Raw genomic sequence first — 56,284 nt, forward strand, 5'->3', positions numbered from 1 at the left:
CCCGTGAATTCTCCCTCGTCACGGCTGCGCAGCCAACGCCGCACGGTGGCCCGGGTGAGGTTGTGCTCGCGCAGCAACCTGGTCCTGGCGCCCCGGGCGGTCGCAGCATCCCATTGGTGGATGAACTCGAGCCGAAAGGCAATCGGGAATTGCCTCCCGCCGGTCGGGGTGCGCCCGATCTCGATGTCGATCATGCATCACTCGCTTCCCCGCGCCCCTGCCACGATGTGTCTCACGACCACCCTGGCAACAAACGGAAAACGGGTGCGGATGCAGAGAAGGGGTGCGGATTCGCGCAGACTGTAAAGGTGAGGTTATTGCTGCTCGCCGACACTCATGTCCCGAAACGGGCGCGAGACCTGCCCGTCCGGGTGTGGGACGAGGTCGACCGCGCCGACGTGGTGATCCACGCCGGCGACTGGGTCGACCTGCCCACATTCGAGGCGCTGCGCTCACGCTCGGCGCGACTCGTGGCGTGCTGGGGCAACAACGACGGCGACGACCTGCGCGCCCTGATGCCGGAGCGGGCCGACGTGACCCTGGACGGTGTCCACATCACCGTCGTGCACGAGACCGGGGCCTCCGCGGGCAGGGAGAAACGGATGTCCGCCGCATACCCGGACACCGACGTCCTGATCTTCGGGCACAGCCACATTCCCTGGGACACCACCACCGAAACCGGGCTGCGACTGCTGAACCCGGGATCGCCGACGGACCGACGCCGTCAGCAGTACTGCACGTACATGACTGCCACCGTCCGCGACGGGGAACTCGGCGCCGTCGAGTTGCACCGGTTGTGACCGGCCCCGGACGCACATCGGCGAGCAGGCCCGGAGCCTGCTCGCCGATGTGCGTGCGCTGAAAGCCGCTGAATCAGACCCGCTCGAACACCGCGGCCAGACCCTGGCCGCCGCCGATGCACATCGTCTCCAGGCCGTAGCGGGACTCGCGACGGTCCATCTCCCGCAGCAGGGTGGCGAGAATGCGGCCGCCGGTGGCTCCGACCGGGTGGCCGAGCGAGATGCCGGACCCGTTGGGGTTGAGGCGTTCGTCGGTGGGGTCGAGGTCCCAGCTGCGGAGGACGGCGAGGGTCTGCGCGGCGAAGGCCTCGTTCAGTTCGATGACACCCAGGTCGGACAGCGACAGCCCGAGCTGACCGAGCGCCTTCTCCGTGGCGGGCACTGGGCCGATGCCCATGGTGCGCGGCGGGACGCCGGCCACCGCCCACGACGCCATCCGGGCGAGGGGCTTCAGTCCCAGTTCCTTCGCCTTCTCGGCGGTCGTGACGATGCACACGGCGGCGCCGTCGTTCTGGCCGCTGGCGTTGCCCGCGGTGACGGTGGACGCGGGGTCGATCTTGGAGCGGATGGCGCGGAGCTTCGACAGCGATTCCACGGTGGTGTCGGCGCGTGGGTGCTCGTCCTTGTCGACGACGAGCGGGTCCGACTTACGTTGCGGCACCGTCACTCCGACGATCTCCTCGGCGAAGCGACCCGACTCCTGCGCGGCGACGGCACGCTGGTGCGACTGCACGGCGAGCGCGTCCTGGTCTTCCCGGCTGATGTCGAATTCGGCGCGCAGGTTCTCGGCGGTCTCGATCATGCCGCCGGGCACCGGGAAGTTCGCGCCGCCGGCGGTGACGCGGGCGCGGGCGAGCCGGTCGGCGAGTTGCACCCCTTCGCCCTTGACGCCCCAGCGGATGTTCGGGTTGGTGTAGAACTCGGCCTGGCTCATGGATTCGGCGCCCCCGGCGAGCACGAGATCGTTGCCGCCGGACGCCACCTGCAGCACGGCGGTGATGACGGCTTGCAGACCGGATCCGCAGCGGCGATCGACCTGCATGCCCGGGACGTCGATGCCGAGTCCGGCGTCGAGGGCCGCGATCCGGCCGATGGCCGGGGCCTCGCCGCCCGGGGACGCCTGACCGAGGATGACGTCGTCGATCTGGCTGCCGTCGATGCCGGTGCGTTCGACGAGCGCCGTGATGACGGTGGCGGCGAGGCTCTGGGGAGTGATGTCCTTGAACACTCCACCGAACCGCCCGACCGGCGTCCGGAGGGGCTCGCAGATGACGACGTCACGCATGAAAAGGCCTTTCGTGAAGATTCCTCGGGCACAGCGTCAGCGGTTGACGGTGGCGAGGTCCTGTTCGATGTCGGTTGCGGTGACCCGCAGCGACGGGATGAGATCGGAATGCAGATCGTCGAGGCTGTACCGCGCGGCCGGGGTGGAGATGTTCACCGCGGCAACGGTGAGACCGGAGGCGCCCCGGATCGGTGCGGCCATCGACCGCAGGCCTGCCTCGAGTTCCTGGTCGAGAACACAGATGCCGTCCGCACGGACCGCGAGGATCGCGGCCTTCAGGTCGTCGCGGGCCGTGATCGTGCGCTCGGTGAGGCGCTGAATGTCGAGCTTCTCGAGGTACGCGTCGAGTTCGTCGTCCGGCAGTCCCGCCAGCAGGACCCGGCCCATCGACGTCGCGTACGCCGGCAGCCGGGTGCCGATGGTGATGCCTACCGTCATGATCCGGCTGACGGGCACACGGGCGACGTACACGATGTCGGCGCCGTCGAGGATCGACACCGACGACGACTCGTGGACCTTGTGGCTCAACTTCTCGAGGTGCGGCTGCGCGACCTCCGGAAGCGACAGACTCGACAGGTAGCTGTAACCGAGTTCGAGGACCCGCGGCGTGAGCCAGAATGCGGAACCGTCCGTGGCGACGTAGCCGAGTTCGACGAGGGTGAGCAGGAACCGGCGCGCGGTGGCGCGGGTCAGGTCGGTGGCGCGGGCGACGTCGCTGAGCGTGCGCCGCTGATTCTGGTGGTCGAAGCAGCGGATCACGGCCAGGCCCCGGGCCAGCGATTGCACGTAGTCGGGGGACGGGAGGATCTTCTCCGTCGGTTCGGTAGCTGTCATGTCTGCGAATCCTCCACTGTCGACTCGGCGGCCAGGTCGGCGAGGGCCTGCTTGCCGAGGGCGAACCCGAGATTGCTGTTGGGCACTCCCGCGTAGACGGCGGTGTGGAGGAGTACTTCGCCGATGGTGTCGGCGTCGACGCCCGCGCGGAGGGCGGCCCGGATGTGCATGTCGAGTTCGTGCTCGTTGCCGACCGCGGTGAGGATCGCGATCGTGAGCAGTCGGCGCAGTTCGTGGTCCAGCGCGGGACGCGACCAGATGTCGCCCCACGCGGTGCGGGTGATGAAATCCTGGAACGGTGCCGTGAAGTCGGTGGTCCCGGCGAAGGAGCGGTCCACGTGGGCGTCGCCGAGCACCGAGCGGCGCACGGTCATGCCCTGTGCGTGCGCGGCGCGTCGTCCGCGCGCGTACCCGCCGCCGGCGATGTGTTCGCGCAGCAGCGCCGTGACGGCACCCGCCTGCTCGAGGTTCGCGACGTGGGCGGCGGGGGAGAGCACCTCGAACCGGGCACCGGTGATGCCGTCCGCGAGGACCTGCATGACCGACGGCGGAGTGGACGGATCCTCCTCGCCCGCGATCACCAGTGTCGGTGCGCTGATCCGGGAGAGGTCGGCGGTGAAGTCCCAGTCGGCGAGGGCGTCGCAGCACGCGGCGTATCCCTCGGGCGACGTCGACGCGATCATGTCGCGGTAGTGCCGGACGAACTCCGGGTCCCGCTTGGCCAGGCCCTCACTGAACCAGCGTGCGACGACGGCATCGGCGAGCGACTCGGGGCCGTCGGCGCGGGACGCCGCGGCCCGCTCGATCCATCCCTGCGGTTCGCCGAACTTCGCGGCGGTGCACAGCAGCGACAGCGACAGCACCCGCCGCGGGGTGTGCGCGCCGAGCCACTGGGCGATCGCGCCGCCCATGGACAGTCCGACGAAATGGGCGGCGTCGACTCCGAGGGAGTCGAGCAGTGCGAGAACATCCTCGGACAGTTCGCGGACGGAGTACGGCCCGTCCGGTGCGGGCGACTCGCCGTGGCCCCGCTGATCGACGGCGACGACCCGGCATTCGTCGGACAGCGCCGCGATCTGCGGGTCCCACATGGACCGGTTGGAACCGAGCGATCCGAGCAGGACGACGACGGGGGCGTCGGCCGCGCCGCTGCGGGGTCCGGAGATTTCGTGTGCAAGTGCGACTGTCATCGCGTTCCTTCCCGGCCGCGGGCCACTGTCTCCAGTGCGCGGTCGACGATGTCGTGGGCGTGGCCGAGGTACCCGGCAGGGTCGAGCAGGGCGCGGATCTCGTCCGCGGGCAGGTAGTCGAGGAGCCCCGGATCCTCGTCGAGACGGTGCCCGCTCCTGCAGGCGGCGGTGACGAGGTCGCGCGCGTTGTCGGTGTGGGCGGACAGGGCTCCGGTGACCCGTTCCGCGAGGAGCAGGCCGCCGGTGATGTCGAGGTTGCGGGCCATCGCGTCGGAGTGGACGTTCAGTCCGCCGAGCGAGTCGGCGATCCGCGCGACGGCGCCACCGGTGAGGCGCAGCAGGTCCGTGACGGTTTCCCACTCGGCATGCCAGGGGCCGGCGGCGCGCTGCTGCTCGTGATCCATCGAGCCGAGGATCGTCGCGACGAGCCCCGAGGTGCGGCGGGCCGCGGCGCGGGCGGCGATCGCGGCCACCGGATTGCGTTTGTGCGGCATGGCCGAAGAACCGCCGGGCGATCCCTCGCTGACCTCGCCGACCTCGGTGGACGACAGGAACACGACGTCGGTGGCGATCTTCGACACCGCGCCCGCGGCCGTTCCGAGCGCCGACGCGAGCAGCGCGATGCGGGTGCGGTCGGTGTGCCAGGGCACGTCCTGGCGCGCGAGTCCGAGTTCGTCGGCGAGCACGTCGGCGACGTCGAGGCCGTGCGGGTAGAGCGCGGCGGACGTTCCGGCCGCGCCTCCCAATTGCACGGGAAGGCCGTCGAGTGCGTCGAACAGTGCGCGAGAAGCCCTGTGCAGTGCGGTCATCCACCCGGCGGCGAGCACGCCGAACGTGGTGGGCAGCGCTTGCTGGCCGAGGGTGCGGCCTGCGATCGGGGTGCCGCGCTGGGCTCGCGCGAGGGCCTCGGCGCACAGCACCGCCTCGTCGAGGGACGCCAGGACGTGCGCGCCCGACCGGCGGCACAGCAGCATCAGGGCCGTGTCGAGAATGTCCTGACTGGTGGCGCCCTTGTGCACGTGGCTTCCGGGCACCCCGGCCTCGGTGGCCGCGACCTCGCTGCGGAGCAGTGTCACCAGCGGGATCACCGGATTGCCACCCGCGGCCGACGCGTCGCCGAGGGCCCCGACGTTCACGGAGCCGTCGGCGACGATGCGCGCGAACACGGAGGAGATCGCGTCGGCGGACGCGGCGGGGATGACGCCGCACTTCGCCTCCGCCCGGGCCAGTGCCCCCTCGACCTCGACCATCGCGGTGACCCACGCCCGGTCGGAGAGCAGCGCCGACAACTCGCCGGCACCGAACGTCGGATCGAACAGGGCACCCCGGGAGGTCTCCGGAGAGTTCACACGCGACACCTTTCTGGGTTTGCGGCCGATTACAGGGCGAAGAACGGGGTTTCCCGTCCGTCCGTGTTCTGCACGTGGATCGTCAGGTGGTATCCGCGATCGGTCTTCTCCGCGATCAGCTTGGGGCGGTCGGCTTCCGGGACGGCGGCGAGCACGGGGTCCGACGCGTGGGCGTCCGTGTCCTCCGGGAAGTAGAGACGCGTGTAGAGGCGTTCGAGCATGCCGCGGGCGAACAGTCCGACGTTGATGTGCGGGGCCTCGACTGCGCCGTCCTCGGCGGGGAGGGTGCCCGGTTTGACGGTGTGCACCACGATCGTGCCGCTCTCGTCGGCGAACACGCGTGCCAGGCTGCGGAATCCGGCGGGGGTCGCCTCGGCGGCACCGCGCGGGTCGGCAGGACTGTCGAACCGTCCCGCGGCGTCGGCTTGCCAGGTTTCGATCATCGCGTCGCCGATGGGCTGACCGGCGCCGTCGATGACGTTGAAGGACACGGTGATTCGTCCGGGAGCATCCTCGGGGACGGCGTCGCCGCTGTTCTCCCACGTGGGGAACAGGCCGATGTGGACGTACGGTCCGACGGTCTGGGACGGGGTGACGCCGAACGGCACCTCGTCCTGGCTCCGGGCGAAGACCGGGTACCGCGGGGCGTCCGGGTTCTGGGTGTCGATCATCAGTGGCCTTCCGCATCTTCGAACGGGGTCGCGTCCTGGCCGCGCAGGACGATGTCGAACTTGAATCCGACGGCCCAGTTCTCCCGGGTCTGGTCGTAGTCGAACGTGCTGATCATCCGCTCGCGCGCCGCTTCGGGCACCGAGTTGTAGATCGGGTCCTGGAAGAAGAACGGATCGTCCGGGAAGTACATCTGCGTGACCAGGCGCTGGGTGAACGCCTGACCGAAGAGCGAGAAGTGGATGTGCGCGGGCCGCCACGCGTTGTGGTGGTTGCCCCACGGGTACGCGCCGGGCTTGATCGTCGTGAACTCGTAGTGGCCCTGCTTGTCGGTGAGGCAGCGCGCGACACCGTTGAAGTGGGGGTCGAGCGGCGCGGGCCAGGAATCGTTCTTGTGGCGGTAGCGGCCGCCGGCGTTGGCCTGCCACACCTCGATGAGGGTGTCGGGGATGGGCTTCCCGGCGCTGTCGAGGACGCGGCCGTGGACGATGATGCGCTGACCCTGGGCCTCGCCGCCGTTGGCGCGGGTCATGTCGTTCTCACCCTGGGTGACGTCGGCGTCGCCGAAGACTGGACCGGTGATCTCGCCGAGCCGCTGCGGGATCAGGATCAGGTCGTTCTTGGGGCTGCGCAGCCGAGTCGTCTTGTACTCGGGGAACAGCAGCGGGGCATTGGCTTCGTGCCCGGCTTGGTAGTGGGCTGGCAGATGCAGCATGGAAGAAGATCCTCACGTTCTCGATGTGAACAGTCGGCCGCTATTCGCACATAGTAGTCGCGTTCTGTGATGGGGCCAACAGGCGGGGCGCAATTTGTTCGCAATGTGGATGGGTGTTCACTACTCGAACATTTTGCGGTAGCCTGGGTCACATGGTCAACAAAGTCTTCGCAACGGCGGCCGAGGCCGTTGCCGACGTCCCCGACGGAGCGTCCCTCGCAGTGGGTGGCTTCGGCCTCGTCGGTATCCCCTCGGTCCTCGTCGACGCCCTCCTCGCACAGGGTGCGACCGACCTCGAGACGGTCAGCAACAACTGCGGCACCGACGGTTTCGGTCTGGGTCTGCTCCTCGAGCAGCACCGGATCCGGCGCACGATCAGCTCGTACGTCGGCGCCAACAAGGAATTCGCGCGGCAGTACCTCAGCGGCGAGCTGGAGGTCGAGCTCACCCCGCAGGGCACGCTGGCCGAACGCATGCGCGCCGGGGGAGCGGGCATCCCCGCCTTCTACACCCCCGCCGGTGTCGGAACGCAGGTCGCCGACGGCGGTCTGCCGATCCGCTACGACGGCAAGGGCGGCATCGCGGTCGCCAGCAAGCCCAAGGAGACCCGCGAGTTCGACGGAGAGTCCTTCGTCCTCGAACGCGCCATCCGCACCGACTTCGCGCTGGTCCACGCGTGGAAGGGCGACCGGCTCGGCAACCTCGTGTACCGGGAGACCGCCCGCAACTTCAACCCCGACGCCGCGGGCGCCGGTCGCATCACCATCGCGCAGGTCGAACACCTCGTCGAGCCCGGCGAGATCGACCCCGCCGAGGTGCACACCCCCGGCATCTTCGTCCAGCGTGTGGTCGAGGTCGGCAAGCAGGAAACGGGAATCGAGAACAGGACGGTGCGGGCATGAGCTGGACGCGTGACGAGATGGCGGCCCGGGTCGCAGCCGAACTCGAAGACGGACAGTACGTCAACCTCGGCATCGGCATGCCGACCCTGATCCCCGGTCACATCCCGGCGGGCAAGGACGTCATCCTGCACTCGGAGAACGGCATCCTCGGCGTCGGGCCGTACCCCACCGAGGACGAGGTCGACCCCGAGCTGATCAACGCGGGCAAGGAAACCATCACCGTGGTGGCCGGTGGGGCCTTCTTCTCCTCGTCCGACTCGTTCTCGATGATCCGCGGCGGCAGCGTCGACGTGGCCGTTCTCGGCGCGATGCAGGTCAGCAGTCACGGCGATCTGTCCAACTGGATGGTCCCCGGCGCCATGGTCAAGGGCATGGGCGGCGCGATGGACCTCGTCCACGGTGCGGGCAAGGTCATCGTGATGATGGACCACGTCACCAAGAAGGGTGAGCACAAGATCCTCGAGGAGTGCACGCTGCCGTACACCGGCAAGCGCTGCGTCCAGAAGATCGTCACCGACCTCGCCGTCATCGACGTCACCCCCGACGGCCTGCGGCTCGTCGAGACCGCGCCTGGTCACAGCGTCGAGGACGTCCAGGCGGCGACCGGCGCGAAACTTCTCGTCGACGCCACGGTCTAGACGCCCGTCGTTCCCGCGCGCAGCCCTCGTGGACCCGTACCCTCTGGGCATGGGTGTGAGCGTGCGGGCCGCGACCAAATCCGACATCCCCGAACTGGCGCGGGTCCTCGCCGACGCGTTCTTCGACGATCCCGTGATGGTGTGGATGTGGCCGGATCCCGAACGCAGGCGGCGCGGCCTGCCGAGGCTGTTCGGCGTGGAGATCCGCCACCACCATCTCGCCGGCGGAGGCGCCGAGGTCGCCCAGGACGGTGACGGCGTGATCCGCGGCGCCGCCATGTGGGATCCGCCGGGCGGCTGGAAGCAGTCGACGTGGTCGTCGCTCCTCAGCCTGCCCGGGCTGATCCGCGCGTTCGGTCCGCGCCTGGGCGTCGGCGCCGCGGTGAGCGGAACCGTCGAAGACGCGCACCCGGTGGATCCCGTGCACTGGTACCTGGCGACGATCGGGACGTCGAGCGCGGGGCGGGGTGGCGGCTACGGGACGGCGTTGTTGCGGTCGCGGCTCGACCGGTGTGACGCCGACGGCATCCCGGCGTACCTGGAGTCGAGCAAGAAGGACAACATTTCGTACTACCAGCGGTTCGGCTTCGACGTCACCGGTGAGATCCGGATCCCGGACGGCGGGCCGACACTGTGGGCGATGTGGCGGGATCCCGTCCGCGCGAACCCTTAGGCTAAGCTCGGCAAGCCTTACCTAAGTGGATCGAAATACCTGGTAGACGAGAGGGTCGCCGCATGATCGTGGGTCAACAGAGGATCGGCCTGAGCCGACGCGGATTCCTCGTGGGCACCGGGGGAGCGCTGCTCGCGTTCGCCGCGGCCTGCACCAGCTCCGACGGCGACGGCGACGGCAACGAGCCCGCCGGCCCCGTCGTCGCCCACAAGTACGGCGAGACCCAGGTGCCCGTCGACCCGCAGCGCATCGTCAGCGTCGGCTACAACGACCAGGACACGATCCTCGCGCTCGGCGGCCCCCTGGCAGGCACGTTCGACTGGTACGGCGACTACCCCTACGGCGTGTGGCCGTGGGCGCAGGACCTCCTCGGCGACGCGAAGCCGGAGATCGTCGGCACGGCGTCCACCAACATCGACTTCGAGAAGGTCGCGGCCGTCGCACCGGACCTGGTGGTCGGCACCTACTCCGGCCTCACCCAGGCCCAGTACGACAAGCTCAGCGCCATCGCGCCGACGGTCGCACAGCCCAAGGAGTTCGCCGACTACGGCGTCCCGTGGCAGGACCAGACGCGGATTCTCGGCGACGCACTCGGCAAGAAGGACAAGGCCGCCGAACTCGTGTCCGGTGTCGAGACGCAGTTCGCCGACGTCCGCGCCGCCAACCCCGCATTCGCGGGCAAGACCGTCCTCGTCGGTGCGCTCAAGGGACAAGGGCAGTTCGGCGTGTACGGCCCGGAGGACCCGAAGGTCCGCTTCTTCACCGAACTCGGTTTCGTGAACCCCCCTGTGACGGAACAGATCACCGGCAACTTCGCGGAGATCAGCACGGAGCAGCTGTCGCTGGCGAACGTCGACCTCCTCGTCTGGTACGCGGGCGGCGGCTACGGCGACAAGCTGCGCGCGGAACTCGACAAGACGCCGATCTACCAGGAACTCGACGTGGTCAAGGCCGGTCGCACGATCACGCTCGAGGACGCCGCCGCCGAGGCGATGGCGTGGAGTACCGTACTGAGCCTGCCGTACGCGCTGAACGAGATCCCGCCGCGGGTCGCGCCCCTGCTCGCCTGAGACGCGGATGTCCGACGGCGTGAGCCCGGTTCGTGATAACAACGACTCGTGACCGCCATTCCTGAACTCCACGCCGGAACTCCTTTCGACGACCTCGACGACTATCTGGCGCTCGGCCGCGTCGGCGGCCTCGCGCTGTCTGCGGACGGGCGACGGCTCGTCGTCGCGCAGTCGACGCTCGACGAGAAGTCGACGAAGTACGTCACCGCCCTGTGGGAGATCGATCCCACCGGCGAGTTCGCGGCGCGCCGGCTCACCCGGGGCCGCACCGGGGAGTCCAACGCGACGTTCACCAGCGACGGCGACCTGCTCTTCACATCCTCCCGGCCGACGCAGGACGAGGACGACCTTCCCGACGACCTGTGGCGACTGCCCGCGCGGGGCGGCGAGGCGGTGATCGTCGCGCGACGCGGCGGCGGCATCACCGGGGTCCGTGCCGCACGGTGCGCGCCGCGTTTCGTCGTGACCACGGGCGTTCTGGGGAGATCCGGCGAGTCCACCGACGACGAGCGGGTGCGCGCCGAGCGCAAGGAGAAGAAGGTCTCGGCGATCCTGCACACGGGCTACCCGATCCGCTACTGGGACCACGATCTCGGCCCCGACGTGCCGCACCTGCTGTCCGCCCCGCTGGACGCGCTCACGGAGAACGGGCAGGAGCCGCAGCTCACCGATCTCACGCCGATGCCGGGTCCGGCGCTACGGGAGGCGAATTACGCGCTGAGCGACGACGGCACGTTCGTCGTGACGTCGTGGACGGTTCCCGGCCCGCTGGCGTCGATCCGGAACATCCTCGTGCGTGTGGACACCGAGACGGGGGCGCGCACCGTCCTCGTCGACGACGGCGACGCCGACCTGTCGGACCCGGTGATCTCCCCGGACGGACGGCACGTCGTGTTCACGCGGGAATCGCACGCGACACCCGACTCGGCGCCGCGATTCACGCTGCACCGGTACAGCTTCGACACCGGCACCGTCACGGACGTGGCGCCCGGGTGGGACCGGTGGGCCACGTCCGTGGTCTGGTTGTCCGACGGCTCGGGTCTGCTCGTGACCGCCGACGACCGCGGGCGCGCACCGATCTTCCTCCTCCGCGACGGCGCGGACCCCATGCCGGTCACCACCGACGACTTCGCCTACACCGACCTGCAGGTCGCTCCGGACGGGTCCACGGTGTTCGCGCTGCGGGCGTCGTACGCGGCGCCGCCGCACCCGGTGCGCATCGACATCACCACCGGCGCCGTGTCGCTGCTGAAGGCGCCCGCGGACTTCCCCGAACTCCCGGGCACGCTGACGGAGGTCGAGACGGTCGCCGCGGACGGCGCGGTGGTGCGCGCATGGCTCGCGGTGCCGACCGGCGCCTCCGCGCACGCGCCGGTGCCGCTCGCGCTGTGGGTGCACGGCGGCCCCCTGGGTTCGTGGAACACCTGGTCGTGGCGGTGGAACCCGTGGCTGCTGGTGGCGCGGGGATACGCCGTGCTGCTGCCGGATCCGGCCCTGTCCACCGGCTACGGGCAGGAGTTCGTCGAACGGGGCTGGGGGAAGTGGGGGAAGGCGCCGTTCACCGACCTCATGTCGATCACCGACGCCGCGGTGGCCCTGCCCGAGATCGACGAGAAGCGCACCGCGGCGATGGGCGGATCGTTCGGCGGATACATGGCCAACTGGATCGCCGGGCACACCGACCGGTTCAAGGCGATCGTCACCCACGCGAGCCTGTGGGCGCTGGACCAGTTCGGCCCCACCACCGACGCCGCCTGGTACTGGCAGCGGGAGATGACCCCCGAGATGGCCGTGGAGAACTCACCGCACCTGTACGTCGCGGACATCGTGACGCCGATGCTGGTCATCCACGGCGACAAGGACTTTCGCGTCCCGATCGGCGACGGGCTGCGGCTGTGGTTCGAGCTGCTGTCCGAGTCGGGATTGCCCGCGGACGACGACGGGGTCACCGACCACCGCTTCCTCTACTTCCCCGACGAGAACCACTGGATCCTCACCCCGCAGAACGCGAAGGTCTGGTACCAGGTGGTGCTGTCGTTCCTCTCGGAGCACGTGCGGGGCGAGGACGTCGCGCTGCCCGAGATCCTGGGCACGTAACCGGTTCGCAGGGGCCGCGTCGAGGTGGTGTCACGCCCGCCTCTCGCGGCCCCGGTCGAATTCCTTGCCGCCCCACACCCCGGACTGAGCGGTCGCCCTGGCGAAGAGTTCACAGCGGATCCGCAGCGCGCAGTGCAGGCACACGTCGCGCGCGTACGCGAAATCCTCGGTCGGGAAGGGGAACCACCGGTCCGGCTCGGGGTCTTCGCGGCACGCCGCGTCGACCCACCCGGCGGGATCGTCGGAGACGGGCAGCAGTGTGGACAGAGTCGTGTCCAGGACGTCGGTCATCGGGAGATCTCCCCTTTCCGGGAGAAGTCGGTCGGTGGAGGCGGAATGCCCGGGGATCTCGCGGCTACACCGCCGCGAGATTCCGCCAGATCTGCCGTTGCGCCTTCTCGATGTGCCGCGGCGCCTTCGGCTCCCACAGGAGCGGCATTCCCGCCTCCTCGGGTGTGCGATCGGCCTTCCTCTGGTTGCAGGGGGCGCAGCACGCCACGAGGTTGGCCCACGTGTTCGGGCCGCCGCGGCTCCTCGGCAGCACGTGATCGATGGTCGTCGCGACGGGCTCGGCGCAGTAGCCGCAACGATTGCGGTCGCGCCGGAACACGCCCGCGAACGTCGCGCGACTGCTGTCGGTCACCAGCACGGAGTGCTGGACGTACACGTACCGCAGCAGGCGGATCGTCTGCGGCAGGGTGATCTCGACGTGCTGCGACCGGATCGGGAACGGCGGCTCTCGATCGGCGACCGTCTCGGCGGCGCCGACACTGATCAGCACCACCGCGCGTTCCGCGGGAATCTCACAGAGCGCCTCGAATGTCACGTTGAGGACCAGCACGGCGGCACGCGACCAGGTGCGGGCGTCGAGCGCGGTCGAGGGCGGGTTACGGGAGAGGTGCCTCACGGGTGTTCTCGGTTCTGTCGTCGGTTCGCGGCGGTGGAGGCACGCCGGGCGACGATCGTCGATTCGGGCGTGTCAGGCGGTCCGCTGGGGCTTCGCGGCGGGCATGATCCCGCGTTCGCCTTGCAGGCCGGCGAAGGAAGGGGCGTTGCCCGGGTCTGACGGGCGCAACGCGACCGCGTGGGCAGTGGGCCGTGCGCGCATCGCAACTTCCTTCCTCGAGTCGACGTGTGAACCGATCGGAACCCGTCGAGCATGGCACACCGCCGCACTCGTGTCCTGGCATTTTTCGTGCCGTGGGAGCCGCGAACAGGGGCCCGACGAATCGGACAGGACGCGCGACACGTCCGATGGATGCGGTGAAGTGGCCGTTCGATCGCTACGGTGTTCGATACGTACCCCGAATGAAGGAGACATCGTGGCACTTCCCCAGCTCACTGACGAACAGCGGGCAGCAGCTCTCGAGAAGGCCGCCGCCGCTCGTAAGGCACGCGCAGAGCTCAAAGACAAGCTCAAGTCCGGTGACATCACCCTCAAGCAGGTCCTTTCCAAGGCCGATGTCGACGACATCATCGGAAAGACCAAGGTCAGCGCCATCCTGGAAGCCCTGCCGAAGATCGGCAAGGTCAAGGCCCAGGAGATCATGGCCAACCTCGAGATCGCGCCGACCCGTCGCCTCCGTGGCCTCGGTGACCGTCAGCGCGACGCCCTGCTGGCTCACTTCAGCTGACACGTTTCCCGGGTGCCCGCCCCACGCCGTCCGGCGTCGGGGTGGGCACCCGGATGCGTTTCCCCTCATTCTTCCGATGGAGTGCAACCTGAGGGTTGCGCAAGGAACCGCCGATGTGCAACCGTGGGGTAGCACATTGTCGAGAGGTGAGGATGATCATGAGCGTTCCGGATGCGTCCCAGGACAGGATCGAGCGCGAGATCCAGATCGACGCCCCCATCGAGCGGGTGTTCCGGCTGGTGAGTGAACCCGGCTGGTTCATCGGCGACGGAGATCCCGGCAAGACCACCACCACACGCGAAGGCAACGTCTTCGTCGTGGAGTTCCCCCCGTACGGACGCTTCCCGATACTTCCCGTGAAGTCCGACGCACCCCACTACGTCTCGTTCCGCGGCGGAGACGATCCCGCGCAGCCCCTCGTCGAGGGCACGTCCACCCTGGTCGAATTCTTCCTGTCCGAGCGGGACGGCGGCACCCTCCTGCGCGTCGTCGAGTCCGGATTCGCCGCCCTGTACCCGAGCGCCGAGTGTCGCGCGTCCGCCCTCGAAGGCAACATCGAAGGCTGGGAGATTCAGCTCGCGTTCGCCAAGCGGGACGCCGAAAGCGGCCGGGGCGAATAGTCCGGCGACTGATGCGTCGACCTCGCCGACCGCAGTCGGGGGTTGCGGTCAGCGAGGTCGGTGTGCCGCCGGTTCCGGCGGGCACGCCCGGATAGTCGTCGGGCCCGCGTGATTCGTTACGCGTCCACTTTCCACTGATGGCGACGGGACGACATCGGGGAGTACGGACTCGGGTCGATGTCGGGTCGCCGTTCGTCCACGAGGTCCGCGAGGATGCGCGCCGAGCCACACGCCATGGTCCAGCCGACATGGCCGTGACCGGTGTTGAAGTACAGGTTGTCGTGGCGTCCCAGTCCGATGATCGGCGGGCCGTCAGGCGTCATCGGCCGCAGGCCGGTCCGGTATCGGGCCGTGTCCCAGTCGACGGCGCCGGGAAACAGTTCGTTCCCCGCGTTCACGATCCCCGCATAGTCGGCGGGGGAGTGACTCCGGTCGTACCCGACGAATTCCGCGGTCGCCGACATTCTCAATTCGTCCCCGAACCGCGACCAGGCGACGAGCGTCTTCTCGTCGATGCCGCCGACCACCGGCGCGCGCTCGGGGTCCTTGACGGTGGCGGTGAGCGTGTACCCCTTGGCCGGGTAGACCGGCAGGCGCAGGCCGACACTCCTCGCGACGAGAGCGCTCGCGGCCCCGGCAGCGAGGACGAACGCGTCCGCGCGAATCCTTCCCTGGTCGGTGACGGCGGACGTGATGGCCGCGCCGTCGGTCTCGAGGCCCGCGACGGACGTGCCCAGATGGAACCGGACCCCCAGCCGCCGGCATTCCTCGGCGAGTCCCACCGAGAATCGGTGCGGGTCGCCGGTGCCGTCGGTGCGGTCGTGGATCGCCCCGGCGAACGTGGCCGTCCCGTGCCGGAGGGCGGGCTCCGCGGCCGCGATCTCGTCGGGGCCCAGCACGTCCTGCAGCTGTCCGTGGTCGCGGAGCAGCTGCGAGTTCGCCTGCGCTCGTTCGAGTTCCGCTTCGTCCCGGTACAGGTACAGCACGCCGGAGTCCGTCCGGAGGTACTCCAGGTTCTCGCGGACGGCGAGTTCGTCCATCAGCTGCTGGCTGTACCGGGCCAGGCGCAGCTTCGCGAGAGTGTTCGACCGCGACCGGGAGGCCGTGCACTCGCGAAGGAAGCGCACACCCCACCGGGCGAGGTCGACGTCCGCCCGGGGCCGGACGCGGATCGAGGTCGACGCGCCGAGCAGCGATCGGATCAGCATGGTGGGAGCCGACGGCGACGCCCACGCGTACGAGTGGCCGGGGGCGATCAGCCCGGCGGTGCTCGCACTGGTGTCGGACGCGACTTCGCTGCGCCGGTCGTAGACGTGAACGTCGTGTCCGCGCTCGGCGAACGCGTGGGCGGTCGCGACCCCGACGACCCCTGCTCCGAGTACTGCCACCTTCATTCCGTGTCCTTCCCTTCGTTCGAGCGCCGGCCCGTGACGGCGATGGCCTGAATCTCGACGAGCAACCGCGGGTCCAGGAGATCTGCGACCACGGTCGCCCTGGCCGGGCGGTGCTCCGCGCCGAACCAGCGCATCCATTCCTCGTTGAAGCGGGCGGCGTCGCCGGCATTCGTGAGATACACCGTGGCCGAAGCGATGTCGTGCAGGGTGGCCCCGGCGGCGGCGAGAACCCGGCCGAGCCGGGTGAGCGAGTTGCGTGTCTGCTCCACCACGTCGGTTCCGGCCACGCGGCCGGCGTCGTCGAAGGAGACCTGGCCGGAGACGAACACGAGGTCGCCCACCCTGCGCGCCGACGGGTACGGGCTCGAGGCGGTGGTCACGCCGGGAACGTCCACGAGGTCACCCATGGTCGTGTCCGGTGTTGTCGCTGCCGCCGCGCAGCACCTCTTTGACGTAGAAGCGCCAGCCGAGGAAGCCGACCCACAGGGTGACGGTGACGACGGCGGCCGGCACGCCGTAATAGAGGAGGGCGGGGATCATGCGAATTCTCCTTCGGTGACGCGGACGGCAGGCTCCTGCCTGCGCGGATAACGGGACGAGGTGGCCACGGCGACCGTGACGAAGACGAGAAGGTTGGCGACGACGCCGGGAACCAGTCCGTCCAGTCCGAACGGTGCGTCCAGACCCCATTGCCACACCGCGGTGACGATCGCGCCCGCTGCGATCGCCGACAGTGCCGCGGGGGCGGACCGCACGCCGAACAGCACGGCGCCGAACAGTGGAACGATGACCGTCGGAGCCCACAGCGTGTAGCTGTAGAGCAGCGCGTCGACGATGGACGGAACGCTGAGGGCGAAGATGGTCGCCCCGGCGCCGACGACGACACTGGTGGCCCGCTCGATGGTGAGCCGCCGGGGCGGCGGCAGTTCGGTGGGGCTGAGTGGCTGGTAGATGTCCTTGGTGAGGACGACGGCGGTGGAATTGAGATACGAACTGGCCGTCGACATGACGACCGCCATCAGTGCCGCGACCACCAGGCCGAGAACACCGACCGGCATCAGGTTCATCACCACGGTCGGAAGCGCCTGATCGCTTTCGATGTCCGGGTACAGGACGAGTGCGATCAATCCGAGTGACGCCGAGGTGAAGAAAAAGAAGAACGAGAAGAATCCGGCCAGTGCATAGCCCTTACGGGCGTGCCGCGAGTCGGGGGTGGAGAACGTCCGCTGCGCGTATGGCGGGACCAGCGTCTCGCCGAGCAGCAGGGCGGCGAACAGCGTGAGGAACTGTGCGGGGGAGTAGTCGCCCATGAACGAAAGGTGCTCGGCGGGAACACTGTCCAGGAGCGCCGACGGTCCGCCGACGGCGTCGAGCCCGATGAGGAGCGCCACCGGCAGCAGCACCCCCAGGAAGACGAACTGCAACAGGTCCGTCTGGATGACCGCCCAGGCGCCGCCGAACGAGGAGTAGAGGATCACCACTCCCATGCCGATGATGACGGCGGGGACGGTGGGCACGTCGAGAGTGGCGTTGACGACGGTGCCGATGGCCAGGGCCTGGGCCCCGAGGATGCCGGCGCACAGGACCACGGACAGTACGCCGGTGACCAGTCGCGCCGGTCGGCCGTAGTGGGCCTCCATGATGTCGCCGAGGGTGTGGGCGCCGACGTAGTTCTTGAGTCTGGGCGCGACGAAATAGCCGACGAGCACCGTCTGCACGCCGAAGGCGCAGAACGCGAACATGTACACGTAGCCGTCGCGCATGGCGGCGCCTGCGACGCCGAGTGAGGCTCCGCCGCCGAGGAAGGCCGCGGCCAGGCTGCCGAAGAAGACCGGCCAGATGATTCGGTTGCCTGCCACCGCGAAATCGTCCGGGGACTTGACGCGTCGCATGGTCTGGACGCCGATCAGGACGAGTAGCAGGAAGTAGGCACCGAGAAGTATCCAGTCGAGGATTGCCATGTGAACTCCTAGTTGGGATGAACCCATCGTAGGAACGGCTGTGACCGTGGTCACTAGGCAAGTTGACCTTGATCTACACTGAAATCAGTCCGTGCTTGTGCGACATGCACAGTCAACCAGAAGGGCCGGGAGGGTCGTCCATGCTGAGTGAGGCTCTGGCGCAACAGATCGCGAACGAGATCACCGACGTCATCGGGTTCAACGTGCTCATCACGGACGCGTCCGGCACGGTGGTGGGCAGCGGGGACGAGCGTCGCATCGGTCAGTTCCACGAGGCGTCGATCGAGGTGATCCGCGCGCGGCGGATGATCGCGCACTCGGCCGCGGACGTCCGCGACCTCGTCGGCAGCCTGCCCGGCGTCACCATTCCACTGGTCATCGACGGTGAGGTGGTGGGCACGATCGGGCTGTCCGGCTCACCCGAGCAGGTGGAGCAGTTCGGACTGGTGGTCAAGAGGCAGACCGAGATCCTGATGCAGGAGGCCTCGCGGATCGGTACCCGGCTGACCTACGAGCGGGCGGCGGAAGAACTGCTCCGCGACATCTGCGACTGGCACCGGGCCACGTTCACCGAGGCTCAGATCCATAGGCGAGCAAAGGGTCTGGGCTACGACCTGCGGCTGCCCCGGGTCGTGGTCCTGATCAGCTACGACCGGCACACCGGCGACGACGCCGTCGACGGGCAGCCCGTGTCCCTCGAGGTTCTGCGCGCCGTGCAGGCCACCTTCGATTCCGCGACCGATCTGGTGGCACCGCTCGCCCGGCAGGTCATCGCCGTCACCACGGTGGTGAGCGCGCCGACACCGGCCGCGGATGCAGCCCTGGCGGATCGGTGCCGGAGGATCGTGACCCCGGTGCGCGAGCAGGGATGGGACACCCGGGTGGGCATCGGCTCGATCGCGCACGGGGTCGAGCAGCTCAATCTCTCGTCCCAGGACGCGTACGACGCGCTCCGGCTCGGCGCTGCCCTCGACCCACGTGCGCAGGTCCACGACATCGTCCGGTTCCGTCTCCACCAGGCCGTCTCGGTGATCCCGGCCGAAACCCGCGACCGGCTGTCGCGGGCCGTGCTCGGCGCGTTGACCGGCGACAACGACTGGCCGCACCTGCAGGACACCCTGATCGCGTGGGGGGAGTGCGGGTTCAACTCCAGCCGGGCGGCGAAGCGGCTGCACGTCCACCGCAACACCCTCGCCAACCGGCTCGACAAGATCGCCGGGCTCCTCGGCCGGCCGCTGGACGAACCGGGCCTGGGGATGACGCTGTACCTCGCGTGTGTGGTGGCGCAGCGGTCCGGCTGAGCCCGTTGCCGGTGCCGGTGGGAACACCACCGGCGCGCCGTCGCCGTGTCGCCGCCGATCGGCGGGGGTTTCGATGCATACTCGACATTCTCGAGTGGTTGCCGCATCGGATGCGGCAGACGAACCGGAGGAATCCCTTGAACGACCACCACGTGCAGCTCTTCTCCGAGCTGCACAGCACCGCAGGATCCCAGGCAGGCGGCGAAGACGCCGGCGAGGCGCTGCGTCCCGTCGACCCGGAGCACCGCACCGCCACCGAGGTGCACCGCGCGCTGTTCAGCGACCAGTAGCGGGGCCGCACGGTAGCCCCGTCGTGGGTCGTCGGTGCGTTCATTAGACTCGACGGGTGACCAGTGCAGCTCCAGAAAATCCCCAGAACCGTGCCGATGCCCTCCCGAAGAGCTGGGACCCCAGTTCTGTCGAGGACGATCTGTATCAGGGCTGGGTAGACGCCGGTTACTTCCGCGCGGACCCCCACAGCGAGAAGCCGGGATACTCCATCGTTCTGCCGCCGCCGAACGTGACCGGCAGCCTGCACATGGGTCACGCTCTCGACCACACGTTGATGGACGCACTGAGCCGCCGCAAGCGGATGCAGGGCTTCGAGGTGCTGTGGCTGCCGGGCATGGACCATGCGGGCATCGCGACGCAGACCGTGGTCGAGAAGCAGCTCGCCGTCGACGGCAAGACGAAGGAAGACTTCGGCCGCGAACTGTTCATCGACAAGGTGTGGGACTGGAAGCGGGAGTCCGGTGGCACCATCGGCGGCCAGATGCGCCGCATCGGCGACAGCGTCGACTGGAGCCGCGACCGCTTCACCATGGACGACGGGCTCTCCCGCGCCGTCCAGACCATCTTCAAGCGCATGTACGACGACGGTCTGATCTACCGGGCCGAGCGACTCGTCAACTGGTCGCCCGTGCTGCAGACCGCGATCTCCGACATCGAGGTGAAGTTCGAGGACGTCGAGGGTGAGCTGGTCTCCCTGCGGTACGGCTCCCTGAACGACGACGAACCGCACGTCGTGGTCGCCACCACCCGTGTCGAGACGATGCTCGGCGACACCGCCGTCGCCGTCCACCCCGACGACGAGCGCTACAAGCACCTGATCGGGACGACGCTCGAGCACCCCTTCACCGGCCGCGACATCCCGATCATCGCGGACGAGTACGTCGACCCCGAATTCGGCACCGGCGCCGTCAAGATCACCCCGGCGCACGACCCCAACGACTTCGAGATGGGCCTGCGGCACAACCTGCCGATGCCGACCATCATGGACAAGACCGGCAAGATCGCCGACACGGGAACGCAGTTCGACGGTCTCGACCGCTTCGAGGCGCGGGTCAAGGTGCGGGAGGCGCTCGCCGAGCAGGGTCGCGTGGTCGCGGAGAAGCGGCCCTACCTGCACAGCGTCGGGCATTCCGAGCGCACCGGCGAGTCCATCGAGCCGCGTCTGTCGCTGCAGTGGTGGGTGAAGGTCGAGTCCCTGGCGAAGGCGGCGGGTGACGCGGTCCGCAACGGTGACACCGTCATTCACCCGGCGAGTCAGGAACCGCGATGGTTCGCCTGGGTCGACGACATGCACGACTGGTGCATCTCGCGGCAGCTGTGGTGGGGTCACCGGATCCCGATCTGGTACGGCCCCGACGGCGAGGTCGCGTGCTTCGGACCGGACGAGACCGCGCCCGAGGGCTGGGTGCAGGACCCCGACGTCCTCGACACGTGGTTCTCCTCCGGGCTGTGGCCGTTCTCGACCATGGGCTGGCCCGAGAAGACGCCGGAGCTGGAGAAGTTCTATCCCACAAGCGTTCTCGTCACCGGTTACGACATCCTGTTCTTCTGGGTGGCGCGGATGATGATGTTCGGCACGTATGTGTCGGAGGACGACGCCGTCGTCGCAGGCAAGTCCGGACCGCAGATGCCGTTCCGGGACGTGTTCCTGCACGGCCTCGTTCGCGACCAGTTCGGCAAGAAGATGTCGAAGTCCCGGGGCAACGGCATCGACCCCCTCGACTGGGTCGACCGCTTCGGCGCCGACGCGCTCCGCTTCACGCTGGCCCGCGGCGCCAACCCCGGCAGCGACCTGTCCGTCGGCGAGGACCACGCGCAGTCGTCCCGGAACTTCGCGACCAAGCTGTTCAACGCGACCAAGTTCGCCCTCATGAACGGGGCCGCGCCCGCGCCGCTGCCCGCCCGCGGCGAGCTGACCGACGCGGACCGGTGGATCCTCGACCGCCTCGACCGGGTGCGCGGCGACGTCGACGCAGCGTTCGACCGGTACGAGTTCAGCAAGGCGTGCGAGGCGCTGTTCCACTTCGCGTGGGACGAGGTCTGCGACTGGTACCTCGAGTTGGCGAAGGTGCAGTTCGCGGAGAACGACACGGTCGCGGCGACCACGCGGGCGGTGCTCGGCAACGTCCTCGACGCGCTGCTGCGCCTGCTCCACCCCGTCATCCCGTTCGTCACGGAGACCCTGTGGAAGGCGCTCACCGAGAACGAGTCGATCGTCGTGGCGCAGTGGCCGCAGTCGAGCGGGGCCGCGGCGGATGTGGTTGCGGCGCAGCGTGTCGAGGACATGCAGCGCCTGGTGACCGAGGTGCGCCGGTTCCGCAGCGATCAGGGACTCAAGCCGTCGCAGCGGGTGCCCGCACGGATCAGCGGGATCGCCGAGGCCGATCTGGGCACGCAGCTCGCCGCGGTCACGTCGCTGGCCCGGCTGACGGACCCGGAGGACGGGTTCGCCGCGTCGGCCTCGGTGGAGGTGCGCCTGAGCAAGGCCACCGTCACGGTCGACCTCGACACGTCCGGCAACGTCGACCTCGGCGCCGAGAAGGCGCGGCTCGAGAAGGACCTCGCGGCCGCGCAGAAGGAACTCGCCGGAACCACCGCGAAACTGTCCAACGAGGCGTTCCTGGCCAAGGCCCCCGACGCCGTCAAGGACAAGATCCGGACGCGTCAGCAGATCGCGACAGAAGAAATCGACCGCATCACCAAGCGATTGAAGGAGCTGGAAGGCGCGTGAGCTCGCCCGACTTCACGCCGGAGGAAGTCAGCCCCGTCGACCTCGCGGAGTTGACGCTGGTCGAGGCGGAACTCGACAAGCGGTGGCCCGAGACGAAGATCGAGCCGTCGCTGAGCCGGATCGCGGCGCTGATGGACATCCTCGGGTCACCGCAGCACGGGTACCCGGCGGTCCACGTCACCGGCACCAACGGCAAGACGTCGGTGACGCGGATGATCGACGCACTGCTCACCGCACTGCACCGGCGCACGGGCCGCACCACCAGCCCGCACCTGCAGCTCGCCACCGAGCGGATCAGCATCGACGGACGCCCGGTGTCGCCGCGCCGCTACGTCGACACGTACCGGGAGATCGAACCGTACGTGCAGATGATCGACCAGCAGTCGCAGGCGGCGGGCGGCCCGGCGATGAGCAAGTTCGAGGTGCTCACCGCGATGGCGTACGCCGCGTTCGCGGAGGCGCCCGTCGACGTCGCCGTCGTCGAGGTGGGCCTCGGCGGGCGTTGGGACGCAACGAATGTCATCGACGGGCAGATCGCGGTGATCACCCCGATCAGCCTCGACCACGCGGAGTATCTCGGCGACGACCTCGCCGGGATCGCGCGGGAGAAGGCCGGCATCATCAAGAAGGGCCGCGAGGACGCGCTCGTGCCCCGCGACACGGTTGCCATCCTCGCCGAACAGACGCCGGAAGTGATGGACGTGCTGCTCCGCCGTGCCGTCGAGGTGGATGCCGCGGTCGCGCGGGAGGGCTCCGAATTCACGGTGCTCGCCCGGCAGATCGCCGTCGGCGGCCAGCAACTCGAACTGCAGGGCCTCGGCGGCGTCTACACCGACATCTTCCTGCCCCTGCACGGGGAGCATCAGGCGCGCAACGCGTCGCTCGCGCTCGCGGCCGTCGAGGCGTTCTTCGGTGCCGGCCCGGAACGGCAGCTCGACCAGGACGCGATCCGGGCGGGGTTCGCCTCGGTCGTCAATCCCGGCCGGCTCGAACGCGTGCGCAGCGCCCCGACCGTCTTCCTCGACGCCGCGCACAATCCGGACGGCGCCCGCGCGCTCGCCGCCGCGCTGACCGCCGAATTCGACTTCCGCAAGCTCGTCGGCGTCGTCAGCGTGATGGGGGACAAGGATGTCGACGGCATCCTCACGGCACTGGAACCGGTGTTCGACGAGCTCGTGGTGACCCACAACGGTTCGGCGCGGGCCATGGACGTCGAAGACCTCGCCAACCTCGCGGTCGCGAAGTTCGGCGACGAACGCGTCGTGGTGGCGCCGACCCTCGCGGACGCACTGGAAACGGCCATCGGACTGGCCGAGGAGGTCGCCGAGCCCGGTGAGGCAGTATCGGGGGCGGGCGTCGTGGTCACCGGATCAGTGGTGACCGCCGGTGCGGCCCGCACCCTCTTCGGAAAGGACCCAGCGTGAGCGAGCAGGACCCCCGTGCTTCGGAACCGGAGTTCGGCCCGCCGACCAGGGACCCGTGGAAGGGCTTCCGCGGCGTGGTCGCGGGATCTCTGATCCTGGAAGCGATCGTGGTGCTCCTCGCCCTGCCGGTCGTCGCGACGGTCGGCGGCGGACTCACCTGGTGGTCGGGAACGTACCTGGTGGGGCTGGCGGTGCTCATGATCCTGGGGGCGGGTCTGCAGGGCCGTCCGTGGGCCATGAAGTACAACCTGTTGTTGCAGGTGGGGCTCCTGCTCGGGTTCTTCGTCCACGTGTCGATCGGTGCGGTCGGGGTGGTGTTCGCCATCCTGTGGGGCTACCTCCTCTACTTCCGCCGGAATGTGCGTCAGCGAATGGAGCGGGGCCTGCTGCCGGGGCAGCGCGGCTGACCATTTAGGCTGTGCGCCGTGACTGAGCGCACCCTTGTACTGATCAAGCCCGATGCCGTTGCCCGCGGATATGTAGGAGAAATCCTCGGTCGTATCGAGCGGAAGGGTCTGACGATCTCCGCGCTCGAGCTGCGCACCGCTCCCGGCGACATCGCCGCCGCCCACTACGCCGAGCACGAAGGCCGCCCGTTCTACCCCGGCCTGCTGGAATTCATCACGGGCGGCCCGCTCGTCGCGGCCGTCCTCGAAGGCCCCCGGGCGATCGCGGCGTTCCGTCAGCTCGCCGGCGGCACCGACCCGGTCGAGAAGGCTGTTCCGGGCACGATTCGCGGTGATTTCGGGCTCGAAGCCCAGGAGAACCTCGTCCACGGCTCCGACTCGGTCGAGTCGGCCGAGCGCGAGATCGCACTCTGGTTCCCGCAGCTCGCCGCCAACTGAAACACCCCTCTCCACCCACCCCTCGATCCACCGACCTGCCCTCCGGGCCGGCGGCGCCATCGCGAACGGAACATGTTCCAGAACGATACGTGCGCCGCTGGCACGGACCGCGGCACACGTGTGGGATACTGAGGGTGGTCGGACCGCAATTTGTGCACCACGTGGCTTCGACCGGATGACACCACGGCTCGATGCCCTTCATCGCTGCCCCTGCGTCAACAGGAAATACCTGGGCGTATCGGCACGCTGGATGATCAGGCGCTCGCACCGCGGACCACGGCCATCCGCAAGGCACTACACGGGTGTGCAGTGAAAACGGACACTGCACGCGCTGTGTGGAGCGAGACCAGACAATCTCGCGCTCACATCTGGGGCGCGAGTACACATACTGCGCCCTCGCGTGGCCGCGTGACATTCCCAGACAGGGAGTGGACGCGCCCGGGGGCTGAGGAGACTACGTGGCCGATCAAGCGCCGCCCACAAATTCAGAGCCGAACGATACGGCCACCGCCGGAAGCGCGGTTCCCGCTCTTCCGGAGAAGATTCGTGTTCACGCCCTCGCGAAGTTGCTGGGCGTGACGAGCAAGCAGGTTCTCGCCGAGGCCGCGGCCCTCGGATTGGAACTGCGCAGCGCGCAGTCGAGCCTGCAACGCGACGTCGCCGAGCGGGTGTACGCCGGATTCACCGCTGCGGAGACCGCTCCTGCCGAGGCACCCGCCGAGGTCGCGCCGGAGGCTTCCGCCGAGGAAGCCCCCGCCGAGGAAGCCCCCGCCGAGGAAGCCCCCGCCGAGCAGGCTGCGGCACCGGAAGCCCCCGCCGTGGAAGCCCCCGCCGAGCAGGCTGCGGCACCGGAAGCCCCCGTCGAGCAGGCCCCGGAACCCGTCGCCGAGGAGGCCGCGGTTTCCGAACCCGACCTCGGGCACGACCTGTTCACCACGGCCGCCTACCCGGCCGAGGCGCCCGCTGCCGAGGAGCCCGCCGAGACTCCCGCCGTCTCCCAGGTGCCGCTCTTCCTGCAGCCCGACCTCGCGGCGGTCGAGACGCCGCCGCGTCGACGGCGCAGTCGCCGGGATGCCGGAACGCCGGAACCCACCACCGAGCAGCCGCCCGTCGCCGAGTCGCGCGAGGAGGTCGCCGAGCCCGCGAAGGCCACGGACACCGGAACCGCCGACACCGAGTCGGACGAGTCGGACGTCGACGGCGATCAGCCGAGGCGTCGCCGTCGCGGCCGTCGCGGCCGTGGCCGCGGGCGGGGCGAGCAGCCGAACGAGCAGGACACCGACACCGAGGGCGCCGAGGCCGAGGAGTCCGCGCGCGAAGACAAGGTCACGGACAAGGGTGCGGAGACACCGAGTCGGGAGCCGGAAGAGACGCCGAAGAAGGAGTCCGAGGAGAAGCCCGCGGACGCCGAGCAGGCGGAGGCGGAATCCGGAGACGAAGAGACCGGTGAGGGCGACTCCGACGGTTCGAGCCGTCGCCGCCGCCGTCGTCGTCGCCGCAAGTCCGGTGGCGAGGGCGCGGGAGACGCCACGTCCGAGGACGACCCGCCGAACACCGTCGTGCACGAACGTGAGCCTCGCAACAAGAGCCGCTCGAAGGACGAGGTCCAGGGCATCACCGGTTCGACGCGGCTCGAGGCGAAGCGTCAGCGTCGCCGCGACGGCCGCGATGCCGGTCGCCGCCGGCCGCCGATCCTCACGGAATCGGAGTTCCTGGCACGCCGCGAGGCCGTCGACCGCGTCATGGTCGTGCGCGACCGCGTGGCCACCGGGCAACCGCACGCGACGACGCAGGTGGCCGTGCTGGAGGACGGCGTCCTCGTGGAGCATTTCGTGACCACGTCGGCGTCGGCCTCGATGGTCGGCAACGTGTATCTCGGACGCGTCCAGAACGTGCTGCCCAGCATGGAGGCGGCGTTCATCGACATCGGCCGCGGCCGCAACGGCGTGCTGTACGCCGGCGAGGTGAACTGGGAGGCCGCCGGGCTCGGTGGCAACTCGCGCAAGATCGAGCAGGCGCTCAAGCCCGGCGACCAGGTGCTGGTCCAGGTCAGCAAGGACCCGGTCGGGCACAAGGGTGCGCGGTTGACCACGCAGATCAGCCTCGCGGGCCGGTTCCTCGTGTACGTGCCGGGCGGCACGTCCACCGGGATCAGCCGCAAGCTGCCCGACACGGAACGCAAGCGCCTCAAGGACATCCTGCGCGACATCGTGCCTTCGGACGCCGGAGTCATCATCCGGACCGCGTCGGAAGGTGTCAGCGAGGAGGAACTCGCCCGCGACGTGACGCGTCTGCAGGAGCAGTGGGCCGGGATCGAGGCTCAGGCTGCGAAGGCGGAGTCCGGCAAGTCCGGTAACCCGCAGGCCCTCTACGAGGAGCCCGACCTTCTCGTGAAGGTCATCCGCGACCTGTTCAACGAGGACTTCTCCAAGCTCGTGATCGAGGGCGAGAAGGCCTGGTCGACGGTCGAGTCGTACATCAAGTCGGTCGCGCCCGACCTCATGCCGAGGCTGAAGCAGCACACGTCGGACAACGGTGTCGACGTCTTCGAGGCGCACCGCATCGACGAGCAGCTGGCGAAGGCGCTCGACCGCAAGGTCTGGTTGCCGTCCGGCGGCACGCTCGTGATCGACCGCACCGAGGCCATGACCGTGGTCGACGTCAACACCGGCAAGTTCACCGGCGCCGGCGGAAACCTCGAGGAGACCGTCACCCGGAACAACCTCGAGGCTGCCGAGGAAATCGTCCGGCAGATGCGCCTGCGGGACATCGGCGGCATGATCGTCGTCGACTTCATCGACATGGTGCTCGAGTCGAACCGCGACCTGGTGCTGCGACGTCTGACCGAGGCCCTGGGCCGCGATCGCACCCGCCACCAGGTGTCCGAGGTCACGTCCCTCGGGCTCGTGCAGATGACCCGGAAGAAGCTGGGCACGGGCCTGGTCGAGGCGTTTTCCACGACGTGTGAGCACTGCCACGGCCGCGGCATCATCGTCCACGCCGAGCCGATCGAGGTGAAGACCTCCGAGGACACCGGTGCACGCGGGTCGTCCCGCGGCGGCGACTCCGGGGGCTCGCGCAAGAAGCGGGGCCGCGACAAGTCGTCCGGCGGGGACACCCCGCAGGCTCCCGCGCACGAGGAGACCCCGACGGTGGACGCCACCGTCAAGCGCGCTCATCCGGTCGCTCTCGCGATGGCACACCACCATCACGAGGAGGAGGCGGCCCATGCGGCCGCGGCTGCCGAGCCGGTGAAGCCCGAGACTCGGGCGGCGGATGAGGCCGGAACTGAGCCCGCCGGGACGCAGGCCGCGGACAAGGCGGACCTGCCCGGGATCGAGGAAGCCGTGGCCGAGGCACCTGCAGCGGTGGCCGCGGAAGCCGTCGTGGCACCCGAGGCCGAGGTAGCCGTCGTCGAGGAAGCCGGGGACGCTGTGGCCGAGGCGCCCGTCGTCGAAGCCGCACCGGCCGAAGCCGCCCCGGTCGCCGAGACCCCGGAACCGGCCGTGGAGCGCGCACCCGAGCCCACACCGGAACCCGAGCCCGCACCGGAGCCGGTGGCCCCGACGCGGCGCAGAAGTCGCCGGGTGTCGAGGGCAGCGGCGGCGCCGGTGTCCGAAACCCCGAGCGCCGGGACCGTGTTCGTGATTCCGACGCCGGAGCACGCCCCGGAACCGGAACCGGCCATGTCGGCTTCGACCGTGAGCGGACCGGCGGCGTCCTCGCCGGACGGCACGGATCCGCAGGCGGCGCCGCGTAAGCCGCGGCGCAGGCGGGCCGCGGCACGTCCGGCGGGCCCGCCGGTCGACGCCGACCACTGACGAGGGAACGCGGGAAGGCAATCGTCGCCGGTTTGTACGGAACGGTTGCCTTCCTGTAACCTTGACCAGTCGCTACTCGGCGATGAAGGTCAGCTGTGCCCTCACCTGTGAAGGCTGCGCGATCTCGACCGAGCTAGCCGTCACACCAGACCAGTCGCGCACACTGTGGCGCGAGCAAGTTCGAAGAAGCAAGGGGTAGCCCTCCGATGGCAACGTACGCGATCGTCAAGACCGGCGGAAAGCAGTACAAGGTCGCTGTTGGCGACCTCGTCAAGGTCGAGAAGATCGAGGGTGAGCCCGGCACTGCTGTCTCGCTTGCTCCCGTTCTCGTCGTCGACGGATCCGATCTGACGACCGACGCCGACAAGCTGGCCAAGATCTCGGTCACGGGTGAGGTCGTCGAGCACACCAAGGGCCCGAAGATCCGGATCCACAAGTTCAAGAACAAGACCGGCTACCACAAGCGTCAGGGCCACAGGCAGAAGCTGACGGTCCTCAAGGTCACCGGCATCAAGTAGCTAGAGCTTCAGAGCTGATTTCACCCGAGGAGGGTCAAGAACATGGCACATAAGAAGGGTGCATCCAGCTCCCGTAACGGTCGCGATTCAAATGCTCAGCGACTCGGCGTGAAGCGTTTCGGCGGCCAGTCCGTCAGCGCCGGCGAGATCCTGGTGCGTCAGCGCGGAACCCACTTCCACCCCGGCGTCAATGTCGGTCGTGGCGGCGACGACACGCTCTTCGCACTCTCCGCCGGTGCCGTCGAGTTCGGCACCAAGCGCGGACGCAAGACCGTGAACATCGTTCCGGCGGCGGCAGAGGTCTAGTCCTGCCGCGAGTATGCATCGTCCCGTGAGGGACGTTTCAAGCTCCCAATAGGGGCGGACCTGGGTCGAGATACCCGGTCCGCCCCTATTGTTTGTTTCAGAGTGAGATCAACACAATTGACTGAGGAAGGATCCGGCAGTCATGTCCCGATTCATTGACCGCGTCGTGCTGCACGTCAGCGCCGGAAAAGGCGGCAATGGCTGCGCCTCCGTACACCGGGAGAAGTTCAAACCGCTCGGTGGCCCGGACGGCGGCAACGGCGGGCGTGGCGGTGACGTCGTGCTCGAGGTGGACGGCAACGTCCACACCCTCCTCGACTTCCATTTCCACCCCCACGCGAAGGCCACCAACGGCAAGCAGGGGATGGGAAGCAACCGCGACGGCGCCCAGGGCGACGACCTGATCCTGAAGGTCCCCGACGGCACTGTCGTCCTCGACGAGGACGGCCGTATCCTCGCCGACCTCATCGGTGCCGGCACCCGCTTCGAGGCCGCCCAGGGCGGCCGCGGCGGGCTCGGCAACGCTGCCCTCTCGTCGAAGGCGCGCAAGGCGCCGGGTTTCGCCCTCCTCGGTGAGGACGGCGTCGAGCGCGAACTGGTCCTCGAACTGAAGTCCGTCGCCGATGTCGGGCTGGTCGGATTCCCGTCGGCGGGCAAGTCCTCGCTGGTGTCCGTGCTGTCGGCCGCAAAACCGAAGATCGCCGACTATCCGTTCACGACCCTCGTGCCGAACCTCGGCGTCGTGTCGAGCGGCGACACCACGTTCACGGTGGCCGACGTGCCCGGTTTGATCCCCGGCGCGAGCGACGGCCGCGGACTGGGCCTGGACTTCCTGCGCCACCTCGAACGGTGCGCCGTGCTGGCCCACGTCGTCGACTGTGCGACGCTCGACCCCGGCCGCGACCCGGTCTCGGACATCGATGCGCTCGAGGCGGAACTCGCCGCGTACAAGGGTGCGCTGTCCGGCGACGCCGGGCTCGGTGACCTCGCGGACCGGCCCCGCATCGTGATCCTGAACAAGGCCGACGTGCCGGAGGCGGCCGAGTTGGCCGAGATGGTCACCCCCGACCTCGAGGCCCGCGGGTGGCCTGTCTTCACCATCTCGGCGGTCAGCCGAGAGGGATTGCGCCCGTTGACGTTCGCGCTGGCGAAGCTGGTGGCGGATTACCGTGAGGCGCACCCGAAGGCCGCGCCGAAGCGGCAGGTGATCCGCCCGGTGATCGCCAACGAGAACAGCTTCAGCGTCGTCGCCGACCCCGAGATCCCCGGTGGGTTCATCGTCCGCGGCACGCGGCCGGAGCGCTGGGTGCGGCAGACGCAGTTCGACAACGACGAGGCCGTGGGCTACCTCGCCGACCGACTTGCGCGGCTCGGTGTGGAAACCGAACTCGTCAAGCAGGGTGCGGAGCCCGGTGCGTCCGTCACGATCGGCAACGTGAGCTTCGACTGGGAGCCCCAGACACCGGCCGGCGTCGATCTCACCCGCACCGGCCGCGGCACCGACCCGCGTCTGGATCAGGTGGAGCGCATCGGCGCGACCGAACGCAAGCACGCATCCAGGGTCCGTCGCGGTCTCGAAGGCCTCGACCCCGAAGACCAGTGAGCGCCACCCGGCGCACGGTCGCGTCGGCGGGCAGCATCGTCGTGAAGATCGGCTCGTCCGCGCTGACCAGTCTGGTCGGCGGGCTCGACGTCGGTCGGCTCGACGCGCTGGCCGACGCGATCGAGGCACGGATGCGTGCCGGTTCCGACGTCGTCGTCGTCTCCTCCGGCGCCGTGGGCGCCGGCCTGGCCCCGTTGGGGCTGACGAAGCGGCCACGGGACCTGGCGACGAAGCAGGCCGCGGCGAGTGTCGGCCAACTGGCGCTCGCCCACGCCTGGGGCACCTCGTTCGCCCGGTACGGGCGCACGGTGGGGCAGGTGCTGCTCACTGCGGACGACATCGCCCGCCGAGCGCAGCACCGCAACGCGCAGCGCACCCTCGACCGTCTGCGCGCCCTGCACGCGGTCGCGATCGTCAACGAGAACGACACCGTCGCCACCGCGGAGCTGCGGTTCGGTGACAACGACCGGCTCGCGGCACTCGTCGCGCACCTGGTCGGCGCCGACGCACTCGTGTTGCTGTCGGATGTCGACGGGCTGTACGACGGCGACCCGCGCAAGGGCAATGCGACGCTGATCCCCGAGGTGAACAGCCCCGAGGATCTGGACGGGGTGGTCGCGGGCTCGGGCGGCGCCCTCGGTACCGGAGGGATGGCGTCCAAGCTGTCCGCGGCGCGCCTCGCCGCCGACGCCGGTGTGCCGGTGCTGCTCGCGGCGGCCTCGGACGCGGGGGCGGCGCTGCGGGACGCCAGTGTGGGGACCGCGTTCGCGGCCCGGCCGTCCCGGTTGTCGGCGCGTAAGTTCTGGGTGCGGCACGCCGCGGACGAGCAGGGGGTCCTGCACATCGACGAGGGGGCAGTCCGCGCCGTCGTCACCCGGCGGCGGTCACTGCTGCCTGCGGGCATCACGGCGGTTTCGGGACGGTTCTACGGCGGCGACGTCGTGTCACTCCTCGGCCCCGAGGAACGTCCCGTGGCCAGGGGAGTGGTGGCGTACGACTCGGCGGAGATCAGCGACATCCTCGGCAAGTCGACCCAGGAACTGCCTGCCGAGATGCAGCGGCCCGTGGTCCACGCCGACGACCTGGTGCCGCTCTGACGGTCAGGCGGGTAGCGCGGACGACGCGTCGAGCAGCGCGGTGAGGGCTTCCGAGCAGCCGGCGTGCACGGTGAGGGTGGCGAACTCGTCGCCGCGCGTCGCGCCCCGGTTGACGATCGCGATGGGGATTCCGCGTTTGGCGGCGTGCCGGACGAACCGCAGTCCCGACATGACAGTGAGCGACGACCCGGCCACCAGCAGTGCCTCGGCCTCGTCGACCACGTCGTAGGCGGCCGCGACCCGCGGTTTCGGGACGGACTCGCCGAAGTACACGATGTCGGGTTTGAGCATGCCGCCGCATGCCTCGCAGTCGACCATCCGGAAATGCTCGGTGCTGGTGACGACCGCGTCGGCGTCCGGTGCGATCTCCACTCCCTGTGCGGCGGCGACGGTTTCGGCGAAACCCGGGTTCGCACGCTCGAGCCGGTCGGCGAGCGTGGCCCGCGAGATCAGTGCATTGCACGCCAGGCACCGGACCTGGGCGTACGTGCCGTGCAGGTCGATCACCCGGCGACTGCCGGCCTTCGTGTGCAGAAGGTCGACGTTCTGGGTGACGACCGCACATGCGACACCGGCCCGTTCGAGCGCCGCCAGGGCGCGATGGCCGGTGTTGGGCCGGGCGGCGTCCATGTGCCGCCAGCCGAGGTGGTTCCGCGCCCAGTAGTGGCGGCGGAAATCGGGGTCACCGGTGAACTGCTGATACGTCATGGGAGTGCGCGGGGGCGAATCCGGACCGCGATAGTCGGGGATCCCGGAATCCGTGGAGATGCCGGCACCGGTGATCACACACAGGCGCCGGCCCCCGAGTACGTCGATCAGTGGGGCGAACACGCTCTCCAGAATAGCGCCGGTTCAGTACCCGACCACGGGATCGATCAGAGCGGTGAGATGCTCACCCGCGACGAAGCGGGTGACGTTCAGCGCCACGTGCTCGGCGAACGCCGGGGGGCGGACGGCAGGCGGGTTGGAATCGTGCGGGGTGATGATCACGTTCGGCAGATTCCACAGCGGGTGACCGTCGGGGAGCGGTTCGGGATCGGTGACGTCGAGTCCCGCACCGCCGATCGTGTTGTCCCGCAGCGCTTTCACCAGTGCGTTGGTGTGGACGAGTGAGCCGCGCGCGACGTTGATCACCCACGCGGTCGGCTTCATCTGCGCGAACTCCGCCGCCCCGACCAGATGATGGGTGGCGTCGGTGGCGGGAGCCCCGAGCACGAAGTGGTCCGCCCGGGCCCACACCTCGCCCAGGCGGGTGGTGGGAAGCGTCTCGATCGCGCCCGGCACCGGGCTGCCGGAACGATTCACCGCGATGACGTCGGCGCCGACGCCCGCGAGCATCGGGATCAGCGCCCGGCCGATTCCGCCGGCGCCCACGATCGCGACCGTGGTGCCGCGCAGGGTGCCGACCTTCGAGAAGAACTCGTGCTGGCGCCAGGTCTTCGCCTCGAGGTGCTCGGGCAGCGCCCGCACCCCGGCCAGCAGCAGCGTCAGCGCGTGCTCGGCGACCGTCGCGGCGAACGCGCCCGCCGCCGACGTCCACAGCACGGTGGAGTCGGGTCTGATCACCTTCGCGGCGAACCATTCCTCGACACCCGCGGAGTTCAGCTGCACCCAGCGGATGTTCTCGGGAAGCGGGTCCGGGAACCCGATCGGACCGGTGGTCCAGACCAGGGCGTCCGCGGACTCGAGGGGTGCCACACGGGCACCGCCCCGGCGCACCGCATCCTCGAGGAGCGGGTCCGGGGCGGGTCCGATGGCTATAGCTGGAACAGCAGCGTCGTCGGCCATGGGGTCGAACTTACGCGGGAACCTCGATCAAGGGGTAGACACCGTTTTCGTCGTGGACCTCACGGCCGGTGACGGGCGGGTTGAACACGCACAGCATCCGCATTTCGGTCTCGGGCTCGACACGGTGACGCTCGTGACCGTTGAGCAGGTACATCGAACCGGGACCGAGTTCGTAGACCGTGTCGTTGTCGAGGTCGATCAATTTGCCGGTTCCCTCGACGAGCCAGACGGCCTCGACGTGGTTGGCGTAGTGGAACTCGTTGACCGAGCCCGCCTTGATCGTGGTCTCGTGGAACGAGAAGCCCACTTTGTCGCCGCCGAGGATGATGCGCTTGCTGCGCCAGTTGCCGTCCTCGCTGGTGATGTCGCGCTCGGTGTCGGTGATTTCTGCGGTGGTGCGAACGATCATGGGTGTCAGTCCTCTCTCTAGCTGCAGACCTTGCCGGTGGCGTCGGCGAGAATCGCCAGGCCGTGGTCCAGTTCCTCGTCGGTGATGGTGAGCGCCGGCAGGAGTTTGACCACCTCGTCGGACGGTCCGGACGTCTCCGCGAGCAGTCCCTCGTCGAACGCGAGCTTGCAGACCTTGCCCGCGTGCTCCGGCTCCTCGAACACGAGGCCCTGGACGAGCCCGCGGCCGCGGGTGGACACGGAACCCTCGAACTGGTTCGCCAACTCGGTGAACGCCTGGTGGATCTTCTCGCCCTTGGCCAGCGTCGACTTGTGCAGGGTGTCGTCGGACCAGTAGTGGTCCAGGGCGACCTTCGACGTGACGAACGACGGGTTGTTGCCGCGGAACGTGCCGTTGTGCTCACCCGGGCCCCACACGTCCAGCTCACGCTTGAACAGGGTCAGCGCCATCGGGAGGCCGTACCCGCCGATGGACTTCGACAGGCAGACGATGTCCGGGGTGATGCCGGCGATCTCGAAGGAGAAGAACGGCCCGGTGCGTCCGCAGCCCATCTGGACGTCGTCGACGATCAGCAGGATGTCGCGCTCGGCGCACAGGTCCGCGAGGGCGCGCAGCCACTCGGGGCGGGCGACGTTGACGCCACCCTCACCCTGGACCGTCTCGACGATCACGGCGGCAGGACGGTTCAGGCCACTGCCCGAGTCGTCGAGCACGCGGGAGAACCAGTGGAAGTCCTCGGTGACTCCGTCGAAGTAGTTGTCGAACGGCATCGGGGTGGCGTGCACCAGAGGGATGCCGGCGCCGGCGCGCTTCATCGAGTTACCGGTGACCGACAGGGCGCCGAGCGTCATGCCGTGGAAGGCGTTGGTGAAGTTGATGATCGACGAACGACCCGTCACCTTGCGCGCCAGTTTCAGCGCGGCCTCGACCGTGTTGGTACCGGTGGGTCCGGGGAACTGGACCTTGTAGTCGAGACCTCGCGGTTTCAAGATCTTGTCCTGGAAGGTCTCGAGCAGGTCGCGTTTGGCCACGGTGGACATGTCGAGACCGTGCGTGATGCCGTCGCCGACGATGTAGTCGACGAGCGCCGACTTCAGGACGGGGTTGTTGTGGCCGTAGTTCAGCGAACCTGCGCCGGCGAAGAAGTCGAGGTAGTCGCGGCCGTTCTCGTCACGGATCCACGATCCGGACGCCGACTCGAAGACGGCGGGCCAGCCGCGGCTGTAGCTGCGAACCTCGGACTCGAGGCTCTCGAAAATGTTGGTATCGAAATTAGTCATGTTGCTGCATTCCTCCGGGGCATGCTCTTAGCCGATCGTGTACAGATCTTCGGCTTCGTGTCCATCGGGAAAATCGTTAGGGGAGAACAGTTCCTGCTTGTTGATCGCCGTATCTCGGCGACGCGCCAATGCTGTGAACAGCGCGATCGAAGCCTCGTTGTCGGGGCTGATCGTCGTTTCGAGATGGGTAATCCCTTCGGGTGCAAGGCGATCGAGCAGCGCGCTCAGCATGCGACCTGCAATTCCCTTGCCGCGCTGGTCGGCGTCTACGGCAACCTGCCAGACGAACAGCGTCGCAGGGGATTCTGGGCGGATGAAGCCCGAGACGAATCCCACGACGCGCTCGTCGACAACTGCGACGACCGACGATCGGCTGAAATCTCTACACCACAACAGGTATGCGTAGCTCGAATTGAGATCGAGCACTTCCGTGTTCCTGGCGATCTCCCAGAGCCGGACTCCGTCAGTGATCTCTGGACTTCTGAACAACACCGCGTCCGGCGCGGTGGTCGGGATGGCACTCTTCTGAACAGGCGTCATTGGAAATTCGAACCTAACAACCATCCCCTTCGATTTCACGTGCCTCGCGAAATTGGACAGTTCAGGCGGCAGAGCTTTGCAGGTGAGACGTGCAAAGTGATGCTCATCACATTATGTAACTTTTGGGTGAACCGCAAGCGACACACTTCGCCTATTTGAGACTCGCGAGCGCGAAGGGGAGGACCGATGTCGCACCCGCGGAGCGGAGCGTTCGGGCGGCCATCGTGAGGGTCCATCCGGTGTCCGTGAGGGTGTCGACGAGCAGCACCGGACCGGTGCCCTCGGGGACGCCGGGGGACTCCCAGGCATCGACGAGCCCGGCCACCCGGTAGGCGGAGTTGGCCGCGGACACCGGCGGGTGCTCGGGGCGTAGTCGCAGAACCCCCAGGTCGGTGAGGCGGCCCACCGCCGCCAGCTGCCCCGCAACCGACGCCGACAGAAGCGGGTGGGTGGCCGATTCGACCGCCATCACCGCCGTGGGCCGCTCGGCCCAGTCCCAGGACGCCAGTACCTGGATGCAGGCCTTCAGCACCGCGTCGGGCGCCGGGCCGTCCGGTTCGTCGAGCAGGGAGCGCAGGCGCTGGCCCCAGCCCAGATCGGACAGCCGGCCCAGGACGCGACCCGGTTCGGGACCGTCGGAGATCTTCCCGGACAGCGTCACGCCGAGCTTCGCGAGGCCCGTGGGCCACTGTTTGCGGGGCGCCAGATCCACGCCTGGGCGCTCGAGGCGCGCTCGGGTCTGTTGCACCGCCTCGGCGTCGACGGTCGCGTCGTGGCGCTCTCCGGTGCAGTTGTCGCACCGGCCGCAGTCGGACGTGCCCGCCGCCAGGCCCGGGTCGTCGAGCTGTTCGCGCAGGAACGCCATCCGGCACGTGGTGATCCGCTGGTACTCGATCATCGCCTGCTGCTCGGATTCGCGGGCACGCTCGAGACGCTCGTACCGGTCGGCGTCGTACGTCCAGGGCTCCCCGGTGCCCACCCAGCCGCCTCGTACCCGGCGCACGGCGCCGTCCACGTCCAGGACCTTCAGCACCATCTCCAGCCGGGTGCGGCCGAGCTCCACGAGTGGTTCGAGCGCCTGCGTGGACTGCGGCCGGTCGGTGTCGAGGACCTCGATCACCCGGCGCACCACGTGCTCGCGGGGGAACGCGACGGACGCGAAATAGCTCCAGATCTGCTTGTCCTCGGATCCGGGCAGCAGGATCACCTCGGCGCGGTCGGTGGACCGGCCTGCACGCCCCACCTGCTGGTAGTAGGAAATCGGCGACGACGGCGCACCGAGGTGCACGACGAACCCCAGGTCGGGCTTGTCGAATCCCATCCCGAGCGCGGACGTGGCCACCAGCGCCTTGACGCGGTTGCCGAGCAGGTCCTGCTCGAGGGTCTCGCGCTCGGCGGCGTCGGTCTGCCCGGTGTATGCGGCGACCGTGTGCCCCCGCTCGGACAGCAGGCTCGCCAGGTCCCGGGCCGCCGACACGGTGAGCGCGTAGATGATGCCCGAGCCGGGCAGGGTGTCGAGCTTCTGGGCGAGCCACGCGGCCCGGGCGGTGGCCTCCGGAATCTGCACGACCGACAGGTGCAGCGACTCGCGTTCGAGGCCGCCGCGCAGGACGAGGGTCTCCGCGCCACCCACCCCGAGCTGCGTGGAGACGTCGGAGACGACGCGATCGTTCGCCGTGGCCGTGGTGGCCAGCACGGGGATGCCCTCGCCCAGCTCGGCGATCAGCGTGCGGATCCGCCGGTAGTCGGGGCGGAAGTCGTGACCCCAGTCCGACACGCAGTGTGCCTCGTCGACGACGACGAGACCGGCGTCGGCTGCGAGTGAGGGCAGCACCTGGTCGCGGAAGTCGGGGTTGTTGAGACGCTCGGGGCTGACGAGCAGCACGTCGAGTTCGTTGTCCGCGACCCTGGTGTGGATGTCGTCCCACTCGGTGACGTTCCCGGAGTTGATGGTGGCGGCGCGCACCCCGGCGCGCTCGGCGGAGGCCACCTGGTTCCGCATCAGCGCCAGCAGCGGCGACACGATGACCGTCGGACCGTGCCCGTGTGCCCGCAGGAGCTTCGCCGCGATGAAGTACACCGCCGACTTGCCCCAGCCCGTGCGCTGGACGACGAGGGCCCGTCTGCGCCCCACCACGAGCGCCTCGATGGCCGTCCACTGGTCGTCGCGGAGGGTGGCGTGCTCGCCTGCCAGCTCGCGGAGCAGCCGTTCGGCCTCGTCACGGAGTGCGGGTTCGGTGGCGGTCGTCATGCCCCCATGGTGCACGACCGGGGTGACACGGACGATCCAGGCAGGTGCGGGGCACTCAGCCGGGAAGGGCCGCCTCGATCTCGGCGAGGGTGGGCGACGACGTGGACGCGCCACGGCGGGTGGTCGCGAGCGCGCCCGCCGTGCACGCGAACGGGACGGCGGTCTCGGGGCCGTCGCGCCACGCCACGCCGAGGGCGCCCGCGAAGGCGTCGCCCGCGCCGGTCGTGTCGACCACCTCGACCGCCGGGGAGTCGGCGTGGAGAGTGGTGCCGTCGCGGCCCGCGTAGTCCGCGCCCGACGATCCCAGCGTGGTGACGACGTGGGAGACGGCGCCGGTGACGGCGGCGCCGAGTTGCCCGGCCTCGGTCCGGTTCACCAGCAGCACGTCGATCAGCTCCACGAGCTCGGGCGGAAGTGGCTGCGCCGGTGACGCATTCACCATCACGACGGTGCCGTGGGCCGCGGCGTGCGCCGCCGCGGCCACCACGGTGCCCAGAGGTATCTCGAGTTGGCACAGCAGGACGTCGGCGTCCGCGACCGCCGCGAGCTCGGCGGGAGTCAGGTCCACGACGGTGCTGTTGGCGCCGGGGACCACGACGATGCTGTTCTCGCCTGCGGCGTCGACGGTGATCGCCGCGATCCCGCTCGGCCCGTCGACCTCCCGCAGATACCGGGTGTCGACCTCGGCGTCGACGAGGGCCTGCCGCAGGTCGAGGGCGAACACATCGGAGCCGACCGCCCCGACGAACGTCACGGCCCCGCCCGCCCGCGCCGCGGCGATCGCCTGGTTGGCACCCTTGCCGCCCGGGGTGGCAGCGAAGGCGCTTCCCAGGATCGTCTCCCCGGGCCCGGGCAACCGCTCGGTCGCCGTCAGTAGATCCATGTTGACGCTGCCGACCACGGCGACCCTGGGAGCGGACATATCCCGAGACTAGCCCGCGTCGGCGGGCGCCGTCTCCTGTGCGGGCGCAGCGGATGCGTCGCCCGTGCGGCGGAGGCGCTTCAGAATGCGCCGGGCCTCCGCGTCCGTGGACACGGCGGGCGGCGAACCCTCGAGGGGCTTGCGGGCGGTCTCCGAGATGAGCAGCACCGCGATCCCGCCGACGACCGCCGCGGCCATCATGTACATCGGCGCGACGAGGTCGCTGCCCGTCGCGTCCTGCAGTGCCGTGAGCACCAGGGGAGTGGTGCCACCGAATATCGACACCGCGAGGTTGTATCCGATCGCCAGGCCGCCGTAGCGGATCCCGGTGGGGAACAGTGCGGGAAGGACCGACGGGAACACGCCGACGAACAGCAGCAGCAGGCCACCGAGGATCGCGAGGCCCAGGAAGACGGTGAAGTAGTGGCCCACCCCGATCAGCAGGTACGCCGGCAGCGACAACGCGAAGAAGCCGACGAAACCGGCCAGCAGCAACGGTTTACGACCGACGCGGTCGGACAGCTTTCCGACGAAACTGATCGCCACCATCATGATGAGCATCACGATGATCATGAGGACGAGACCGTGCGATTCGTCGTAGCCGAGTGTGTTCGACAGGTACGTCGGCATGTAGCTGAGCAGACCGTAGTGCGCGATGTTGTAGGTGGCGACCAGGATCACGCACAGCACCAGCGGACGCCAGTTGTCCACCAGCGTCTCGCGCAGTTTGCGTCCCGTGGATTCGTCTGCGAGCGAACGCTGTTCGGCCTGCTCCATCTGCTGGAACGCGGGCGTCTCCTCCAGCCGCAGCCGCAGGTACAGGCCGATCAGGCCCAACGGTCCGGCGAGCAGGAACGGAATCCGCCACGCCCAGTCGATCAGGGCGTCGGCGCTCACCACGGTGCTGATGACGGTGACCAGCCCCGCGGCCGCGACATACCCGGCGAGGGTGCCGAATTCGAGGAAGCTCGCGAAGAACCCGCGGCGTTTGTCCGGTGCGTACTCGGCGACGAACGTGCTCGCGCCGCCGTACTCGCCGCCCGTGGAGAATCCCTGCACGAGCCGGAACAGCACCAGCAGGATCGGTGCCGCGAGCCCGATGGATCCGTAACTCGGGATCAGGCCGATGGCGAACGTACTGCCCGCCATCAGGATGATCGTGGTGGCGAGCACCTTCTTGCGGCCGATCCGGTCGCCGAGCGGACCGAAGAACAGTCCACCGAGGGGGCGGACGATGAAGGCCGCAGCGAAGATCGCGAACGTCGACAGTAGCTGTGCGGTGCCGCTGGCCTCGGGAAAGAAGACCTTGCCGATCGTGGTCGCCAGGTAGGCGTACACGCCGAAGTCGAACCACTCCATGGCGTTACCGAGCATCGTCGCCTTGACGGCGCGTGTGACGGAGGCCTCGTCGGTGACCGTGACATCAGGTGATTCGGCCACCTCGGCCGACGTGATCGAGTGATCTGGTGCATTCATGTCGTGCGCTCCCCAGCGCAGTTATCACCCGCACGGGGCACGTACCTGATGCACGCATCTTTTCGTCGCCCGCACGGCGATTGCTGGTCGGGTTCGGCAACCCACGGCCCTTCGGCGCGATGCGGCCCCCGCCGATCGGCTCTGGCTCGTGGGTCGGTCCCGCCCCACCGTCGGGGGTGCGGGACTACCAGCTGTAAGAGCGATTACCGTAGCAAAGGATGCGGGGGCTTGTCGGCCCGAGACTCAGAACGCGCGGGCGTACTGCGCCGGAATCTGCGGCGTCACCTGGGCATTCAATGTGCGTGCCGCTTTTCGCGGCCAGTACGGGTCGCGCAGCAGTTCCCGTCCGAGGAACACAGCGACGGCCTCTCCCGACTCCACGATCCGCTCGGCCTGCTCCGGCTCGGTGATGAGCCCCACCGCGGCGGCCGGGAGCAGAGTCTCGTTCTGGATGCGACGGGCGAACGGAACCTGGTAGCCGGGGCCGACCGGGATCCGCGCGGACGCGACACCGCCGCTGGAGACGTCGACGAGGTCGACGCCCAGATCGGCGAGCGCCTGCACGAGGGCGACGGTCTGGTCCGGGGTCCAGCTGTCCGCGTCGAGCCCGGGCTCCTCGGACAACCAGTCGGTGGCCGACACCCGGACGAAGACCGCCAGTTCGGCCGGCCACACGCCGCGCACCGCCTCGACGACCTCCAACAGGAGACGAATGCGGCCCGCGAAGCTGCCGCCGTACTCGTCCGTGCGGCGATTGCTGACCGGGGACAGGAACTCGTGCAGCAGATAGCCGTGTGCCGCATGGACTTCCACCACCTTGAAGCCGGCGCGCGATGCCCGTTCGGCGGCGGCGGCGAAATCCGCGACCACCTTCCGGATGTCCTCGGTCGTCGCCGCCGCGGGCGGGGTGTGGTCGCCGAAACCGATCGCGCTCGGTGCCACCGTCCGCCACGACAGCCGGTCGTCGTCGGCGAGGCTCCCCCCGCCGCGCCACGGGACGTGCGCGGACCCCTTGCGCCCGGCGTGCCCGAGCTGGATGCCGGGAACCGCGCCGAAGTACTCGAGCTGGGCGTTGATCTGCGCGAAGGCCTCGGTCTGGGTGTCGTTCCAGATGCCGAGGTCGGCCGGGCTGATGCGACCCTCCGGGCTGACCGCCGTCGCCTCGGTGAGGATCAGGCCTGCACCGCCGATGGCCCGCGTCACGAGGTGCGTCCGGTGCCAGTCGTTCGGCACCCCCACGTCGCTGCCGGTCACGTCGGCCGAGTACTGGCACATCGGCGCCATCCACACCCGGTTGGGGACGGTGACTCCACGGAAGGTGACGGGTTCGAACAACACGCTCACTGCAGCACTCCTACCTCTGATGGTCTCGACCAGTCGCAACCCGTCCAGGGGACGAAATCATTCCCGCCCTTCCCGCTCCGCGGGGTGTCCAGCGCTGTATATAGGCTGTGTTCATGACTGCAGTGACTTCCACCTCGTCGGCCGGTGCCACGGTGGATACCCGTGAAGCCGTCCACGCAGCGGCCCGTCGTGCCCGCACCGCGTCGCGGGTCCTCGCGCTGCTCACCACCGCACAGAAGGATGCGGCGCTCCACGCGGCGGCCGACGCCGTGCTTGCCGCATCCACCGACATCCTCGCCGCCAACGCCGCCGACATCGAGGCGGCCAAGGCGTCGGGCACCGAGGACTCCCTGCTCGACCGGCTGCGGCTGACCGCGGAGCGGATCGAGGGGATCGCGTCCGGCCTGCGTCAGGTGGCCGGTCTGCCCGACCCGGTCGGTGAGGTGGTGCGCGGCTCCACGCTCTCGAACGGACTCGAACTGCGTCAGCTGCGGGTTCCGCTCGGCGTGGTGGGGATGGTGTACGAGGCCAGGCCCAACGTCACCGTCGACGCGTTCGGACTGGCCCTGAAGTCGGGCAACGCGGCGCTGCTGCGCGGCTCCTCGTCCGCGGCGAAGTCGAATGCGGCGCTGGTCGTGGCGCTGCGGGCGGCGCTGGCGGCGCAACAGCTGCCGGAGGACGCCGTGCAGTTGCTGCCGAGCGAGGACCGCTCCAGCGTGACGCACCTGATCCAGGCCCGCGGACTGGTGGATGTCGTGATCCCCCGCGGCGGCGCCGGCCTGATCAGCGCCGTGGTGCGCGACGCGACCGTCCCGACGATCGAGACGGGCGTCGGCAACTGCCACGTCTACGTTCACACGGCGGCCGACCTGGAGATGGCCGAACGGATCCTGCTCAATTCCAAGACGCGGCGGCCGAGTGTCTGCAACACGGCGGAGACCGTGCTGGTCGACGCCGCGATCGCCGAGACGGCGGTGCCGAAGCTGCTGCAGGCCCTGCAGACGCACAGTGTGACCGTGCACGGCGACCTGCCCGGGCTGGTGCCCGCGACGGAGTCGGACTGGTCCGAGGAGTACCTCACCCTCGACGTGGCGCTCAAGGTGGTCGGCGACCTGAACGCCGCGGTCGAGCACATCGACCGGTACGGCACCGGTCACACCGAGGCCATCGTGACGTCCGACCTCGCGGCCGCCCGCGAGTTCACCGCCCGCGTCGACGCCGCCGCCGTCATGGTCAACGCCTCTACCGCCTTCACCGACGGCGAGCAGTTCGGATTCGGCGCCGAGATCGGGATCTCCACGCAGAAACTGCACGCGCGCGGCCCGATGGGGCTTCCCGAACTGACGTCCACCAAGTGGATCGTGTGGGGAGACGGGCACACCCGCCCGGTCTAGACCGCCGGACATCCTTCCGTCGAGCCCACTCTGCCCGTCCCCCCCTTCCGAAAGGAGCGAGCGTGGATCGCGCACTGCCCACCACGACGCCGTTCTTCGCCAGTGTCGACGACGTCACCGCTCGGCTCGCCGAAACCGGGTATCTGTCCGACAAGGGCACCGCGACCGCGGTGTTCCTCGCCGACCGGCTCGGAAAACCCCTGCTCATCGAGGGGCCCGCCGGCGTCGGCAAGACCGAACTCGCCCGCGCCGTCGCCGAGACCACCGGCGCCGAACTGGTGCGCCTGCAGTGCTACGAGGGCGTCGACGAGGCCCGCGCCCTGTACGAGTGGAATCACGCGAAGCAGATCCTGCGGATCCAGGCGGGCAGCGACCACAGCTGGGACGCCACCAAGGCGGACGTGTTCTCCGAGGAGTTCCTGCTGTCGCGGCCGCTGCTGACCGCCATCCGGCGCGAGGACCCGACGGTGCTGCTGATCGACGAGACCGACAAGGCCGACGTCGAGATCGAGGGCCTGCTCCTCGAGGTGCTCAGCGATTTCGCGGTCACCGTCCCCGAACTGGGCACCATCACCGCCACGCGCAAGCCGTTCGTCGTCCTCACCTCGAACGCCACCCGCGAACTGTCGGAGGCGCTCAAGCGCCGCTGCCTGTTCCTGCACCTCGACTTCCCCGACGCCGAACTCGAGCGGAGGATCCTCGCGAGCCGGGTGCCGGAACTGCCCGAGGCGGTGGCCGAGCAACTGGTCAAGACGATCCGCGTGCTGCGCGGCATGCAGCTGAAGAAGCTGCCGTCGGTGGCCGAGACCATCGACTGGGGTCGCACCCTCCTGGCGCTCGGGCTCGACACCCTCGACGACGACGCCGTGCGCGCGACGCTGGGTGTCGTTCTCAAACACCAATCCGACCAGCTGCGGGCCGCTGCCGAGCTGCGACTGAACTGAAGGGCTTCGCCATGGCTGCTGGTGGTCCCCTCGCGTCCCGGTCGAAGCCGGGCGGTCCCGCGGCGCCACACGGGCTGCCGGGGCATCTCGTCGACTTCGTCGAAGCGCTGCGGCGGCGCGGGATCACGGTCGGACCGTCCGAGACGGTCGACGCCGGGCAGGTGATGTCGGTCCTCGACCTGCTCGACCGGGAATCCCTGCGGGAGGGTCTGGCGTGTGCGCTGCTGCGGCGGCCCACCCACCGGCCCACGTTCGACGCGTTGTTCGAACTGTGGTTCCCGGCGGCCGTCGGGAACCGGGCGGCCGGGGCGATCGACACGAGCCTGCCGCGGAACGCGAAGGGTGACATCGACTACGAGGCGCTGCGCGAGCTGATCGTCGACCTGCTCACCGACGGGTCACCGGAGGCGATCGAGCTCACCGAGTTGCTGACCGCGCAGATGGTCGAGGAACTGGGGCAGTACCAGTCGGCGAACGGGCCGTCGTTCTCCGCCTACCAGGCGCTGCGGGACGTCGCCCCGGAAACCCTGCTGAAGAAGATCCTCGACGGACTCCTGGGCAATCAGCAGGACACCGGGGCCCGGACGACGGACAGTTACGAATCCGAGGTGGCCAAGCGCACCGCCGCCCAGCGGATCGCCGACTTCCGCAAGATGATCGAGAAGGAGACGCGGCGCCGGTCGGCCGAGAACCTTGGCAAGGAACGGGTCGCGTCGTACGGCGTCCCCCGGCTGGCCGAGGAGGTCGACTTCCTGCGCGCCTCGGACGCCGAGCTGACCGCGCTGAAACGCAACGTCACCCCGCTGGCCCGGCTGCTCGCCAGCCGGCTGGCCGTGCGGCGCAGTAGGGCGAGTGCCGGTTCGATCGACCTCCGCCGGACCCTGCGCAAATCGATGTCCACGGGCGGCGTGCCCATCGACCTCGTCCAGCGCAAACCCCGCCGGGCGCGCCCCGAACTCGTCGTGATGTGCGACGTGTCGGGTTCGGTCGCCGGATTCAGCCACTTCACGCTGCTGCTCGTCCACGCGCTGCGCGAACAGTTCTCCCGGGTGCGGGTGTTCGCGTTCATCGACACCACCGACGAGGTCACCCGCTTCTTCGACGCGGGAGCCGACCTCGGGAGCGCCATGTCGCGGATGATCCGGGAAGCCGACCTGGTCGGCTACGACGGGCACTCCGATTACGGCAACGCGTTCGGGGTGTTCGCCGAGCGGTTCACCCAGAGCATCACGTCCCGCACGTCGCTGCTGGTGCTCGGCGACGGCCGCAACAACTACCGCGACCCGAACCTGGAGGCACTGGCCCGACTGGTGTCGGTGGCGAAGCACGCGCACTGGCTCAACCCGGAGCCCCGCGGTCAGTGGGGATCGGGCGACTCGGCGGCCACGGTGTACAACGAGGTCATCAGCATGCACGAATGCCGATCCGCTCAGCAGCTGGCGTCGGTGGTCGCCGGATTGCTGCCGGTGTGAGCACGTAAGCTCGACACTCGTGGAACAGGGAGCAACGGGCGCGCGTCGGCGCCGCCTGGGAGTCATGGGCGGCACCTTCGACCCCATTCATCACGGTCACCTGGTGGCCGCCAGCGAGGTGGCCGACCGATTCAGCCTCGACGAGGTCGTCTTCGTTCCCACCGGCAGGCCGTGGCAGAAGCAGGGCAAGGGCGTCAGCCCGGCCGAGGACCGGTACCTGATGACGGTCATCGCCACCGCGTCGAACCCGCGGTTCTCGGTCAGCCGGGTCGACGTCGACCGCGAGAAGGTCACCTACACCGTCGACACCCTCCGGGATCTGCGCAGCTACCACCCGAACGCCGAGCTGTACTTCATTACCGGTGCGGACGCCCTGGCGAGTATCCTGTCCTGGCAGGACTGGGAGGAACTGTTCTCGCTGGCGAAGTTCGTCGGGGTGTCGCGTCCGGGATTCGATCTCAACACCGAACATCTGGCCGGGCATCTGGATGCGTTGCCGGAGGACGCGGTCACGCTGATCGAGATTCCGGCTCTGGCGATCTCCTCGACGGAATGTCGGCGGCGCGCCAGCCGCCATCGTCCTGTGTGGTACCTCGTGCCGGACGGTGTGGTCCAGTACATCTCCAAACGGAACCTGTACCGGCCACCGGACTCCGAGCGCCTCGACGGCGCGACGACGATGTCCGAACCGGCCCCGGACAAGACCAAGAGTTAGACAGCACTTTCCGAACGAACTGGGAGAACATCGCGTGAGCGCAACGACCGAAGCCATCGAGATGGCACGCATCGCGGCAGTGGCTGCCGACGAGAAGCTGGCCTCCGATGTGGTGGTGCTCGATGTTTCCGAGCAGCTGGTCATCACCGACTGCTTCGTCATCGCCTCCGCCCCCAACGAGCGCCAGGTGAACGCGATCGTCGAGAACATCGAGGATCGGCTGCGTGAGGCAGGTCACAAGCCGGTGCGGCGCGAGGGCACCCGCGAAGGCCGTTGGGCACTGCTCGATTTCGTGGACGTCGTCATCCACGTCCAGCACAACGAGGAACGCAACTTCTACGCCCTCGACCGGCTGTGGAAGGACTGCCCGGCCGTGCCGGTCGAGGGCATCGGCCAGCACGGCCCGGCCGGCGCGAACGGTGCGGGTGCCGCCGAGGCTGCCGGTGCGGGTGCCGCCGAGGCTGCCGGTGCGGGCGCCGCCGATGCTGAGGAGTCCGAGCTGTGACGGATGCTCCCCGTGCCCCGCGGCGACTGATACTGCTCCGCCACGGACAGACCGAGTACAACGCCGACAACCGCATGCAGGGCCAGCTCGACACCGAACTGTCGGAGCTGGGGCGGTCGCAGGCCCGCGCCGCCGCCACCGCGCTCGTCGGCCGCAGGCCCATCTCCATCGTGTCCTCCGATCTACGGCGGGCCTACGACACCGCCGTCGAGGTCGGCGACAATGCCGGTCTGCCGGTGCAGATCGACGAACGCCTCCGGGAGACGCACCTCGGCGACTGGCAGGGGCTCACGCACCTCGACGTCGACGCGCGGGCACCCGGCGCCCGCGCCGTGTGGCGCGGCGACGCGACGTGGGCGCCGCCCGGCGGCGAGAGTCGCATCGACGTCGCCCGGCGCAGCAAGCCGGTGGTCGCCGAGCTGGTCGAGAAGCACGAGGACTGGGCCGAGAAGCCGGTGGTCCTGGTCGCTCACGGCGGATTGATCGCCGCACTGACCGCCGCCCTGCTGGATCTGCCCGTGGACCGCTGGCCGGTGCTGGGCGGGCTGGGCAACACCAGCTGGGTGCAGCTGAGCGCGTACGGGAACCCCGATTCGCTCAGCTGGCGCCTCGACGTGTGGAACGCTTCCGCGAGTGTGGCCAGTGACGTCCTCTGAGGTGGGTGCCGGTTCCGGGGAACGCCCCGTCCTGCTCGTGCTCGCCGATTCGCTGTCGTACTACGGACCCAAGGGCGGGCTCCCGTCCGACCACCCCGACATCTGGCCCAATATCGTTGCCCGTCAACTCGGCTGGGATGTCGAGTTGGTGGCGCGGATCGGCTGGACCAGCCGCGACGTGTGGTGGGCGCTGACGCAGGACCCACGGGTGTGGTCCGCGGTTCCCCGCGCCGGCGCCGTGGTGTTCGCCGTCGGCGGCATGGATTCGCTGCCGTCCCCGCTCCCGACGGCGTTGCGGGAACAATTGCGTTACGTCCGCCCGCCCGCGCTGCGGCGCGTCGTGCGGGGCGGCTACCAGTGGCTTCAGCCCCGGCTCGCCCCGCTGGGGTGGCCGGTGGCGCTGCCGCCGCGGCTGAGTGTCGAATACCTGGAGAGCTCACGCGCGGCGCTCGAGTACATGCGCCCCGAGTTGCCCGTCATCGGGACTCTGCCGTCGGTGCACCGCAGCGAGGCCTACGGCAAGGTCCACGCGGGGCGTCCCGGTGCCGTCGCCGCCATCACCGCGTGGTCGGAGGAGAAGAACGTGCCGCTCGTCGACCTCGCGGAGGCGGTGCGCGCCAACGTGTTCAGCGATCAGGGAAATCCGGACGGCATCCACTGGGGCTGGGACGGGCACACCGAGGTGGCCGCGGCGATGCTGACCGCGATCCGCGCGGCGGCCGTCGTGCCGGATTCCGCCGAGTGCGCGGTTCCGGCCGACCCGGTGCCGAGCGGAGCCGAGTAGTCCGATGCCCGTCGTCGTCGTCACCGATTCTTCGGCATCGATCCTGCCCGAACACGTCGAGCAGTACGGGATCCGAGTGGTCCCGCTCCACGTCCTCAGTGGCGGCCAGGACTTCCGGGAGGGTATCGACGAGGTCCCCGAGGACCTCGCCGGCGTCACCACGTCGGGCGCATCGCCGAGCGAACTGTCCGAGGCCTACGCCGAAGCGCTGGAACTGAGTGAGGGTGCCGGCGTTCTCGCGGTGCACATCTCGCGGCAACTGTCCGGCACGTGGGAGGCGGGCCGCCAGGCGGCGCAGGAGTTCGACGGCCGCGTGCGGATCGTCGACTCCCAGTCGGCCGGAATGGGATTGGGGTACCCGGTGCTCGAGGCGGCGCGTGCGGCGCAGGCCGGTGCGAACCTCGAGACGGCCTATCGGCGGGCGGTCGACGTCGCGAGCCGTGGGCGTTGCCTGATCGTCGTCGACCGGCTCGACCAGTTGCGCCGCGGAGGGCGGATCGGGACCGCCGCCGCCCTGCTCGGCACCGCACTGGCGATGAAGCCGGTGCTGCATCTCGTGGACGGCCGGCTGGTGCTGAAGGAGAAGACGCGGACCTCGACCAAGGCGATGGCCAGGATGGTCGATGCGGCCGTGGAACTGGCGGGTCTGGACAGGACGGCCGTCGCTGTGCATCACTTGCGCACCCCACGGCGCGCCGAAGCGGTGGCGCAGCAACTGAAAGACCGGATCCCGCAGGTCAGCGATCTGGTCGTCACCGATTTCAGCTCGGTGCTCGGAGCCCATGTCGGGGTCGGCGCGATCGGCGTCGTGCTGTGCTCGGAACCCGCACTGCCCGACGAAAACCACGATTCATCCACAACGTCGCGCTGATCCACAGGCCGATTCGAATGCCGGGTCGGCGCAGCGTTTTCGGGGGCGCCGCACTCTAGCGTCGCGTCCATGGGCATCAGGGAAGAACGTTCGAGAGGCCGGCGCCGGCTCGCGTTCCTGACGTCGGGGGAACGCGACGTGCTGCCGCCCGCCACTCCGGCGGCGCCGGAGTGGCTGGCCGAGCCGAGCGCCACCGGCCTCGACGGCGACGAGACGTGGTCCGCCGCCCACCGAGTCGGCTTCTCGATCCCCGACCGGTGGCGGGACGCACGATTCGACCCCGGGCGGTACGGGGCGATCGTGCTGGTCGTGGTGGGAATCGTCGTCGCGGCGGCTACGGTGCTGGCGGTGCGCAGCGATCGCCCGACGGCGCAGGCCGTTCCGTCGTTACCTGCCGCGGGGGTGCATTCCCTGAATCCGGCGCCGGAATCGACGACCGCCACCGCAGCGGCACCGGCACCCGCACCGGACGAGGAAATCGTCGTCAGCGTGGTGGGTCTCGTGGTGTCGGCAGGCCTCGTCCGGCTGCCGCCGGGCGCCCGGGTGGCGGACGCGCTCGCCGCGGCCGGGGGTGTGCGCGCCGGCGGTGACACCCTCGGATTGAATCTGGCGCAACGACTGTCGGACGGCGATCAGGTACTCGTGGGCGCCGCGACCACCCAGGCGCCACCGAGCGCGGTGGGCGGCACCTCCGCGGGCTCGCCGGGACCCGCGGGTGCGGCGAACACCGCGGCCGGTGGCCTGGTGAACCTCAACACGGCGACGGAGACGGAACTCGACGCCCTTCCCGGTGTGGGACCGGTCACGGCGGCGGCGATCGTGGCGTGGCGCACGACGAACGGCAGGTTCACCGACATCTCACAACTGGGGGAGGTGGACGGGATCGGGCCGGTGCGGCTGGAGAAACTGCGTGCCCAGGTCACCCTGTGATGCCCGAGGGTGAGCCGCGGCTCCTCGACCTCCGGCTGCTCCCGTTCGCCGGGATCTGCTGGGCGGCAACGCTGATCGGCATCCTCGGCGGCTCCCGTGCGGCGTGGATGCTTCTGGCGGCCCTGTCGGGGTCGGCCGTCCTGCTCGCCGCCCGCTGCGCCCTGCGGTCACCGCGACGATGGGCGGCCGGGACGCTCGCGCTACTGCTGTTCGGCTCGTGCTGCGCTGCGGGGGTGGCCTGGCGGGTTCAGGCCGTGGAACGGCACCCGATGACCGAACTCGCCCGCAACGAGACGTGGGTGACGCTCGTCGTCACCCCGGTCGACGACCCCCGGGAGATCGCCGGCTTCGGACGGCACGTCCTCGTGAACGCGAACGTCGTCGAGATCCGCCGGGCAGGCGAGACGATCCACGCGGGCGGCGCGGTGGTTCTCCTCGCCCCGGCGGACGGGTGGCTCGGGCTCTTGCCGGGGCAGGACGTGGTGCTGCGCGGGCAGCTGAGCCCGCCGCGGCACCGGGACCTGAGCCTGGCCGCGGTCCGGGTGTCGGGACCGCCGGCGGAGGTCGGTCCCGCGCCTGCGCACCAGCGGTGGGCCGGGGCCCTGCGGGCACGATTCGCCGCGGCCGCCGCCGTCCTGCCTGCCGCCGAGGCGGGGCTGCTGCCGGGGTTGGTGGTGGGCGACACCTCCGCGCTGCCCCGGGAGGTGAAGGACGACTTCACCGCGACCGGGCTGACGCACCTCACGGCGGTGTCGGGGGCGAACGTCAGCATCCTGCTGGGGGCGGTGCTGCTCGTGGTCCGCGGGATGGGGCTCGGTCCGCGGGCCGGCGCGGCGCTGGCCGCCGCCGCTCTGGTCGCGTTCGTGGTGGTCGCGCGCCCGTCACCCAGCGTGCTGCGCGCCGCCGCGATGGGCTCGGTCGCCCTGCTGGCGCTCGTCGCGGGGCGGCGGAAACAGGCGATGCCCGCGCTGGCAGCAGGTGTGATCGCCCTGCTGGTGTGGGCGCCGGCACTGGCGGTGAACTTCGGTTTCGTTCTGTCGGCGGCGGCCACCGCCGGGTTGATCGTGATCGCGCCCGTGTGGGTCGACGCGCTGGTGGGCCGCGGGTGGCCGCGGGCGGTGGCGGAGACGCTGGCGGTGTCCGTCGCCGCCTTCGCCGTGACCGCGCCGATCGTGGCCGCCATGGCAGGCACCGCAAGTCCGGTGTCGATCTGCGCGAACATCCTGGTGGCCCCCGTGATCGGCCCGATCACCGTGGTGGGCGCGATCACCGCGCTGATCGCGGGCGTCAGTGTGCCCGTCGCGGAAGTGGTGGTGCGCCTGACCCAGTGGCCGCTGTGGTGGCTGGTGACGGTGGCCGAGCGGGGCGCGCGGATCCCCGGGGCCTCGGTTCCGGTGCCGTCGGGGCCCGCCGGTGCGGTCCTCGTCCTCGGTGCCGTGCTGGCAATCGGTGCAGCGCTGCGCAGCCGGGGAACCCGGCTGGTCCTCGCGGGAATCGTGATCGGGGTGCTGGTGCTGTGGGCGCCGATCTGGCCGTCCTGGCTGGGTCGCCTCGCGTGAATACACCCGAATGCGAACGTGAATCCAGTTGTGCTGCAGTGGTTTGTGCCGCACTGCTTCTGCGGGGGATGGGTGCGGAGGAAGGCCGGCGACACGCGGAAATTACGGGGGAGGGGCGATTTCTGTATCGTTTCGAATTCGATTCCCGATGTGCGTATGAGACACCCGAACACCGACTACCATCCGGTGGCAGATGTCGAGGGCGAACGGTCTTGGAACACACCCGCATTGGAGGGCGAGATGTCGGAATCGGAGCGGACGGATCTCGACGTGGACGACGAACTCGACGCCGGGCAGGTGTGGAGAGCGCAGCGGGTCGTCGCTGCCCAGTCGCTCGACGCCGCGGATTGCCGCATGCTGCTGTCCATGCTCGGCATCGCGGGCAACCCCGATTCGCCGGAGCCGGACTGACCGCGGTCAGGTCATCTTCCGGTGATGGTGCGCGACGATCTCCTGCGCCACCGTCGCCAGTTTGAGGTTCATGTCCTGTGAGGTGGTGCGGAGAATCTCCATCGCCTGGGTCTCGGAAATGTTGTGGAACGCCATCAGCAGTCCCACCGCCTTCCCGATTTCGCGGTTGCTCACGAGGCCGGCGCGCAGGGTCTCGGCCTCGAGGTGCTCGTGTACCGCTGCCAGTGCCACCGCCGCGAACGAGGCGAGCATGATGCCCTGCTCCACGGACGTGGTGTTCAGGGCTCCCGGCGTGTCGGAGAACAGATCGAGGGCGCCGACCTTGCGTCCCAGGATGACGAGTCGGAATCCGGCCGCCCCACGCACCGGCGTCTCGGCCAGTACCCGCTGGGAGAGCCGCGGCCATTGCGTCGACGTGGACAGGTCCGTTTCGAACTGGGGAGTGTCGCTGACGATCGCGTCGACGCACGGCCCCTCGTTCTCGAGGCGCTCGAGCTCGTCGACGCGGGCGGCGATGTCGTCGCTGGCCGCCACCGTCACGTAACGGGTGCCCTGCCGGAGCATCAGGCTCGCGTGCTGACAGCCCTCGACGAGGAGCGGTGCGGCGTCGCAGACGGCCTGGTGGACCTGCCCGAAATCCTGGCCCGCGTAGAGGAGATCGGCGAGGGTCGCGAACGTGACCGCCGACTTGCCGACGGCCTGCAGGCGTGTCGTATCGGGCGCGGTGTCTCGCATCGGTTCCTCCAGCGTGCGGGCGTGGGCCCGGCTCACTGATTCAGTCTGCCAGAGTGGGCGGTCGGCGCCGCTCCGAGCCGGAAGAATTCGCGAACGGACTCCGGGGGCGGCCGGCCCGGGCCAGGATGACGTCATGGTTTCGCACACCGAGAACCCGCTCGTGGCCGTCGCCCAGGGCATGCTGCGAGGCGTCCAGGAGGGCGGTGTCCTGTCGTGGAAGGGCATTCCCTACGCCGCGCCGCCGATCGGTGAGTGGCGGCTCCGCGCGCCGCGCGCACCCGGATCTTTCGACGGGGTGCGCGACTGTTCCAGGTTCGGTCCGATCGCGCCGCAGAACGAGCACGGGCCGCTGCCCATCGATCCCGGTCTGACCATCGACGAGGACTGCCTCACCCTGAACGTCTTCGCGCCGGCCGCCGATGCGGGGCAACCACGGCCGGTGATGGTGTGGATCCACGGCGGGGCCTATTACCTGGGTTCGTCCGGGCAGCGCATGTACGATCCGGCTCGGCTGATCGAGCGCGGCGACGTCGTGGTGGTGACATTCAATTACCGGCTCGGTGCGCTGGGGTTCCTGGACTTCTCCGCGTTCTCGACCGACGAGCACCCGTTCGACACCAACCTCGGCCTCCGCGATCAGATCGCGGCCCTGACCTGGGTCAGGGACAACATCGCGGCGTTCGGCGGCGACCCGGGCGACGTCACCCTGTTCGGGGAGTCGGCCGGCGGCGGCTCGGTCACCACGTTGATGACGTCGCCGCAGGCGGAGGGGCTGTTCCACCGCGCGATCGCCGAGAGTTCGCCTGCGACGTCCGTGTACGGCAGTGCGCGAGCCGAGAGCATCGCCGAGTCGTTTCTCGAACTGCTCGACATCGCGCCCGCCGACGCGGGCCGTCTGCGCGACCTGCCCGTCGACGTACTGACGAAAGCGTGCATCGAACTCGTCCAGCAGGTGCCCGCGCGGGTCCCCGGCACCCTGGCGGTCGCCCCGACCGTCGACGGGGACGTGGTCCCGCACTACCCGGTGGCGGCGTTCCGCAAAGGCCTCGCGCATCGGATTCCGCTGCTGATCGGGACGAACAAGGACGAGTCCTCGATGTTCCGGCTGATGAAATCGCCCCTGATGCCGATCACCCCGGACGCCGTCCATCAGATGTTCGTGGCGATCGCCGCCGACCATCCCGACCTTCCCGCCGACGAGGAGCAGGAGGTGGCCGCGGCGTATCCCGACTACCCGAAGAAACGCTCGGCGATGGAGATCTCGCGGGACGCCGCGTTCCGGATGCCGACGCTGTGGATCGCGGAGGCGCACAGCCGTGTCGCGCCTACCTGGCTGTACCGATTCGACTACGCCACACCGTTCCTGCGCGCCGCTCGGATCGGTGCCACCCACGGCACCGAGGTGCCCTATGTGTTCGGCAATTTCAATGTCGTCCCGCACGACCCCACGTTCAAGCTCGGTGGGCACCGGACCGCCGGTCACGTGTCGGAGCGGATCCAGCGCCGGTGGCTGTCCTTCGCCACCGAGGGCACACCGGACGGAACCGGAGCGGAGACCGACTGGCCGAGGTACGACGAGGTGGACCGCACGACCCTGCTGATCGGCCGCTCCGATGCGGTCGCCGACGACCCGGACCGGGAACTCCGCCGGGCGTGGGGTGAGGAAGTCATCGGCTTCACCTGAACGGCGCCCGGTTTCGTCTCCGCCGAACTCGGGGATACCTGCTGAATGAGCGCTGCAGCAACGGAATCGGATCGCGACCTCAGCGTGGGGGTCGAGGAGGAGTTCTTCCTCGTCGACGAGTCCGGTCACCTCTCCTCCTCCGGACCCGACGTGGTCGCGGAGGCCGGCCACGACATTCACGGGCTCCAGCGCGAGCTCGCCCGGTGCCAGATCGAGACGGCGACGGGCGTGTGCCACACCGGGGAGGAACTGCACGAGGAATTGCGCAGTCTGCGACGCCGGCTGATGAAGGCCGCCGCGGGCCGTGACCTGTTGCTGGTGCCCAGCGGAACCTCGCTGATCGCCGAGGGGCTGCCCCCGGCGATCACCCCGAGCCCGCGGTACGAAGAGATGGCCCGCCACTTCGGGTCGATCGTGGACACCGTGACCACGTGCGGCTGTCACGTGCACGTGGGGATCCCGAGCCGCGACGTGGGTGTGCTGGTGAGCAACCAGGTGCGCAGCTGGCTCCCGGTTCTTCTCGCTCTCGCCGCGAACTCGCCGTTCCACAGCGGGCACGACACCGGGTACCACAGCTGGCGGCACATCATGTGGTCGCGGTGGCCGTCGGCGGGACCGCCACCGCACTTCGATTCCGCGGACGAGTACGAGTCGTCGGTCGGCGCCATGATCGGAACCGGCGCCGCCATGGACCGGGGAATGATCTACTGGCACGTCCGGCTCTCCGACAAGCAGCCGACCATCGAGGTCAGGATTGCGGACGTCGCCATGACCGCTGCGCACGCGGCGCTCTACGCAGTGGTGGTGAAGGGCCTCGTCGGGTGGGCGCTGCGGTCCGTGGCGGACGGCGACACCGTGCCGTGGCTGCGCGTCGAGTTGCTGCGGGCGCAGTTGTGGCGTGCGGCCCGGGACGGACTCGACGGGGAATGCACCAGCCCGGCGACGGATCGGTCCCTGCCGATCCGCAGGCACCTGGAACTGCTGAACGAATGCGTGGCCCCGGGACTCGGTGCGAGCGACCGGGCCTTCCTCGAATCGGGCCTCGACACGGTGCTGCGGGACGGCACCGGGGCGGAGAGGCAACGGACGGAGTTCGCGCGCGTCGGCACGCTGGCGGCGGTGGTCGACCTGCTGACGCGCGAAGTGGTCAGCTGAGCGGTGGTGGCGGAGTCAGCTCGGTGAGACCGGTTGCGGTGGTGGAGCCGAGGTAGCCGGGGTGCAGCAGCCGGGTGGAACCGGGCCCCGCGAGCAGGGTGCCCGCACTGGAATCCGGTCCGGTGCGCAGCGGACCCGGATCGTCGATCAGCGCCTCCACCGTCGCGGTGTCGGCGAGGCTGAGGTCGATGCGCTGCGCCTCGGGGTGATAGACGGCGAGGACGACCGGTTCGGGATAGTGGGCGGCGGTGCGGCGCATCACCTGGAAGGCAGGATCGGTGCCCAGGGCGAGGACGGTGACGTTCGCGAACGACGCGAGCCGGTCGGCGACCACACGGCCGGCGGCGCTGCGCCACGTGCGCCCGTACAGGGCGAGCGCGTCGGACAGGTGACGCTGCTCGCCTTCGCCTCGCGGGCTGCCGCCTGCCGGGTCGAGCAGCGACCGCCACTGGTGCTCGTACACGGCGCACGCGGCGTCGAAGTCGTCGTCGGCGCCGTTCGCCGTGCCCACGCCGAGTACCGGCTCGAGGGCGGATCGACCACCGGCGAACACGGCCTCGGCGTGCCCGGAGACCGAGCAGCGGGCCACCAGTTGCACCGACCACCGCAGAAGCAACCCGTCGCGGCAGGTGTACCGGAAACTCAGTTCGTACCGTTGCCCTGCCGCGCGGTCGTCGTCGAGGTCGATCGT

The 56,284-nt window shown here is 69.4% G+C and carries 55 protein-coding genes and 1 pseudogene (1 of these 56 cut by a window edge); 32 read left to right on the forward strand and 24 right to left on the reverse strand.

Translation table 11 applies throughout. The features are described from left to right. Window positions 1–194 (reverse strand): annotated as a pseudogene (locus ACFU5V_RS25765) (hypothetical protein); the annotation flags it as partial. Between the two features lie 114 nt (window positions 195–308). On the opposite strand from ACFU5V_RS25765, the gene ACFU5V_RS25770 reads away from it, so the two are divergent. Next, window positions 309–800: a metallophosphoesterase family protein gene (locus ACFU5V_RS25770; RefSeq protein ID WP_378702899.1), complete on the forward strand. Its 492-nt coding sequence runs from the start codon at window positions 309–311 to the stop codon at window positions 798–800. 73 nt (window positions 801–873) lie between these two features. On the opposite strand, the gene ACFU5V_RS25775 is transcribed toward ACFU5V_RS25770, so the two are convergent. Genes ACFU5V_RS25775 through pcaH form a run of 6 tightly spaced genes read right to left on the reverse strand, consistent with a single transcriptional unit; the run spans window position 874 to window position 6,842 of the window. Beyond that, a complete protein-coding gene (locus ACFU5V_RS25775; protein ID WP_378438780.1) occupies window positions 874–2,085 on the reverse strand; it encodes an acetyl-CoA C-acetyltransferase in 1,212 nt (403 codons plus the stop codon). Window positions 2,086–2,121: 36 nt separating this feature from the next. Next, window positions 2,122–2,919 carry an IclR family transcriptional regulator gene (locus ACFU5V_RS25780; protein WP_378702900.1) on the reverse strand — a complete coding sequence of 266 codons (798 nt, stop codon included), beginning with the start codon at window positions 2,917–2,919 and terminating at the stop codon, window positions 2,122–2,124. Further along, the gene (gene pcaD / locus ACFU5V_RS25785) at window positions 2,916–4,109 is read right to left on the reverse strand and encodes a 3-oxoadipate enol-lactonase (RefSeq protein WP_378702901.1); all 1,194 of its coding nucleotides are present in this window, start codon (window positions 4,107–4,109) and stop codon (window positions 2,916–2,918) included. Before pcaD ends, ACFU5V_RS25780 begins: the two co-directional genes overlap by 4 nt. Continuing rightward, window positions 4,106–5,458 (reverse strand): 3-carboxy-cis,cis-muconate cycloisomerase, encoded by a 1,353-nt coding sequence (pcaB, locus tag ACFU5V_RS25790; RefSeq protein ID WP_378702902.1) that lies wholly within the window; start codon window positions 5,456–5,458, stop codon window positions 4,106–4,108. The genes pcaD and pcaB overlap by 4 nt, the downstream gene beginning before the upstream one ends. Window positions 5,459–5,487: 29 nt before the next feature. After that, entirely contained in the window at window positions 5,488–6,129 is a 642-nt protein-coding gene (gene pcaG / locus ACFU5V_RS25795; RefSeq protein WP_378438772.1) for a protocatechuate 3,4-dioxygenase subunit alpha, read from the reverse strand. After that, window positions 6,129–6,842 carry a protocatechuate 3,4-dioxygenase subunit beta gene (gene pcaH, locus ACFU5V_RS25800; RefSeq protein WP_378438770.1) on the reverse strand — a complete coding sequence of 238 codons (714 nt, stop codon included), beginning with the start codon at window positions 6,840–6,842 and terminating at the stop codon, window positions 6,129–6,131. The genes pcaG and pcaH overlap by 1 nt, the downstream gene beginning before the upstream one ends. 152 nt (window positions 6,843–6,994) lie before the next feature. On the opposite strand from pcaH, the gene ACFU5V_RS25805 reads away from it, so the two are divergent. The 5 genes from ACFU5V_RS25805 to ACFU5V_RS25825 all read left to right on the forward strand — a co-directional run bounded on the left by ACFU5V_RS25805 (window position 6,995) and on the right by ACFU5V_RS25825 (window position 12,222). Further along, window positions 6,995–7,744 (forward strand): CoA transferase subunit A, encoded by a 750-nt coding sequence (locus ACFU5V_RS25805; protein WP_378702903.1) that lies wholly within the window; start codon window positions 6,995–6,997, stop codon window positions 7,742–7,744. Beyond that, window positions 7,741–8,382 (forward strand): 3-oxoacid CoA-transferase subunit B, encoded by a 642-nt coding sequence (locus ACFU5V_RS25810; RefSeq protein WP_072946559.1) that lies wholly within the window; start codon window positions 7,741–7,743, stop codon window positions 8,380–8,382. The genes ACFU5V_RS25805 and ACFU5V_RS25810 overlap by 4 nt, the downstream gene beginning before the upstream one ends. Before the next feature lie 49 nt (window positions 8,383–8,431). Continuing rightward, on the forward strand, window positions 8,432–9,055 hold the full coding sequence (locus ACFU5V_RS25815; RefSeq protein ID WP_378702904.1) for a GNAT family N-acetyltransferase: 624 nt from the start codon (window positions 8,432–8,434) through the stop codon (window positions 9,053–9,055). A gap of 62 nt (window positions 9,056–9,117) precedes the next feature. Beyond that, entirely contained in the window at window positions 9,118–10,125 is a 1,008-nt protein-coding gene (locus ACFU5V_RS25820; RefSeq protein WP_378702905.1) for an iron-siderophore ABC transporter substrate-binding protein, read from the forward strand. 48 nt (window positions 10,126–10,173) lie between these two features. Continuing rightward, window positions 10,174–12,222 carry a prolyl oligopeptidase family serine peptidase gene (locus ACFU5V_RS25825; protein ID WP_378702906.1) on the forward strand — a complete coding sequence of 683 codons (2,049 nt, stop codon included), beginning with the start codon at window positions 10,174–10,176 and terminating at the stop codon, window positions 12,220–12,222. 30 nt (window positions 12,223–12,252) lie between these two features. Here the strand turns inward: ACFU5V_RS25825 and ACFU5V_RS25830 are convergent, their stop codons facing one another. Beyond that, entirely contained in the window at window positions 12,253–12,513 is a 261-nt protein-coding gene (locus tag ACFU5V_RS25830) for a WhiB family transcriptional regulator (RefSeq protein ID WP_124391198.1), read from the reverse strand. 64 nt (window positions 12,514–12,577) lie between these two features. Continuing rightward, window positions 12,578–13,129 (reverse strand): HNH endonuclease, encoded by a 552-nt coding sequence (locus ACFU5V_RS25835; protein WP_378702907.1) that lies wholly within the window; start codon window positions 13,127–13,129, stop codon window positions 12,578–12,580. Between the two features lie 415 nt (window positions 13,130–13,544). Here ACFU5V_RS25835 and mihF point away from each other — a divergent pair, with 415 nt between their 5' ends. Then, on the forward strand, window positions 13,545–13,856 hold the full coding sequence (gene mihF / locus ACFU5V_RS25840; RefSeq protein WP_005248100.1) for an integration host factor, actinobacterial type: 312 nt from the start codon (window positions 13,545–13,547) through the stop codon (window positions 13,854–13,856). Between the two features lie 152 nt (window positions 13,857–14,008). Continuing rightward, the gene (locus tag ACFU5V_RS25845) at window positions 14,009–14,476 is read left to right on the forward strand and encodes an SRPBCC family protein (RefSeq protein WP_378702908.1); all 468 of its coding nucleotides are present in this window, start codon (window positions 14,009–14,011) and stop codon (window positions 14,474–14,476) included. Window positions 14,477–14,592: 116 nt separating this feature from the next. Here ACFU5V_RS25845 and ACFU5V_RS25850 read toward each other — a convergent pair whose 3' ends face one another. The 4 genes from ACFU5V_RS25850 to ACFU5V_RS25865 are packed head-to-tail and all read right to left on the reverse strand — an operon-like array spanning window position 14,593 to window position 17,831. Further along, complete coding sequence (locus ACFU5V_RS25850; protein ID WP_378702909.1) at window positions 14,593–15,870, reverse strand: D-amino acid dehydrogenase; 1,278 nt, start codon at window positions 15,868–15,870, stop codon at window positions 14,593–14,595. Next, a complete protein-coding gene (locus ACFU5V_RS25855) occupies window positions 15,867–16,277 on the reverse strand; it encodes a RidA family protein (protein ID WP_378437200.1) in 411 nt (136 codons plus the stop codon). The genes ACFU5V_RS25850 and ACFU5V_RS25855 overlap by 4 nt, the downstream gene beginning before the upstream one ends. Next, window positions 16,270–16,410, reverse strand: coding sequence for a hypothetical protein (locus tag ACFU5V_RS25860; protein WP_378702910.1), 141 nt, complete (start codon window positions 16,408–16,410; stop codon window positions 16,270–16,272). The genes ACFU5V_RS25855 and ACFU5V_RS25860 overlap by 8 nt, the downstream gene beginning before the upstream one ends. After that, window positions 16,407–17,831 (reverse strand): sodium:solute symporter, encoded by a 1,425-nt coding sequence (locus tag ACFU5V_RS25865; RefSeq protein WP_378702911.1) that lies wholly within the window; start codon window positions 17,829–17,831, stop codon window positions 16,407–16,409. The genes ACFU5V_RS25860 and ACFU5V_RS25865 overlap by 4 nt, the downstream gene beginning before the upstream one ends. Window positions 17,832–17,971: 140 nt before the next feature. Between ACFU5V_RS25865 and ACFU5V_RS25870 the strand changes: the two genes are divergently transcribed. The 11 genes from ACFU5V_RS25870 to proB all read left to right on the forward strand — a co-directional run bounded on the left by ACFU5V_RS25870 (window position 17,972) and on the right by proB (window position 31,768). Further along, window positions 17,972–19,132 carry a CdaR family transcriptional regulator gene (locus ACFU5V_RS25870; RefSeq protein ID WP_378702912.1) on the forward strand — a complete coding sequence of 387 codons (1,161 nt, stop codon included), beginning with the start codon at window positions 17,972–17,974 and terminating at the stop codon, window positions 19,130–19,132. Window positions 19,133–19,269: 137 nt separating this feature from the next. Next, window positions 19,270–19,422: a hypothetical protein gene (locus ACFU5V_RS25875; RefSeq protein ID WP_009474026.1), complete on the forward strand. Its 153-nt coding sequence runs from the start codon at window positions 19,270–19,272 to the stop codon at window positions 19,420–19,422. 56 nt (window positions 19,423–19,478) lie between these two features. Beyond that, the gene (locus tag ACFU5V_RS25880; RefSeq protein ID WP_378702913.1) at window positions 19,479–22,154 is read left to right on the forward strand and encodes a valine--tRNA ligase; all 2,676 of its coding nucleotides are present in this window, start codon (window positions 19,479–19,481) and stop codon (window positions 22,152–22,154) included. Next, the gene (locus tag ACFU5V_RS25885; protein WP_378702914.1) at window positions 22,151–23,578 is read left to right on the forward strand and encodes a bifunctional folylpolyglutamate synthase/dihydrofolate synthase; all 1,428 of its coding nucleotides are present in this window, start codon (window positions 22,151–22,153) and stop codon (window positions 23,576–23,578) included. Before ACFU5V_RS25880 ends, ACFU5V_RS25885 begins: the two co-directional genes overlap by 4 nt. Continuing rightward, the gene (locus ACFU5V_RS25890; protein WP_378437213.1) at window positions 23,575–23,985 is read left to right on the forward strand and encodes a DUF4233 domain-containing protein; all 411 of its coding nucleotides are present in this window, start codon (window positions 23,575–23,577) and stop codon (window positions 23,983–23,985) included. Before ACFU5V_RS25885 ends, ACFU5V_RS25890 begins: the two co-directional genes overlap by 4 nt. A gap of 18 nt (window positions 23,986–24,003) precedes the next feature. Then, a complete protein-coding gene (gene ndk, locus ACFU5V_RS25895; RefSeq protein WP_087559506.1) occupies window positions 24,004–24,423 on the forward strand; it encodes a nucleoside-diphosphate kinase in 420 nt (139 codons plus the stop codon). A gap of 458 nt (window positions 24,424–24,881) precedes the next feature. Next, window positions 24,882–28,244, forward strand: a complete 3,363-nt coding sequence (locus tag ACFU5V_RS25900; RefSeq protein WP_378702915.1) for a translation initiation factor IF-2 N-terminal domain-containing protein — start codon at window positions 24,882–24,884, stop codon at window positions 28,242–28,244. Between the two features lie 206 nt (window positions 28,245–28,450). Beyond that, on the forward strand, window positions 28,451–28,762 hold the full coding sequence (gene rplU, locus ACFU5V_RS25905) for a 50S ribosomal protein L21 (protein WP_005248081.1): 312 nt from the start codon (window positions 28,451–28,453) through the stop codon (window positions 28,760–28,762). 42 nt (window positions 28,763–28,804) lie between these two features. Then, complete coding sequence (gene rpmA / locus ACFU5V_RS25910) at window positions 28,805–29,068, forward strand: 50S ribosomal protein L27 (RefSeq protein ID WP_012688267.1); 264 nt, start codon at window positions 28,805–28,807, stop codon at window positions 29,066–29,068. Between the two features lie 142 nt (window positions 29,069–29,210). Further along, complete coding sequence (gene obgE, locus ACFU5V_RS25915; protein WP_378702916.1) at window positions 29,211–30,671, forward strand: GTPase ObgE; 1,461 nt, start codon at window positions 29,211–29,213, stop codon at window positions 30,669–30,671. After that, window positions 30,668–31,768, forward strand: a complete 1,101-nt coding sequence (gene proB / locus ACFU5V_RS25920; protein ID WP_378437004.1) for a glutamate 5-kinase — start codon at window positions 30,668–30,670, stop codon at window positions 31,766–31,768. Before obgE ends, proB begins: the two co-directional genes overlap by 4 nt. Before the next feature lie 3 nt (window positions 31,769–31,771). Here the strand turns inward: proB and ACFU5V_RS25925 are convergent, their stop codons facing one another. From ACFU5V_RS25925 to ACFU5V_RS25965, 9 genes are all read right to left on the reverse strand, one after another. Then, entirely contained in the window at window positions 31,772–32,599 is an 828-nt protein-coding gene (locus tag ACFU5V_RS25925; protein WP_378437002.1) for an NAD-dependent protein deacetylase, read from the reverse strand. A 21-nt stretch (window positions 32,600–32,620) separates the two neighbouring features. Beyond that, a complete protein-coding gene (locus ACFU5V_RS25930; protein WP_378436997.1) occupies window positions 32,621–33,556 on the reverse strand; it encodes a D-isomer specific 2-hydroxyacid dehydrogenase family protein in 936 nt (311 codons plus the stop codon). Window positions 33,557–33,566: 10 nt separating this feature from the next. Continuing rightward, on the reverse strand, window positions 33,567–33,965 hold the full coding sequence (locus ACFU5V_RS25935; RefSeq protein WP_378436995.1) for an ectoine synthase: 399 nt from the start codon (window positions 33,963–33,965) through the stop codon (window positions 33,567–33,569). 17 nt (window positions 33,966–33,982) lie between these two features. Continuing rightward, on the reverse strand, window positions 33,983–35,245 hold the full coding sequence (gene ectB / locus ACFU5V_RS25940) for a diaminobutyrate--2-oxoglutarate transaminase (protein WP_160102521.1): 1,263 nt from the start codon (window positions 35,243–35,245) through the stop codon (window positions 33,983–33,985). Between the two features lie 27 nt (window positions 35,246–35,272). Then, complete coding sequence (gene ectA, locus ACFU5V_RS25945; protein WP_009474013.1) at window positions 35,273–35,785, reverse strand: diaminobutyrate acetyltransferase; 513 nt, start codon at window positions 35,783–35,785, stop codon at window positions 35,273–35,275. A 151-nt stretch (window positions 35,786–35,936) separates the two neighbouring features. Further along, window positions 35,937–38,036, reverse strand: a complete 2,100-nt coding sequence (locus tag ACFU5V_RS25950) for a RecQ family ATP-dependent DNA helicase (RefSeq protein ID WP_378702917.1) — start codon at window positions 38,034–38,036, stop codon at window positions 35,937–35,939. A 55-nt stretch (window positions 38,037–38,091) separates the two neighbouring features. Next, entirely contained in the window at window positions 38,092–38,958 is an 867-nt protein-coding gene (locus ACFU5V_RS25955) for a ribokinase (RefSeq protein WP_378702918.1), read from the reverse strand. A 9-nt stretch (window positions 38,959–38,967) separates the two neighbouring features. Next, window positions 38,968–40,434 (reverse strand): MFS transporter, encoded by a 1,467-nt coding sequence (locus ACFU5V_RS25960; RefSeq protein WP_378702919.1) that lies wholly within the window; start codon window positions 40,432–40,434, stop codon window positions 38,968–38,970. Window positions 40,435–40,677: 243 nt separating this feature from the next. Beyond that, window positions 40,678–41,778, reverse strand: coding sequence for an NADH:flavin oxidoreductase/NADH oxidase (locus tag ACFU5V_RS25965; protein WP_378702920.1), 1,101 nt, complete (start codon window positions 41,776–41,778; stop codon window positions 40,678–40,680). A 113-nt stretch (window positions 41,779–41,891) separates the two neighbouring features. Between ACFU5V_RS25965 and ACFU5V_RS25970 the strand changes: the two genes are divergently transcribed. From ACFU5V_RS25970 to ACFU5V_RS26020, 11 genes are all read left to right on the forward strand, one after another. Then, the gene (locus ACFU5V_RS25970; protein WP_378702921.1) at window positions 41,892–43,172 is read left to right on the forward strand and encodes a glutamate-5-semialdehyde dehydrogenase; all 1,281 of its coding nucleotides are present in this window, start codon (window positions 41,892–41,894) and stop codon (window positions 43,170–43,172) included. A 62-nt stretch (window positions 43,173–43,234) separates the two neighbouring features. Then, on the forward strand, window positions 43,235–44,116 hold the full coding sequence (locus ACFU5V_RS25975) for an AAA family ATPase (protein ID WP_378702922.1): 882 nt from the start codon (window positions 43,235–43,237) through the stop codon (window positions 44,114–44,116). Window positions 44,117–44,127: 11 nt separating this feature from the next. Further along, window positions 44,128–45,588: a VWA domain-containing protein gene (locus ACFU5V_RS25980; protein ID WP_378702923.1), complete on the forward strand. Its 1,461-nt coding sequence runs from the start codon at window positions 44,128–44,130 to the stop codon at window positions 45,586–45,588. A gap of 19 nt (window positions 45,589–45,607) precedes the next feature. Continuing rightward, on the forward strand, window positions 45,608–46,303 hold the full coding sequence (gene nadD / locus ACFU5V_RS25985) for a nicotinate-nucleotide adenylyltransferase (RefSeq protein WP_124391220.1): 696 nt from the start codon (window positions 45,608–45,610) through the stop codon (window positions 46,301–46,303). Between the two features lie 34 nt (window positions 46,304–46,337). Beyond that, window positions 46,338–46,808: a ribosome silencing factor gene (gene rsfS, locus ACFU5V_RS25990; protein ID WP_378433974.1), complete on the forward strand. Its 471-nt coding sequence runs from the start codon at window positions 46,338–46,340 to the stop codon at window positions 46,806–46,808. After that, window positions 46,805–47,464 (forward strand): histidine phosphatase family protein, encoded by a 660-nt coding sequence (locus ACFU5V_RS25995; protein WP_378433973.1) that lies wholly within the window; start codon window positions 46,805–46,807, stop codon window positions 47,462–47,464. The genes rsfS and ACFU5V_RS25995 overlap by 4 nt, the downstream gene beginning before the upstream one ends. Next, entirely contained in the window at window positions 47,451–48,248 is a 798-nt protein-coding gene (octT, locus tag ACFU5V_RS26000) for a diglucosylglycerate octanoyltransferase (RefSeq protein ID WP_378433972.1), read from the forward strand. The genes ACFU5V_RS25995 and octT overlap by 14 nt, the downstream gene beginning before the upstream one ends. A gap of 4 nt (window positions 48,249–48,252) precedes the next feature. Next, window positions 48,253–49,119, forward strand: a complete 867-nt coding sequence (locus ACFU5V_RS26005; protein WP_378433971.1) for a DegV family protein — start codon at window positions 48,253–48,255, stop codon at window positions 49,117–49,119. A gap of 69 nt (window positions 49,120–49,188) precedes the next feature. After that, window positions 49,189–50,049 (forward strand): ComEA family DNA-binding protein, encoded by an 861-nt coding sequence (locus ACFU5V_RS26010; RefSeq protein WP_378433970.1) that lies wholly within the window; start codon window positions 49,189–49,191, stop codon window positions 50,047–50,049. After that, window positions 50,049–51,608 (forward strand): ComEC/Rec2 family competence protein, encoded by a 1,560-nt coding sequence (locus ACFU5V_RS26015; RefSeq protein WP_378433969.1) that lies wholly within the window; start codon window positions 50,049–50,051, stop codon window positions 51,606–51,608. Before ACFU5V_RS26010 ends, ACFU5V_RS26015 begins: the two co-directional genes overlap by 1 nt. A gap of 240 nt (window positions 51,609–51,848) precedes the next feature. After that, the gene (locus ACFU5V_RS26020) at window positions 51,849–52,019 is read left to right on the forward strand and encodes a hypothetical protein (RefSeq protein ID WP_378702924.1); all 171 of its coding nucleotides are present in this window, start codon (window positions 51,849–51,851) and stop codon (window positions 52,017–52,019) included. A gap of 6 nt (window positions 52,020–52,025) precedes the next feature. On the opposite strand, the gene ACFU5V_RS26025 is transcribed toward ACFU5V_RS26020, so the two are convergent. After that, window positions 52,026–52,754 carry an ANTAR domain-containing protein gene (locus tag ACFU5V_RS26025; protein WP_378433977.1) on the reverse strand — a complete coding sequence of 243 codons (729 nt, stop codon included), beginning with the start codon at window positions 52,752–52,754 and terminating at the stop codon, window positions 52,026–52,028. A 133-nt stretch (window positions 52,755–52,887) separates the two neighbouring features. On the opposite strand from ACFU5V_RS26025, the gene ACFU5V_RS26030 reads away from it, so the two are divergent. Next, window positions 52,888–54,438, forward strand: coding sequence for a carboxylesterase/lipase family protein (locus tag ACFU5V_RS26030; RefSeq protein ID WP_378702925.1), 1,551 nt, complete (start codon window positions 52,888–52,890; stop codon window positions 54,436–54,438). 45 nt (window positions 54,439–54,483) lie between these two features. Beyond that, window positions 54,484–55,593: a glutamate--cysteine ligase gene (locus ACFU5V_RS26035; protein ID WP_378433967.1), complete on the forward strand. Its 1,110-nt coding sequence runs from the start codon at window positions 54,484–54,486 to the stop codon at window positions 55,591–55,593. Here ACFU5V_RS26035 and ACFU5V_RS26040 read toward each other — a convergent pair. Next, window positions 55,586–56,284 carry the 3' portion of a hypothetical protein gene (locus ACFU5V_RS26040; RefSeq protein WP_378433966.1) on the reverse strand. It continues 51 nt past the right edge of the window, so only the last 699 of its 750 coding nucleotides appear in the window; its start codon lies beyond the right edge, outside the window; it ends in the stop codon at window positions 55,586–55,588. The two genes, ACFU5V_RS26035 and ACFU5V_RS26040, sit on opposite strands and share 8 nt — an antisense overlap.

Source organism: Rhodococcus sp. NPDC057529 (assembly GCF_042802055.1).
In the GTDB taxonomy this organism is placed as follows: Bacteria; Actinomycetota; Actinomycetes; order Mycobacteriales; family Mycobacteriaceae; genus Rhodococcus_F.

What these genes read in the sequence shown, in the direction of transcription:
- rpmA (WP_012688267.1), top strand. Translation starts at nt 28,805, where the DNA reads ATGGCACATAAGAAGGGTGCATCCAGCTCCCGTAACGGTCGCGATTCA.
- ACFU5V_RS26015 (WP_378433969.1), top strand. Translation starts at nt 50,049, where the DNA reads ATGCCCGAGGGTGAGCCGCGGCTCCTCGACCTCCGGCTGCTCCCGTTC.
- pcaG (WP_378438772.1), bottom strand. Translation starts at nt 6,129, where the DNA reads ATGATCGACACCCAGAACCCGGACGCCCCGCGGTACCCGGTCTTCGCC.
- ACFU5V_RS25865 (WP_378702911.1), bottom strand. Translation starts at nt 17,831, where the DNA reads ATGGCAATCCTCGACTGGATACTTCTCGGTGCCTACTTCCTGCTACTC.
- ACFU5V_RS26010 (WP_378433970.1), top strand. Translation starts at nt 49,189, where the DNA reads ATGGGCATCAGGGAAGAACGTTCGAGAGGCCGGCGCCGGCTCGCGTTC.
- rplU (WP_005248081.1), top strand. Translation starts at nt 28,451, where the DNA reads ATGGCAACGTACGCGATCGTCAAGACCGGCGGAAAGCAGTACAAGGTC.
- ACFU5V_RS25820 (WP_378702905.1), top strand. Translation starts at nt 9,118, where the DNA reads ATGATCGTGGGTCAACAGAGGATCGGCCTGAGCCGACGCGGATTCCTC.
- ACFU5V_RS25935 (WP_378436995.1), bottom strand. Translation starts at nt 33,965, where the DNA reads ATGATCGTTCGCACCACCGCAGAAATCACCGACACCGAGCGCGACATC.
- ACFU5V_RS25845 (WP_378702908.1), top strand. Translation starts at nt 14,009, where the DNA reads ATGATCATGAGCGTTCCGGATGCGTCCCAGGACAGGATCGAGCGCGAG.
- ectA (WP_009474013.1), bottom strand. Translation starts at nt 35,785, where the DNA reads ATGACGCCTGTTCAGAAGAGTGCCATCCCGACCACCGCGCCGGACGCG.
- ACFU5V_RS25805 (WP_378702903.1), top strand. Translation starts at nt 6,995, where the DNA reads ATGGTCAACAAAGTCTTCGCAACGGCGGCCGAGGCCGTTGCCGACGTC.
- ACFU5V_RS25815 (WP_378702904.1), top strand. Translation starts at nt 8,432, where the DNA reads ATGGGTGTGAGCGTGCGGGCCGCGACCAAATCCGACATCCCCGAACTG.
- ACFU5V_RS25955 (WP_378702918.1), bottom strand. Translation starts at nt 38,958, where the DNA reads ATGTCCGCTCCCAGGGTCGCCGTGGTCGGCAGCGTCAACATGGATCTA.
- ACFU5V_RS25780 (WP_378702900.1), bottom strand. Translation starts at nt 2,919, where the DNA reads ATGACAGCTACCGAACCGACGGAGAAGATCCTCCCGTCCCCCGACTAC.
- ectB (WP_160102521.1), bottom strand. Translation starts at nt 35,245, where the DNA reads ATGACTAATTTCGATACCAACATTTTCGAGAGCCTCGAGTCCGAGGTT.
- ACFU5V_RS25850 (WP_378702909.1), bottom strand. Translation starts at nt 15,870, where the DNA reads ATGAAGGTGGCAGTACTCGGAGCAGGGGTCGTCGGGGTCGCGACCGCC.
- ACFU5V_RS25810 (WP_072946559.1), top strand. Translation starts at nt 7,741, where the DNA reads ATGAGCTGGACGCGTGACGAGATGGCGGCCCGGGTCGCAGCCGAACTC.
- ACFU5V_RS25930 (WP_378436997.1), bottom strand. Translation starts at nt 33,556, where the DNA reads ATGGCCGACGACGCTGCTGTTCCAGCTATAGCCATCGGACCCGCCCCG.
- ACFU5V_RS25950 (WP_378702917.1), bottom strand. Translation starts at nt 38,036, where the DNA reads ATGACGACCGCCACCGAACCCGCACTCCGTGACGAGGCCGAACGGCTG.
- pcaH (WP_378438770.1), bottom strand. Translation starts at nt 6,842, where the DNA reads ATGCTGCATCTGCCAGCCCACTACCAAGCCGGGCACGAAGCCAATGCC.
- ACFU5V_RS26030 (WP_378702925.1), top strand. Translation starts at nt 52,888, where the DNA reads ATGGTTTCGCACACCGAGAACCCGCTCGTGGCCGTCGCCCAGGGCATG.
- ACFU5V_RS26025 (WP_378433977.1), bottom strand. Translation starts at nt 52,754, where the DNA reads ATGCGAGACACCGCGCCCGATACGACACGCCTGCAGGCCGTCGGCAAG.
- ACFU5V_RS25970 (WP_378702921.1), top strand. Translation starts at nt 41,892, where the DNA reads ATGACTGCAGTGACTTCCACCTCGTCGGCCGGTGCCACGGTGGATACC.
- ACFU5V_RS25870 (WP_378702912.1), top strand. Translation starts at nt 17,972, where the DNA reads ATGCTGAGTGAGGCTCTGGCGCAACAGATCGCGAACGAGATCACCGAC.
- ACFU5V_RS26035 (WP_378433967.1), top strand. Translation starts at nt 54,484, where the DNA reads ATGAGCGCTGCAGCAACGGAATCGGATCGCGACCTCAGCGTGGGGGTC.
- pcaD (WP_378702901.1), bottom strand. Translation starts at nt 4,109, where the DNA reads ATGACAGTCGCACTTGCACACGAAATCTCCGGACCCCGCAGCGGCGCG.
- ACFU5V_RS25980 (WP_378702923.1), top strand. Translation starts at nt 44,128, where the DNA reads ATGGCTGCTGGTGGTCCCCTCGCGTCCCGGTCGAAGCCGGGCGGTCCC.
- ACFU5V_RS25855 (WP_378437200.1), bottom strand. Translation starts at nt 16,277, where the DNA reads ATGGGTGACCTCGTGGACGTTCCCGGCGTGACCACCGCCTCGAGCCCG.
- ACFU5V_RS25860 (WP_378702910.1), bottom strand. Translation starts at nt 16,410, where the DNA reads ATGATCCCCGCCCTCCTCTATTACGGCGTGCCGGCCGCCGTCGTCACC.
- ACFU5V_RS25830 (WP_124391198.1), bottom strand. Translation starts at nt 12,513, where the DNA reads ATGACCGACGTCCTGGACACGACTCTGTCCACACTGCTGCCCGTCTCC.
- obgE (WP_378702916.1), top strand. Translation starts at nt 29,211, where the DNA reads ATGTCCCGATTCATTGACCGCGTCGTGCTGCACGTCAGCGCCGGAAAA.
- ACFU5V_RS25775 (WP_378438780.1), bottom strand. Translation starts at nt 2,085, where the DNA reads ATGCGTGACGTCGTCATCTGCGAGCCCCTCCGGACGCCGGTCGGGCGG.
- ACFU5V_RS25960 (WP_378702919.1), bottom strand. Translation starts at nt 40,434, where the DNA reads ATGAATGCACCAGATCACTCGATCACGTCGGCCGAGGTGGCCGAATCA.
- ACFU5V_RS26005 (WP_378433971.1), top strand. Translation starts at nt 48,253, where the DNA reads ATGCCCGTCGTCGTCGTCACCGATTCTTCGGCATCGATCCTGCCCGAA.
- ACFU5V_RS26020 (WP_378702924.1), top strand. Translation starts at nt 51,849, where the DNA reads ATGTCGGAATCGGAGCGGACGGATCTCGACGTGGACGACGAACTCGAC.